47 protein-coding genes, 1 tRNA gene and 1 pseudogene (2 of these 49 cut by a window edge) are annotated in these 57,671 nt (G+C 64.3%); 41 read left to right on the top strand and 8 right to left on the bottom strand.

The genetic code is table 11. The features are described 5' to 3' along the window. The 23 genes from G513_RS0112395 to G513_RS0112285 form a co-directional block, all read left to right on the top strand. Positions 1-39, top strand: the 3' portion of a protein-coding gene (locus tag G513_RS0112395; protein ID WP_022977165.1) for an SDR family NAD(P)-dependent oxidoreductase. It extends 777 nt beyond the left edge of the window; only the last 39 of its 816 coding nucleotides appear in the window; its start codon lies off the left edge, out of view; the stop codon is at positions 37-39. Positions 40-89: 50 nt separating this feature from the next. Then, positions 90-878, top strand: coding sequence for an acyl-CoA thioesterase (locus tag G513_RS0112390; protein ID WP_022977164.1), 789 nt, complete (start codon positions 90-92; stop codon positions 876-878). Positions 879-967: 89 nt separating this feature from the next. After that, positions 968-2,203, top strand: coding sequence for a phosphoglycerate dehydrogenase (gene serA, locus G513_RS0112385; protein ID WP_022977163.1), 1,236 nt, complete (start codon positions 968-970; stop codon positions 2,201-2,203). Positions 2,204-2,239: 36 nt separating this feature from the next. Beyond that, positions 2,240-4,234 carry a S9 family peptidase gene (locus tag G513_RS0112380; RefSeq protein ID WP_022977162.1) on the top strand — a complete coding sequence of 665 codons (1,995 nt, stop codon included), beginning with the start codon at positions 2,240-2,242 and terminating at the stop codon, positions 4,232-4,234. Between the two features lie 121 nt (positions 4,235-4,355). Further along, positions 4,356-5,657 (top strand): type II toxin-antitoxin system HipA family toxin YjjJ, encoded by a 1,302-nt coding sequence (gene yjjJ, locus G513_RS0112375; protein WP_022977161.1) that lies wholly within the window; start codon positions 4,356-4,358, stop codon positions 5,655-5,657. A gap of 22 nt (positions 5,658-5,679) precedes the next feature. Then, positions 5,680-6,675: an oxygenase MpaB family protein gene (locus G513_RS22805; protein WP_022977160.1), complete on the top strand. Its 996-nt coding sequence runs from the start codon at positions 5,680-5,682 to the stop codon at positions 6,673-6,675. 4 nt (positions 6,676-6,679) lie between these two features. Further along, positions 6,680-7,768 carry a DNA polymerase IV gene (gene dinB, locus G513_RS0112365; RefSeq protein ID WP_022977159.1) on the top strand — a complete coding sequence of 363 codons (1,089 nt, stop codon included), beginning with the start codon at positions 6,680-6,682 and terminating at the stop codon, positions 7,766-7,768. Positions 7,769-7,895: 127 nt separating this feature from the next. Beyond that, on the top strand, positions 7,896-10,082 hold the full coding sequence (locus G513_RS0112360; RefSeq protein WP_022977158.1) for a M3 family metallopeptidase: 2,187 nt from the start codon (positions 7,896-7,898) through the stop codon (positions 10,080-10,082). A 40-nt stretch (positions 10,083-10,122) separates the two neighbouring features. Then, positions 10,123-10,992, top strand: coding sequence for a DUF2059 domain-containing protein (locus tag G513_RS0112355; RefSeq protein ID WP_022977157.1), 870 nt, complete (start codon positions 10,123-10,125; stop codon positions 10,990-10,992). Further along, positions 10,989-11,795 (top strand): alpha/beta fold hydrolase, encoded by an 807-nt coding sequence (locus G513_RS0112350; RefSeq protein ID WP_022977156.1) that lies wholly within the window; start codon positions 10,989-10,991, stop codon positions 11,793-11,795. Before G513_RS0112355 ends, G513_RS0112350 begins: the two co-directional genes overlap by 4 nt. 34 nt (positions 11,796-11,829) lie before the next feature. After that, positions 11,830-12,129: a hypothetical protein gene (locus G513_RS0112345; protein WP_022977155.1), complete on the top strand. Its 300-nt coding sequence runs from the start codon at positions 11,830-11,832 to the stop codon at positions 12,127-12,129. 96 nt (positions 12,130-12,225) lie between these two features. Next, positions 12,226-12,810, top strand: coding sequence for an NADPH-dependent FMN reductase (locus tag G513_RS0112340; RefSeq protein WP_022977154.1), 585 nt, complete (start codon positions 12,226-12,228; stop codon positions 12,808-12,810). Next, positions 12,807-14,219, top strand: coding sequence for an alpha/beta hydrolase family protein (locus G513_RS0112335; protein WP_022977153.1), 1,413 nt, complete (start codon positions 12,807-12,809; stop codon positions 14,217-14,219). Before G513_RS0112340 ends, G513_RS0112335 begins: the two co-directional genes overlap by 4 nt. Positions 14,220-14,301: 82 nt before the next feature. Further along, on the top strand, positions 14,302-15,423 hold the full coding sequence (locus G513_RS0112330) for a beta-ketoacyl-ACP synthase III (protein ID WP_022977152.1): 1,122 nt from the start codon (positions 14,302-14,304) through the stop codon (positions 15,421-15,423). A gap of 112 nt (positions 15,424-15,535) precedes the next feature. Beyond that, entirely contained in the window at positions 15,536-16,228 is a 693-nt protein-coding gene (gene phoB / locus G513_RS0112325) for a phosphate regulon transcriptional regulator PhoB (protein ID WP_022977151.1), read from the top strand. A gap of 55 nt (positions 16,229-16,283) precedes the next feature. Further along, positions 16,284-17,600, top strand: a complete 1,317-nt coding sequence (gene phoR, locus G513_RS0112320) for a phosphate regulon sensor histidine kinase PhoR (RefSeq protein ID WP_051144415.1) — start codon at positions 16,284-16,286, stop codon at positions 17,598-17,600. Between the two features lie 256 nt (positions 17,601-17,856). After that, positions 17,857-19,149 (top strand): OprO/OprP family phosphate-selective porin, encoded by a 1,293-nt coding sequence (locus tag G513_RS22800; protein WP_022977149.1) that lies wholly within the window; start codon positions 17,857-17,859, stop codon positions 19,147-19,149. A 272-nt stretch (positions 19,150-19,421) separates the two neighbouring features. Further along, positions 19,422-20,135, top strand: a complete 714-nt coding sequence (gene phoU, locus G513_RS0112310) for a phosphate signaling complex protein PhoU (RefSeq protein ID WP_022977148.1) — start codon at positions 19,422-19,424, stop codon at positions 20,133-20,135. Between the two features lie 112 nt (positions 20,136-20,247). After that, positions 20,248-22,548 carry a penicillin-binding protein 1B gene (gene mrcB, locus G513_RS0112305; protein WP_022977147.1) on the top strand — a complete coding sequence of 767 codons (2,301 nt, stop codon included), beginning with the start codon at positions 20,248-20,250 and terminating at the stop codon, positions 22,546-22,548. Next, positions 22,545-23,192: a tetratricopeptide repeat protein gene (locus tag G513_RS24955; RefSeq protein WP_022977146.1), complete on the top strand. Its 648-nt coding sequence runs from the start codon at positions 22,545-22,547 to the stop codon at positions 23,190-23,192. The genes mrcB and G513_RS24955 overlap by 4 nt, the downstream gene beginning before the upstream one ends. Further along, entirely contained in the window at positions 23,189-25,093 is a 1,905-nt protein-coding gene (gene yoaA, locus G513_RS0112295; protein WP_022977145.1) for a DNA repair helicase YoaA, read from the top strand. The genes G513_RS24955 and yoaA overlap by 4 nt, the downstream gene beginning before the upstream one ends. Then, positions 25,090-25,797, top strand: a complete 708-nt coding sequence (gene tsaB / locus G513_RS0112290; protein ID WP_022977144.1) for a tRNA (adenosine(37)-N6)-threonylcarbamoyltransferase complex dimerization subunit type 1 TsaB — start codon at positions 25,090-25,092, stop codon at positions 25,795-25,797. Before yoaA ends, tsaB begins: the two co-directional genes overlap by 4 nt. Positions 25,798-26,092: 295 nt before the next feature. Beyond that, positions 26,093-27,880 carry an acyl-CoA dehydrogenase C-terminal domain-containing protein gene (locus G513_RS0112285; RefSeq protein WP_022977143.1) on the top strand — a complete coding sequence of 596 codons (1,788 nt, stop codon included), beginning with the start codon at positions 26,093-26,095 and terminating at the stop codon, positions 27,878-27,880. A 100-nt stretch (positions 27,881-27,980) separates the two neighbouring features. Here the strand turns inward: G513_RS0112285 and G513_RS0112280 are convergent, their stop codons facing one another. After that, positions 27,981-29,543 (bottom strand): fumarate hydratase, encoded by a 1,563-nt coding sequence (locus tag G513_RS0112280; protein WP_022977142.1) that lies wholly within the window; start codon positions 29,541-29,543, stop codon positions 27,981-27,983. A gap of 63 nt (positions 29,544-29,606) precedes the next feature. Further along, a complete protein-coding gene (locus tag G513_RS22790; RefSeq protein ID WP_022977141.1) occupies positions 29,607-30,122 on the bottom strand; it encodes a MarR family winged helix-turn-helix transcriptional regulator in 516 nt (171 codons plus the stop codon). A gap of 124 nt (positions 30,123-30,246) precedes the next feature. Between G513_RS22790 and G513_RS22785 the strand changes: the two genes are divergently transcribed. From G513_RS22785 to G513_RS0112260, 3 genes are read left to right on the top strand one after another with little or no spacing between them, the layout of a single operon-like run. Continuing rightward, positions 30,247-31,473, top strand: a complete 1,227-nt coding sequence (locus G513_RS22785; RefSeq protein ID WP_022977140.1) for an efflux RND transporter periplasmic adaptor subunit — start codon at positions 30,247-30,249, stop codon at positions 31,471-31,473. Beyond that, entirely contained in the window at positions 31,470-34,640 is a 3,171-nt protein-coding gene (locus G513_RS22780; protein WP_022977139.1) for an efflux RND transporter permease subunit, read from the top strand. Before G513_RS22785 ends, G513_RS22780 begins: the two co-directional genes overlap by 4 nt. Continuing rightward, the gene (locus G513_RS0112260; protein WP_022977138.1) at positions 34,637-36,094 is read left to right on the top strand and encodes an efflux transporter outer membrane subunit; all 1,458 of its coding nucleotides are present in this window, start codon (positions 34,637-34,639) and stop codon (positions 36,092-36,094) included. Before G513_RS22780 ends, G513_RS0112260 begins: the two co-directional genes overlap by 4 nt. 15 nt (positions 36,095-36,109) lie before the next feature. Here the strand turns inward: G513_RS0112260 and G513_RS0112255 are convergent, their stop codons facing one another. Further along, the gene (locus tag G513_RS0112255) at positions 36,110-36,586 is read right to left on the bottom strand and encodes a PepSY domain-containing protein (protein WP_022977137.1); all 477 of its coding nucleotides are present in this window, start codon (positions 36,584-36,586) and stop codon (positions 36,110-36,112) included. A gap of 123 nt (positions 36,587-36,709) precedes the next feature. Between G513_RS0112255 and G513_RS0112250 the strand changes: the two genes are divergently transcribed. The 4 genes from G513_RS0112250 to G513_RS24950 all read left to right on the top strand — a co-directional run bounded on the left by G513_RS0112250 (position 36,710) and on the right by G513_RS24950 (position 41,615). After that, entirely contained in the window at positions 36,710-37,021 is a 312-nt protein-coding gene (locus G513_RS0112250) for a PepSY domain-containing protein (protein WP_211219663.1), read from the top strand. Between the two features lie 19 nt (positions 37,022-37,040). Further along, on the top strand, positions 37,041-37,700 hold the full coding sequence (locus tag G513_RS0112245) for a response regulator transcription factor (RefSeq protein WP_022977135.1): 660 nt from the start codon (positions 37,041-37,043) through the stop codon (positions 37,698-37,700). After that, positions 37,697-39,034, top strand: coding sequence for a sensor histidine kinase (locus G513_RS0112240; RefSeq protein ID WP_022977134.1), 1,338 nt, complete (start codon positions 37,697-37,699; stop codon positions 39,032-39,034). Before G513_RS0112245 ends, G513_RS0112240 begins: the two co-directional genes overlap by 4 nt. A 190-nt stretch (positions 39,035-39,224) precedes the next feature. Beyond that, a complete protein-coding gene (locus G513_RS24950; protein ID WP_156891634.1) occupies positions 39,225-41,615 on the top strand; it encodes an alpha/beta hydrolase in 2,391 nt (796 codons plus the stop codon). Positions 41,616-41,634: 19 nt separating this feature from the next. On the opposite strand, the gene G513_RS0112230 is transcribed toward G513_RS24950, so the two are convergent. The 3 genes from G513_RS0112230 to G513_RS0112220 all read right to left on the bottom strand — a co-directional run bounded on the left by G513_RS0112230 (position 41,635) and on the right by G513_RS0112220 (position 44,017). After that, positions 41,635-42,411 (bottom strand): ferredoxin--NADP reductase, encoded by a 777-nt coding sequence (locus G513_RS0112230; RefSeq protein ID WP_022977132.1) that lies wholly within the window; start codon positions 42,409-42,411, stop codon positions 41,635-41,637. A gap of 33 nt (positions 42,412-42,444) precedes the next feature. Then, a complete protein-coding gene (locus G513_RS0112225) occupies positions 42,445-43,779 on the bottom strand; it encodes a cytochrome P450 (protein WP_022977131.1) in 1,335 nt (444 codons plus the stop codon). Positions 43,780-43,941: 162 nt separating this feature from the next. Then, positions 43,942-44,017 (bottom strand) — tRNA-Glu (locus tag G513_RS0112220). Between the two features lie 205 nt (positions 44,018-44,222). On the opposite strand from G513_RS0112220, the gene pcnB reads away from it, so the two are divergent. Both pcnB and folK read left to right on the top strand, forming a co-directional pair. Continuing rightward, a complete protein-coding gene (pcnB, locus tag G513_RS22770) occupies positions 44,223-45,542 on the top strand; it encodes a polynucleotide adenylyltransferase PcnB (protein ID WP_051144414.1) in 1,320 nt (439 codons plus the stop codon). 19 nt (positions 45,543-45,561) lie between these two features. After that, positions 45,562-46,041, top strand: a complete 480-nt coding sequence (folK, locus tag G513_RS0112210; RefSeq protein ID WP_022977129.1) for a 2-amino-4-hydroxy-6-hydroxymethyldihydropteridine diphosphokinase — start codon at positions 45,562-45,564, stop codon at positions 46,039-46,041. A 16-nt stretch (positions 46,042-46,057) separates the two neighbouring features. Here folK and G513_RS0112205 read toward each other — a convergent pair whose 3' ends face one another. After that, on the bottom strand, positions 46,058-47,224 hold the full coding sequence (locus tag G513_RS0112205; RefSeq protein ID WP_169560631.1) for a transglutaminase-like domain-containing protein: 1,167 nt from the start codon (positions 47,222-47,224) through the stop codon (positions 46,058-46,060). 183 nt (positions 47,225-47,407) lie between these two features. Here G513_RS0112205 and panB point away from each other — a divergent pair, with 183 nt between their 5' ends. From panB to G513_RS26305, 6 genes and pseudogenes are all read left to right on the top strand, one after another. After that, positions 47,408-48,238 (top strand): 3-methyl-2-oxobutanoate hydroxymethyltransferase, encoded by an 831-nt coding sequence (gene panB / locus G513_RS0112200; protein ID WP_022977127.1) that lies wholly within the window; start codon positions 47,408-47,410, stop codon positions 48,236-48,238. 17 nt (positions 48,239-48,255) lie between these two features. Then, positions 48,256-49,794, top strand: coding sequence for a glycosyltransferase family 39 protein (locus tag G513_RS0112195; RefSeq protein WP_169560629.1), 1,539 nt, complete (start codon positions 48,256-48,258; stop codon positions 49,792-49,794). Between the two features lie 23 nt (positions 49,795-49,817). After that, on the top strand, positions 49,818-50,666 hold the full coding sequence (panC, locus tag G513_RS0112190; RefSeq protein WP_022977125.1) for a pantoate--beta-alanine ligase: 849 nt from the start codon (positions 49,818-49,820) through the stop codon (positions 50,664-50,666). A gap of 267 nt (positions 50,667-50,933) precedes the next feature. After that, positions 50,934-51,314 carry an aspartate 1-decarboxylase gene (gene panD, locus G513_RS0112185; protein ID WP_022977124.1) on the top strand — a complete coding sequence of 127 codons (381 nt, stop codon included), beginning with the start codon at positions 50,934-50,936 and terminating at the stop codon, positions 51,312-51,314. A 105-nt stretch (positions 51,315-51,419) separates the two neighbouring features. Next, entirely contained in the window at positions 51,420-53,057 is a 1,638-nt protein-coding gene (gene pgi / locus G513_RS0112180) for a glucose-6-phosphate isomerase (RefSeq protein ID WP_028475468.1), read from the top strand. Continuing rightward, a pseudogene (locus G513_RS26305) lies at positions 52,999-53,892 on the top strand (hypothetical protein); the annotation flags it as partial. The gene pgi and the pseudogene G513_RS26305, both read left to right, overlap by 59 nt. A gap of 64 nt (positions 53,893-53,956) precedes the next feature. Here the strand turns inward: G513_RS26305 and queG are convergent. Further along, positions 53,957-55,087 (bottom strand): tRNA epoxyqueuosine(34) reductase QueG, encoded by a 1,131-nt coding sequence (queG, locus tag G513_RS22765; protein WP_022977121.1) that lies wholly within the window; start codon positions 55,085-55,087, stop codon positions 53,957-53,959. 13 nt (positions 55,088-55,100) lie between these two features. On the opposite strand from queG, the gene G513_RS0112165 reads away from it, so the two are divergent. The 3 genes from G513_RS0112165 to G513_RS22760 form a co-directional block, all read left to right on the top strand. Further along, entirely contained in the window at positions 55,101-56,597 is a 1,497-nt protein-coding gene (locus G513_RS0112165) for a bifunctional ADP-dependent NAD(P)H-hydrate dehydratase/NAD(P)H-hydrate epimerase (RefSeq protein ID WP_022977120.1), read from the top strand. Next, positions 56,594-57,076 (top strand): tRNA (adenosine(37)-N6)-threonylcarbamoyltransferase complex ATPase subunit type 1 TsaE, encoded by a 483-nt coding sequence (gene tsaE / locus G513_RS0112160; RefSeq protein ID WP_022977119.1) that lies wholly within the window; start codon positions 56,594-56,596, stop codon positions 57,074-57,076. Before G513_RS0112165 ends, tsaE begins: the two co-directional genes overlap by 4 nt. 115 nt (positions 57,077-57,191) lie before the next feature. Continuing rightward, positions 57,192-57,671: the 5' portion of an N-acetylmuramoyl-L-alanine amidase gene (locus G513_RS22760; RefSeq protein WP_084711500.1), read on the top strand. It continues 885 nt past the right edge of the window; 480 of the gene's 1,365 nt are visible here — the first part of the coding sequence; its start codon is at positions 57,192-57,194; its stop codon lies beyond the right edge, outside the window.

The raw sequence follows: 57,671 nt of genomic DNA, 5'->3' as shown, positions 1-57,671 counted from the left end.
GCGCTGCGCATCGCGCGGCAGATGCAGACGCAGGTCTGATTCGGCGATCGGGCAGAATCGCTGACATTCTTCCGTCTGCGAGTTGTCCGGTGACCTTTCAAGAAGCGCTGCAAGCCCTCAAACCCGCCGGCCCCGGCGTCTGGACCGCCAACATCGGCGCCGACTGGGAACAGGGCCGCACCTTGTTCGGAGGTCTGCAGGCAGCGCTGGCGATGCGGGCGATCCGCGAACTGCTGCCGGAAGCGCCGCCGCTGCGGACTCTGCAGGTCACTTTCATCGCTCCGTTGCCTGCGGCCAATGTCCGCATCGAGGCGCGGCTGCTGCGTCAGGGCAAGTCGGCGATGCATGTCGAGGCGCGGCTGTATGACGGCGAGCAGCTGGCGGCGCTGATGATCGCGGTGCTCGGCGCCAGCCGGGAATCGACGATCGCCATCGCGCCGCCGCCGGTCATGGCCAAGCCGCCTGAGCAGTCGCTACTGATGCCGTTCATTGCCGGCATCGCGCCGGCGTTCCTGCAGCATCTGAAGCTGCAGTGGGCGAGCGGTGTGTTCCCGTTCTGTGGCGGCAAGGAAACGCGCACCCAGATCTGGGTGGAACTGCGCGATATCGCGACGATCGACGAATCGGCGGCGATCGCCATCGCCGATGCCATTCCGTCGCCGGCCATTTCGCTGTTCCGCAAGCCGACGCCGGCCAGTTCGCTGAGCTGGATGCTGGAATTCCTCGGGCCATCGCTGGACCAAGCGGCCGCGCCGTGGCTAATGGATGCCGTGGTCAGCTCGGCCGCGGACGGTTACGTCAGCCAGACCGCGACCTTGTTCAACGAGCGCGGTGTGGCCGTGGCGCTGAGCCGGCAGAGCGTGGTGATCTTCGGTTGACCAGACGGTCAGTCGCGCAGCGCGGCTGACCCCAACCGCGTCTGCTGGCATCATTGCGCCCCGCACAACCGCGGTCGAAGCTGGAATCCATGAAAAAGACCTCATTCCCGAAGCAGGACATCAAGGTTCTGCTGCTCGAAGGTGTTGCACAGACTGCCGTCGAGAATTTCCGCGCGGCGGGCTACACGAACATCGAGTTCCACGAGAAATCACTGCCTGAAGCGGCGCTGATCAAGGCGATTTCCGATGCTCATTTCGTCGGCATCCGCTCGCGCACGCAGCTGACCGCCGAAGTGATCGCCGAAGCGCGCCGTCTGGCGGCGATCGGCTGCTTCTGCATCGGCACCAATCAGGTCGATCTGGCGGCAGCGCAGGCGCGCGGCATTCCGGTGTTCAACGCACCGTATTCGAACACCCGCTCGGTGGCCGAACTGGTGATCGCCGAGGCGATCATGATGATGCGGCGCATTCCCGAGAAGAACGCCGAATGCCATCGCGGCGGCTGGTCGAAGACCGCCGTCGGCAGCTTCGAAGTGCGCGGCAAGACGCTCGGTCTGGTCGGCTATGGCCACATCGGCACCCAGGTCGGCGTGCTGGCCGAAAGCCTGGGCCTGCGGGTGATCTATCACGACATCGAAACCAAGCTCGCGCTTGGCAACGCGATGCCGGCGGCCAGCCTCAACGACCTGCTGCATCGTTCGGACATCGTTTCGCTGCACGTGCCGGAAACGCCGGCCACCAAGCTGATGTTCGGCCAGCCCGAAATCACCGCGATGAAGCGCGGCGCGCTGCTGATCAACGCTTCGCGCGGCACCGTCGTCGACATCGATGCGCTCGCTGAAGCACTGCGCAGCGGCCAGGTCGGTGGCGCGGCAGTCGACGTCTTCCCGGTCGAGCCGAAGGGCAATGACGACAAGTTCGTCTCGCCGCTGATCGGCATGGACAACGTCATTCTGACGCCGCACATCGGCGGCTCGACGCTCGAAGCGCAGGAAAACATCGGCATCGAAGTGGCGGCCAAGCTGGTCCGCTACAGCGACAACGGCTCGACCTTGTCGGCGGTCAACTTCCCGGAAGTGTCGCTGCCCGAGCATCCGAACAGCCATCGCCTGCTGCACATCCACGAGAACCGTCCGGGCATGCTGTCGCGGATCAACGAACTGTTCTCGGCCGGCGCCGTCAACATCGAAGGCCAGTACCTGCAGACCAGCGGCAACATCGGCTACGTGGTCATCGACATCGCCGCTGCCGACGAGCAGGCCGAAAAGCTGAAGGATCAGCTGGCGGCGATCTCCGGCACCCTGCGGACGCGACTGCTCTACTGAGGGCCGGCGACTGATGATTCGGGCGGAGACAGCGGTATGCGCAATGGATTGCTCCTGCTGCTGTCAGTGCTCGCGATGAGCAGCGCGTCGGCAGCGCCGAAGGCAGCGCCCTACGGCTCCTGGGCTTCGCCGATCACCTCGGATGCGATCGTCGCCGATGCCTTGAAGCTCGGCCAGGTCGCGCTCGATGGCGATTCGATCTACTGGGTCGAAGGCCGGCCAGCGGAAGGCGGACGCAACGTGCTGATGCTGCAGCGGCCGGATGGCCTCGTCGCTGAGATGACGCCGGCCGCGTTCAACGTCCGTACCCGCGCCCACGAGTACGGCGGCGGGAGTTTCGCGGTCGCTGGGCACATCGCCTACTTCGCGAATTTCAGCGATCAGGCGCTGTATCTGCAGCCGCCGGATGGTCCGCCGCAATATTTTGCCGGCGAGGCCGGCGCCCGCTTCGCAAACGGCCTGATCGATGGACCGCGCAGCCGGATGATCGCGGTGCGTGAAGCTCATCCCGCGGACGGCAGCGAAGCGGCCAACACTTTGGTGTCGATCGGCCTCGAAGGCGAGCACGTCATCCGCACCCTGGTGCGCGGTTCCGATTTCTATTCGTCGCCCGCATTGAGCCCGGATGGCCAGCAGCTCGCCTGGCTGAGCTGGTCACACCCGAACATGCCTTGGGACGGCACGATTCTGCAGGTCGGCCGCTTCGATGCCGACGGCTTCATCGTCGATATCCGCACCGTCGCTGGCGCTGCCGACGAATCGGTCTTCCAGCCGCAGTGGTCGCCGAGCGGCGAGCTGGTTTTCGCATCGGACCGCAGCGGCTGGTGGAACCTGTACGGCTGGAACGGCAGCAAGACCCGGCTGATCCACGAAGCTCAGGCCGAGTTCGGCGAGCCGCAATGGGAGTTCGGCATGAGCCGCTACGGCTTCCTGCCGGATGGCCAGATCGTCGCCAGCTACCTCGCCAACGGCATCGCCAAACTGGCGATCATCGACAGCAAGACCGGCAAGCTGAAGGACATCCCGACGCCGTTTCGCGAGATCAAGGAGCTGCGTGTCGGCAACGGCTTCGTCGCCTTTCTCGGCGGCTCGGACAGCGAAGCGCGTTCGCTGGTGCGGCTGGACCTGAAAACCGGCCGATTCGAGATTTTGCGTCGCGGCAGCACGCTGAAAGTGGAACCGGCCTATCTGTCGAAACCCCAGCCGATCGCCTTCCCGACTACCGGCGGCAAGATCGCCTACGCGTTCCACTACCCGGCGGCCAATCCGGCCTATGTCGGTCCGAAAGGCGAACGCCCGCCGCTGATCGTGCTCAGCCACGGCGGCCCGACCAGCCAGGCGACGCCGACCTTCAACCCGGCGATCCAGTTCTGGACCTCGCGCGGCATCAGCGTCGTCGACGTCAACTACGGCGGCTCCAGCGGCTATGGCCGCGATTACCGGCGCCGGCTCAACGGCAACTGGGGCATTGTCGACATCGACGACTGCGTCAACGCCGCCAAGTACCTGGTTGCCCAGGGCCTGGCAGACGGCGACCGGCTGGCGATCCGCGGCGGCAGCGCCGGCGGCTACACCACGCTCGGGGCACTGGCGTTCCGGCCCGGCGTGTTCAAGGCCGGCGCCAGCTACTACGGCGTCGGCGATCTCGAAGTGCTGGCCCGCGACACCCACAAGTTCGAATCGCGCTACCTCGACAGCCTGGTCGGCCCGTATCCGGCCGAAAAAGCGCTGTACGCCTCACGCTCGCCGATCAACAGCGTCGACAAGATCGCCAGTGCCCTGATCCTGTTCCAGGGCCTGGACGACAAGGTCGTCCCACCGAATCAGTCGCAGATGATGTTCGACGCGGTGAAAGCCAAAGGCCTGCCGGTCGCCTACCTGCCATTCCCCGGCGAAGGCCACGGCTTCCGTGCGGCGGCGGCGATCAAGCGCAGTCTGGAAGCGGAGCTGTACTTCTATGGTCAGGTGCTCGGCTTCAAGCCGGCGGATGCGCTGGAGGCGGTAGCGATCGAGAATCTGCCGGTGAATTGATCCAACGGCGTCTGGAAATCTATTCACCAAGAACGATAAGAATCCCATGAAATGATGTTGATCAAATACTTGAAAGTATTTTATCTATTCATTTTCTATTCAATATTCTATGCTTCCGGGCATGGAAGAAGATCTGCTCCTGTTTCTGACCTCAGGGCCGAAGACGGCGGCCGAGCTTGTCGAGCGCCTTGCTGTCAGCCAGCCGACCGTGTCGCGCCGGCTGGCCAGGCTTGCACCGCAAGTCATGAGGCTCGGGCTCGGACCCGGTACCCGCTACGGGCGGCGTCGAGCCATTCAGGCGCTGCACGGCGATCAGCCGGTCTATCGGATCGACGCCGAAGGCCGGGCCAGCGAAATCGGCGTGCTCGCGGTCCTGCATGGAGGTTGCTGGTATCAATCGCTGGATGGCGGCACTTCCGAGGTCTATCCGGACTTGCCGTGGTTTCTCGACGACATGCGGCCGCAGGGCTTCATCGGCCGCTGGTTGTCGACCAATGCCCAGGACCTGGGCTTGCCCGCGCGGCTGTCGGACTGGTCCACGGATCAGGCGCTGTACTGGCTGGCCCAGCGCGGCGAAGACGCAGTTGGCAACCTGATCATCGGCAGCGAATCGCTGCGCCGCTATCAGGCGCTGCCGCCGCCCGAAGCGCTGTCCCGCGACCACTATCCGGAGCTGGCAAACCGCGCACTGGCGGGCGAGATGGGCGGCTCGTCGCCTGGCGGCGAGCAGCCGAAGTTCACAACATTCGCCGTCGCTGATGATGGCGCGCTGCGTTCAGTGCTGGTGAAGTTTTCCGAGCCGCTGGATACGCCGTCGGGCCGTCGCTGGGGCGATCTGCTGATCGCTGAAAGCATCGCTGCCGCCTTCATCGCTGAGGCCGGCATTGCTGCTGCGCGCAGCGAAGCGTTCGAGCGCGGTGGACGGATATTCCTGGAAGTCGAGCGCTTCGATCGCGTCGGCAGCCACGGCCGACGCGGCGTGTTTTCGCTGGCGTCGGTTGACGATCAATTCGTCGGCGGGCGGCAGAACTGGCAGGCATCGGCGCTGGCACTGGTTGAGCAGCGGCTGCTGCCTGCCGAGGACGCCGATCGGGTCGCCTGGTTGTCGGCATTCGGTGCCTTCATCGCCAACAACGACATGCATTTCGGCAACTTGAGCCTGCGTTTCGACGGCCGCTGGCCGCTGCGTCTGGCACCCAGTTACGACATGCTGCCGATGCTCTATGCGCCGCAGCGCGGTGAAGTTCGCGATCCGCCGTTCGTGCCGCGTTTGCCGCTGACTCGGGCGCTGGAGCAAGGCCGGGCTGCGCAGGCAATGGCAGTGCGCTACTGGCAGCGGCTGGCGAACGAGGCGCGAATCACGCCGGCATTCCAGGCGATTGCGGCCGCCAGTGCTTCGGCCGTCGAAGCATTGCGCGGCTGACCATAGCCGTAGACTGCCGCTCATGAATCCTCCGAACCGCCTGAAGCAATCGCTGCTACCGGCCCTCAGCGGCCCGGTGAAAACCCGGCTGCGCAACTGGGTGATCGGCGTATTCCCGCGCAATGCTCAGCTGGCGATCGAGTACGACCAGCCGCTGGGTGATCCTGGCTTGTTTGGGCCGGATTCGGTGACCTGGCGCATCCACGGCGATTTCCCCGCAATGATGGCCGGCGGCATCGGCGCGCTGATGTTGCAGACCCTGCACCCGGCGGCACTCGCTGGCGTCTGGGATCACTCGAACTTTCGACACGATCTGATTGGCCGCCTGCGTCGTACCACGGCGTTTGTCGCCGGCACCAGCTATGCGCCGACCAGTGAAGCCCAGCGCCTGATCGCCCGCGTGCGCGGCATCCACGACCGGGTGCGCGGGGTCACCGAGGACGGCCAGCCTTACGAAGCGAACGATCCGGCGCTGCTGACCTGGGTACACGTCACCGAAGTGTCGAGCTTCCTGCGCGGTTACCTGCTCTATGCCGATCCGACGCTGCCGCTGGCCGTGCAGGATCGCTATTACGCCGAGAACGCCCAGGTGGCGATCGCGCTGGGCGCCGCCGAGGTGCCGACATCGGTGGCCGAAGTCGCGGCTTACTTCGAGTCCGTGCAGAAGGATCTGCGCTTCAGCGAACGCTCGCGCGAAGTGCTTACGGCGCTGGCCGACATGAAGCTGCCGATTCCGATGGCCGGCGTCTCCAAGCATCTGTTTCTCGGCGCCGGTGCGGCGCTGCTGCCGGATTGGGCGGCGGCGCGCATCGAGCGCTCGGTGTTCCAGCGCCTGCGTGACCAGGCCGGCGCGCGCAGCCTGAATGCGCTCGGCCCGCTGTTCCGTGCCGCGCTCACCGATGGCATCGCGCAGCGGGCTTGTCGGCGAGTCGGCATTGATCTGGCCGCGCTGCGCAGTTTCCCGGCGATGCTGCCCCCGAGTCCGGCTCGCCGCACACCGCGGCGCAAGCAGGCCTGAACCGATGAGCGCGGCGCCGCAGCGCAAGATCGTTCATGTCGACATGGACGCGTTCTATGCGTCGGTCGAACAGCGCGACGATCCGAGCCTGCGCGGCAAGCCGGTGGTGGTGGCCTGGAAAGGCCAGCGTTCGGTGGTCTGCGCGGCGTCCTACGAGGCGCGCACCTACGGCATCCGTTCGGCGATGCCGGCGATCCGCGCCGAGCGCCTGTGCCCGCAGGCGCTGTTCGTGCCACCGGATTTCGTTCGCTATCGGGCGGTATCGCGAGCGACGCGGGAGATCTTCGCGCGCCACACCGCACTGATCGAGCCACTGTCGCTCGACGAGGCTTATCTCGATGTCACCGAGAACCTGTCCGGCCTGAGCAGCGCCACGGCGGTCGCGGAGGCAATCCGCGATGCGATCCGCGACGAGCTGAACCTGACCGCCTCGGCCGGCATCGCGCCCAACAAGTTTCTGGCCAAGATCGCGTCGGACTGGCGCAAGCCGGATGGCCAGTACGTGATCCGGCCGCGCGAGGTCGAAGCCTTTCTGGCGCCGCTGCCGGTGGCCAAGATTCCCGGTGTCGGCAAGGTCATGAACGGCAAGCTGGCAGCGCTGGGCGTGAGCACCGTCGGCGATCTGCGCGGGCTGGAACTGGCGGCGCTTGAAGCACGCTTCGGCCGCTACGGCCGGCGTCTGTACGAGCTGGCGCGCGGGATCGACGAGCATCCGGTGATCGCCGATCGGCCGGTGATGTCGGTCTCCGCCGAAGACACTTTCGCCGAGGACGTGCCGCTGAGCGCGCTCGAACCGATGATCCGTCGGCTGGCCGAGAAAACCTGGGCGGCGGCGATGAAGACGCCGCGCATCGCACGCACCGTGGTGCTGAAGCTGAAGACGCGCGAGTTCCGCATTCTCACCCGCAGCCTGACACCGCCACAGCCGCCGGCGAGTTGCACCGAACTGACCGACATCGCGCTGGCGCTGTGCGGCCGCGTCGAGACCGATGCCGAGGCGCGCTATCGCCTGGTCGGCGTCGGCCTGAGCAACTTCGGCGAACCGGAGGCCGCGCGCCCGACCAGCCAGCCGGACCTGTTCGCCAGCGTTTGAGTGGGCGCCTTTGCCAGCGCATGGCGTGCAGCAGAAAGCCGGAAGCTGTGGTCATACTCGCCTCAAGCCTGTTCGCGACACCGGCGCATCCTGCCGGGCAACGCGGCTCACCGATCTTCGAACCGACATGAAATCCCGCCATCTGCTGCCCGTCGTCACTGGTCTGATGCTGTCTGCCTGCGCGTCTCCGGCCCATGCGGAAGCGACAGTGGACGCGGCCAATCCACTGATGCAGGCCAGTCCGCTGCCGCTGCAATACCCGCCGTTCGACCAGATCCGCAACGAGCATTTCCAGCCGGCGCTGGAAGCCGGCATGCGCGAGCAACTGGCGGAGATTGCGGCGATCGTCGCCAATCCGCAGGCGGCCAACTTCGATAACACCGTGGTCGCCATGGAGAAATCCGGCCAGTTGCTGGGCCGCGCGCTGACCGTGTTCTCGAACCTGAATGCGACCAACACCAACCCGGAGATGCAGAAGATCCAGCAGACGGTGGCGCCGCTGCTGGCGGCACATCGCGATGCGATCTTTCTGAACGCGGCGCTCTACCAGCGCGTGCTCGCCGCAGCGGCGACCGATGAAGCGAAGTCGCTGGACCCGGAATCCGCCCAGTTGCTGAACCGCACGCTGACCCAGTTCCGGCGCGCCGGCGCCGCGCTCGGCGAAGCGCAGAAGACGCGGCTGCGCGAGCTGAACACACAGCTGTCGACCTTGACCACGCAGTTCCAGCAGAACCTGCGGCAGGCGACCAAGGATGCTGCAGTCGTCGTCGACGATGCGGCTCGGCTCGATGGCTTTTCGGCCTCGCAGATCACTTCGGCCGCCGAAGCGGCAAAGGCACGCGGGCTCGATGGCAAATGGCTGATCACCCTGCAGAACACCACCTTGCAGCCCGGCCTGCAGCAGTTGAAGAATCGTGATTTGCGGGAAAAGCTTTATCGCGCTTCAGTCGGCCGCGCCGTGAGCGGCGCCACCGACAACCGCCCGGTAGTCGCCGAGATCGTCAAGCTGCGTGCCGAGCGGGCGCAGTTGCTCGGCTATCCGAACCACGCCGCCTGGGTGCTCGAAGACGAGACCGCGGGGAGCACCGCGGCGGTCAACAAGATGCTGGCCGAGCTGACGCCGCCGGCGGTCGCCAATGCCAAGCGCGAAGCCGCTGACATCCAGGCACTGATCGACGCTCGGGCGAAGGCAGCCGGCCGCAAGACCTTCAAGCTCGAAGCCTGGGATTGGCCGTATTACGCCGAGCAGGTCCGTGCCCAGCGCTATGCCTTCGACGATGACGCGGTGCGGCCGTATTTCGAGATCGGCAACGTGCTCGAAAAAGGCGTGTTCTTCGCCGCCGAGAAGCTTTACGGCCTGCATTTCAAGCCGCGTAGCGATCTGCCGCTGTATCACCCGGACACCAAGGTCTACGAGGTCACCGACCGCAACGGCAGCCTGCTCGGCCTGTTCATCGCCGATTACTACGCCCGCGACTCGAAGCAGGGCGGGGCGTGGATGAACAGCTATGTGACCCAGTCGCAGCTGTTCGGATTGAAGCCGGTGGTCGGCAATCATCTGAACGTGCCGAAGCCCTCTGAAGGCCAGCCGACCCTGCTGAGTTTCGATGAAGTGACGACCATGTTCCACGAGTTCGGCCACGCGCTGCATGGCCTGTTCGCGAGCGCGCAGTACCCGTCGCTGTCCGGCACGTCGGTGCCGCGCGATTTCGTCGAGTACCCGTCGCAGTTCAACGAGATGTGGGCCAGCGATCCGGCCGTGCTCGCCAACTACGCGCGTCACTGGCAGACCGGCGCACCGCTCGACCCGGCGCTGGTCGACAAGCTGCTCGCAGCCGGCCGATTCAATCAGGGTTATGAGACGACCGAATACCTGGCGTCGGCGGTGCTCGATCAGCACTGGCACCAGCTCGCAGCCGGCAGCACGCCGAATGCCGCCGGTGTTGTCGCCTTCGAGCAGGCGGCGCTGAAGGAAGCCGGCCTGGCGCTTGGCCCGGTGCCGCCGCGCTATCGCTCGCCGTACTTCGCACACGTCTTCAGCGGCGGTTACGCGGCCGGCTACTACGCCTACATCTGGAGCGATGTGCTGGCCCGCGACAGCGAAAGCTGGATGAAGGCGCACGGCGGCCTGGACCGCGCCAACGGCGATTTCTTCCGCGCCAAGGTCCTGAGCCGAGGTCGCAGCACCGAGGTGCTGAGCTTGTTCCGCGCGTTCTACGGCGCCGAACCCGATCCTGTTCCGCTGCTCGAAAGTCGCGGCCTGGTGCCGCCAGGCAAGACCAAATCGAAAGCGGCTGCAGCAGTCACGCCTTGATTCGCCGGAATTCCTATAACTAGAAGCTGGAGGAGACGACATGCGAAAGCTTTTGCCACGCAGGCTGCTGCCGCTGTTGGTGTTCGGGTTGTCGGTGTTCGCGGTGCAGGTCGTTCCGGCTGCTGCGGCTGACAAGCTGACGCCGCAGGCCGCCGAAGTGCTGGTCAGGGAATCCGGGCTGGCCGATCAGCTGCCGTCGATCGCACCATCGGTCGCCGCCGGCCTGACCCTGAATCCGGGCTTCGCCAGCAATCTCAGCGAAGACCAGTTGCAGATCGTGCTGAAGGCGTTCGCGAACGCTTACGCGCCGCTGCGGCTTTCTGCCGATATCTCGACGGAACTCGCCGGCCAGCTGAAGCCCGCCGCCGCGCAGGAAGCCCTGACCTGGTTCCAGTCCGAACTCGGCCGCAAGATCACCGCGCTCGAAGACACGGCATCGAAATCGGCATCGGATTCGACGGCGATGGAGCAGGCGCAGGAGTTGTATCAGCGCCTGGCGCCGCGCCGGGCCGAGCGCTACGAAAAGCTGGCCAAGGCTTCGGACGTGGCCGAATCGTCCGCCCAGTTGCTGATCAATACCTCGGCTGGCACCGCCTACGGCGTGGCCTCGACGACTGGTGCCGCGAGCCCGCCGAACTTCGACGAGATTCGCGGTGAATACGCGCGCAACCGCGCCGAGATGACCGAAGCGCTGCGCATCCAGTTCATCGTGCTGTTCGCCAGTGCCTATCAGTCTCTGCCCGAAACCGAGCTTGATCAGTACATCGCGTTCGTCGAATCGCCGTCCGGCCAGGCCTTCCACAAGGCGATGGCGGTGGCGATCGATCGCGCGATGGTCAAGGCGACCAAGGAGGCCGGCAAGCAGGTCGGCGAGGCGGTTCGGGTAAAGAAGGCGCAGACGCCGGCATGATCAATCCGTCCCATGTGGTATCGGCCGATGGCACGCGCGTCGGCTGGGTGCAGCGCGGGCAGGGACCGATGCTGGTCCTGGTTCATGGCGCGACCGCCGACCACACACGCTGGGCGGGCGTCGAAACGCAATTGGCGGCGCGCTTCACCTTGCGGATGATCGATCGTCGCGGGCGTGGCCTGAGTCGCGAGGAGGCCGCAGGTCCATATCGCATCGCCGCCGAAGCGGACGATGTGCGGGCGGTGGTCGCGGCGGCAGCGGAAGCGCAGGCAGCGCCTGTGTTTCTGCTCGGCCATTCCTATGGCGGGCTTTGCGTGCTCGATGCGGCGCGCGACAATGACGCCGTTGCCAGGCTGATGGTCTACGAGCCCGCGTTCGCGACGCCGGGTCTCGACGTCATCGGTCCGGAGGCGCTGACCGAGCTGAGTGCCTTGATCGCGGCCGGGCAGCGCGATACCGCACTCGAGCAATTCTTCGTCCGAGTCATCGGCGTGCCGGCCGAACAGGTGGCGATGATGAAGACGCTGCCGATCTGGCAGCAGCGGCTCGATGCCGTGCATACGCTGGCCCGCGAAGGTGCTGCCGCCAATGCCTGGCAGCCGCGGCAACTTGCAGAACTGACGATGCCGCTGCGGATATTGCTTGGCTCGATCAGCCCGCCGTGGCTGCAGGCGGCGGCGCGTGCGGCGCATCGTGCGGCTCCGGCGAGCAGCCTGGTCGAACTGCCGGGCCAGGCCCATGGCGCGATGGACAGCGCGCCGCAGATGTTCGTTGATGAAGTGAGCCGTTTCTTTCTTTCGTAGTTTCCCTTTTGCCATAACCGGATCGAAGCTAGCCATGCTGCGTTACCTGCTGATCGTTGACCTGTCTCTCGCGGCATTCGGTGCGGCACTGACCATCGCCATCGGCTTCGTGGCCCTGGTATTCACCATTTATCAGAACGCCTCGGCGAAGATCGCCGCCGGCTTGCCGAACATCCTGACGTTGACCGCCTGCTTCATCGCCCTGATGCTGGTGGCGGGTGCCGCCGGCTGGATGCTGAAAGCGAAGAAACCCTCGCACTGGGTGGCGCAGATCGTCCTCGCGGTATCGCTGCCGGTGCTCTGGCAGATCGTCTTCAAGACCCTGAAGGGCTGAGTTTTCCGAGATCTGTTCGGTGACGACGCTCGCCATCAGCCAGAATGACGCAGTGCGGCATAAACTGCCGGCAATCCCTTTGACCCCCGCCTTTCCATGACCATCAAGATTCTTGCCCTGTCGGGCAGTCAGCGTGCTGCCTCGTTCAATGCCCTGCTGGTGCGTGCCGCCGCCAATGGCGCAGTCGGCGAGGGCGCTGAAATCAGCTTCCTCGATTGGCGCGATTACGCGATGCCGCTCTACGACCCTGATCTTGAGCGCACGGAAGGGCTGCCCGACGCGGTGCTGCGCTTCAAGGCGCTGCTGAAAGCACATCAGGGTTTCCTGATCGCTTCGCCCGAGTACAACGGTTCGCTGACGCCGCTGTTGAAGAATGCGATCGACTGGGCCACGCGCCCTGCCGCCGGCGATCCGCCGATGGTCTGTTTCAAGCACAAGGTGATCGGCCTGCTGTCGACCTCGCCGGGCGTGTTCGGCGGCCATACCGGCCTGGTTCATCTGCGCGCGATCCTGAGCCGTCTCGGCAGCTTCGTGCTGCCGGAGCAGTACCCGGTCGGCGAAGCCGGCAAGCTGTTCGACGAACAGGGCGAGCTGCGGGATCCGAAGCTCAAGGCGATTGCCGAATCGATCGGTGCCCGTGCCGCCACCGTGCTGCGCAGCTGGCCGGACGCCACTTCGTGAGCATCGCGCTGCCGAAGTCGCGCGACTGGGGCAGCCTGATTCCGATCGCTGCAGGTATTGCCTGGGTGACGATCGGCAACGGCTTCGGCGCCTGGTTGCTGGCCTGGCCGCAGGGTCTGCTGCTGATCGCCACCGGTGTCGCCGCGCTGCTGTGGCCGGGCGATACGCGCATCACTCATTACACGGCGCTTGGCGCGGTGCTCGCGCTGCTGCTGAGCGTGCCGGGGCTGTTCGTGCTGTCGTTCCTGCCCTTGCTGGTGGCGATCGCCTTGTCGGTCGCCGCGTTTCTGTACGCCGGCCGCATTGCCTTGCGACTGGCCGAGCGGGCGCCTGGTGCGCCGGAGCCGCCGGCCGATCTGAAGACCTGGGCCAAGGCGGCGCTCGATGAAGCGCTGCTCGGCTACTTCGTCATCTGCGCCAGGATTCCGTCCGGTACCGAAGCCGAAGAACTGGTTCGCGATGCCGCGCTGATGGAAGCGGTGCTGAGCCAGCGCGGCTGGCTCGATCATCCCGAGTACTACCACCAGATTCCAGGCGCGCCGACCGACGCCGAGCTGTCACCGGCCAGCTTCAAGGCGTTCAGCTACCAGCATCTCAAGTTCAGCAGCGAGTTCCGTCCGCACGCCGAAATCCCCGGCGCCGAGTTGTGGAACAGCTATCTGCCGAACCAGACCTGTCACGCCAGCTTGTTCCGTCAGCCGGAAGCGGGGCGGCCCTGGCTGCTGTGCATCCACGGTTACCGGATGGGCACCACTTTTCTCGACTTGCGCCTGTTCGCGCCGCACATCCTGTTTCAGCGTCTGAAACTGAACGTGGTGATGCCGACTCTGCCGCTGCATGGCTCGCGTCGCATCGGCGCGCAGAGTGGCGATCACTACCTGGATGGCGATCCGCTCGACCTGCTGTTCGCGCAGACCCAGGCGCTCTGGGACTTGCGTCGCACCATCGCCTGGATTCGTGCGCAGGAGCCGAATGCGCGGATCGGCGTGCTCGGCTACAGCCTCGGTGGGTACAACGCAGCACTGCTGGCGACGCATGAACCGGGGCTGGATTTCGTCGTCGCCGGCATTCCGGTCGCCGATTTCGCCTCGGTGCTCTGGCAACACGTACCGCCTCAGCTGCGGACCTACTTCGAGGCCGAAGGCCTGAGCCGCGAACGCTATCAGCGCCTGCTGCATCTGGTGTCGCCGCTGACCTTGCCGCCGAAGCTGCCGGCCGAGCGCCTGCATCTGTTCGCCGGCAGTGCCGATCGCATCGTGCCGCCGGGGCAGCCGCTGAAACTGGCCGCGCACTGGCAACGTGAAGTGCACTGGTATCACGGCGCGCATCTGACCTTCCGCGGTGAGCGCGCCGTGGTTCGCTGCATCGATGACGCGATGACCGGCGCTGGGTGGAAAGGCCCACGCTAAGGTCTTCAGACCAGAATCGAACAAGCGTTAAACTGCCCGTTCTGACGACACCCGAGCAATCCCCTGGAGGGGTAGCGATTCGATGAAGAAAGTCTGCATCAGCGGCAGCGGCCTGTTCACCCCGGCCGAGTCCGTATCGAACGACGAGCTGGTGATCGCGTTCAATGCCTATGTCGACCGCTACAACGCCGAGCACGCCGATGCGATTGCCGCCGGCACGGTTGCCGCGCTGGCACCGTCGTCGAGCGAATTCATCTTCAAGGCTTCCGGCATCAAGGCGCGCTACACGGTCGACAAGGCCGGCGTCATCGATCCTGAAATCATGCATCCGCAGATTCGCGTGCGTGGCAACGACGAGCCCTCGCTGATGGTCGAGATGGGCCTGGTAGCAGCGAAACAGGCGCTGGCCAATGCCGGGCGGACGGCGGCCGATATCGACGCGATCCTGGTTGCCTGCTCGAACATGCAGCGCCCGTATCCGGCGATGGCGGTGGAACTGCAGCACTTCCTCGGCGCCGGTGGTTACGGTTACGACATGAACGTCGCCTGCGCCTCGGCAGCGTTCGGCGTGCAGACGGCGGTCGACGCGGTCAGCCGCGGTTCGGCGCGCGCGGCGCTGGTGGTCAGCCCGGAAATCTGCACGGGCCATCTGAATTTCCGCAATCGTGACTGTCATTTCATCTTCGGTGACGCCGCCACGGCGCTGGTCGTCGAACCGCTGGAAACCGCGACCGGCGAACACCGCTTCGAAGTGCTCGGTACCCGATTGCAGACCCAGTTCTCGAACAACATCCGCAACAACTTCGGCTTTCTGAACCGTTCCGAGGAGCCGTCCCGGCCCTGGAACGATGTGCTGTTCAACCAGGAAGGCCGCAAGGTGTTCAAGGAAGTGGTGCCGATGGTCGCCGAGCTGCTGGTGTCGCATCTGACCGATCTCGGCATCGAGCCGAACTCGGTCAAGCGCTTCTGGCTGCATCAGGCCAACCTGAGCATGAATCAGCTGATCGCCAAGAAGGTGCTCGGCCGCGAGCCGAGCATCGAGGAAGCGCCGATCATTCTCGACGAGTACGCGAATACGTCCTCGGCCGGCTCGGTGATCGCCTTCCACAAGTATCACGCGGACTTGAAGCCGGGCGATGTCGGCGTGCTTTGCGCGTTCGGCGCCGGCTATTCGGCGGGCAGTGTGGTCGTTCGCAAGCTGTAAAACCTCGTCACGAGTCGTAAAATACGGTTCCTGATGCCTTTTTCTTCGACTGTCAAACGGCTGTCACATATTGCTTCCAGCATGTTGTGTGACGTTTAATCGAAGGATGGGGATGCAAAACAAGAAGATTCTGGTGATCGAGGATGAAGCCTCGATCCGAGACATGCTCCGCTTCGCGCTGGAGCGTGGTGATTTCCGGGTCAGCGTCGCTCAGGATGTGCCCAGTGCACGTCTTCGCATCGCCGAAGAACGCCCCGATCTGATTCTGCTCGACTGGATGATGCCGGGCGTTTCTGGCGTCGAGTACGCCCGCGAGTTGAAGTCGGCGGCGCAGACCAAGGACCTGCCGGTGATCATGGTCACCGCGCGCGCCGAAGAAGAAGACAAGATCCGCGGCCTGAACATCGGTTGCGACGATTACGTGTCGAAGCCGTTCTCGTTCCCGGAACTGATCGCCCGCATCAATGCGGTGATGCGCCGGACCATGCCCGGCGGTGAAGAAGAACGGCTGGCCATAGGCGGGCTGCAGGTTGACGCCGCCAGCCAGCGGGTCACTGCGAAGGGCGAGCCGGTGAAGCTGGGGCCGACCGAGTACCGCCTGCTGCATTTCTTCATCAGCCATCCGGAACGCGTCTACACCCGCGAACAGGTGCTGGATCGGGTCTGGGGCCAGAGCGTCTATGTCGAGGAACGCACGGTCGACGTGCATATCCGTCGTCTGCGCAAGGCGCTGGAACCGCATGGCTACGACGGCATGATCCAGACGGTGCGCGGCACCGGTTATCGGTTCTCCGAACAGGCATGAGTTTTCGGAACCGGTGTGAATGATGTCTAGGGCTTGGCTGCCTAGCCTGGAGTTGATGCGCGAGCTTTTCTACACCGCACTGAAGATCGGCGCTGTCGGCCTGCTCGGTTCGTTCGTCGGTCTCGGCTGGCAGGCGGTGGTGCTGGCACTGACGGTCAGCCTGCTGGCGCATCTGCGCTACTTGGTCCGGCTGCGAGTCTGGTTCGCCAGTCCGAAGCAGACCGAACTGCCGATTGCCGGAGGCACCTGGGGTGAGGTGTTCGATGGCTTGCTGAATCTGCAGAAGCGCAACCGCAAGCGCAAACGCCGCCTGGCGGCGATCCTGTCCGAGTTCCAGGCATCCACCGAAGCCTTGCCGGATGGCGCCGTCGTGCTCGGCTCGTCTGGCGAAATCGTCTGGTTCAATCCGGCGGCGCAGGCGCTGCTCGGCCTGCGTGTGCAGCAGGACGTGGGGCTGCGCATCGCCAATCTGGTTCGCAAGCCGGCGTTCACCGAATACTTTTCGCGCGACGATTACAGCGGCGAAGTCGAATGCGAATCACCGGTCAACAGCGGCACGATGCTGTCGTTCCGGATCATCCCCTATGGCAACGGCCAGCGCCTGATGATCGTCCGCGATGTTTCGGACGTGCGGCGTCTGGAAACCGCACGCCGTGATTTCGTCGCCAATGCCTCCCATGAATTGCGCACGCCGCTGACCGTGTTGCGTGGCTATCTCGATGTCATGGAGCCGGACTGCCATACCGGCGGCTCGCTGTTCGAATGGCGCACGCCGATCGCCGAGATGCGCGCCCAGGCCACGCGCATGGAAGCGTTGATCGGCGATCTGCTGAAGCTGGCGCGGCTGGAGTCGGATCTGATCAACACCCGGCAGGACGTGCTCGACGTGCCACGGATGCTGGCCCGGGTCGAACAGGAAGCACGCAGCCTGTCCCAGGGCAAGCATCGCATCGAGTTCGACATCCAGCCCGCTTTGCGGCTCTACGGCCGTGAGGCGGAGACGCAGAGCATCTTCACCAACTTGGTCTCGAATGCGGTTCACTACACGCCCGAGAAGGGAATCATCAGCGTGCGCTGGAGCGGTGACGACCAGGGTGCGCAGTTCCAGGTGGCCGATACCGGCATCGGTATCGAGGAGAAGGATCTGCCACGGATCACCGAGCGCTTCTATCGCGTCGACATCGGTCGCTCGCGGGCCAGCGGTGGCACCGGCCTCGGCCTGTCGATCGTCAAGCATGCGATCGAGCATCTCGAAGGGCGGATGACCATCGACAGCGAAGTGGGCGTTGGCAGCACCTTCACTTGTCATTTTCCCGTGCATCGCGTGCACGACGGTGTCAACCGTCAGGAACTGCGAAACAGCGTCGGCTGATCGCGTTCCCGGCCCGATCCGGGCCGTTGCTGTCATATCAAAATCATTGAAATGAAACAATAAGTTCGGCCTTCGGCTGGCTTGTCACGTGAATGTCACAATTCCGTCATCAAACCGAAATCGAAGGATTCAAGAATGCCGGCGTCGACAAAATCTGCACATCGTTATAACGACGATTTGCAGATTCCAGTTCGCGCCTCAGGACGATTCGAGGCGGGAGCTGGAGAACTTCCCGCCACCCTTCGAGAGTCCTTTAGTGAACAAACTGCTCCAGCATGCAGCCGCGATTTTCCTTATCGGCGCCACCGCCGCCAGCGTTGCCAGCGCGGACGACGCGACCACCAGCGGTGGTTTGAAGATCAAGACCGCGGACGGCAAGTTCGAATTCGGCATCGGTGGCCGCATTCAGCTTGACGGCGTGTTGTTCGACGAAGGCAAGATCGAGGAAATTCCCACCAACACCGCCAACGCCACGACCAGCGGCGTCTATGTCCGCCGTTCCTACCTGACCCTGACCGGCAAGCTGTATGACTGGCGGTTCAAGTTCGAGAACGACTTCACGGCCGGCCAGTCGCCGAATTCGATCCGCGAAATGTGGGTCAGCCACCAGGTGTTCGGCGGCGATCTGATCATCGGCCAACACAAGCCGTTCCGCTCGATCGAAGAACTGACCAGCTCGAACGAAATCCTGCTGATGGAGCGTCCGATGCTGACCAACTCCCTGCTCGCCGGCGGCAATCGTCAGTACCAGCCGGGCGTTTTCTACAAGCGCCCGATCAACACGGACTTCGGCTTCTTCCTGGCCCAGGCCTCGGTCTACGATGCGGCGCATCCGCTGGGCAACAATGCCGGCCAGGGCTTCGGTACTTCGGAGCGTCTGACCTGGCTCGCCTACGACGCCAACGACATGAAGCTCCATCTCGGTGCCTGGGGTGGTATCGATGACTTCGGCAAGGGTGGCAACGAAACCGTCGCGCCGGGCTCGGTGACCTATGCGGGTCGCAACAGCGCGACCCAGGTGCTCGGCCCGACCCAGGTCATCGGCGGCGCCAGTGGCTCGTCGGAAACCTTCTGGGGCGTCGAACTGGCCGGTACGTACGGCCCGGTGTTCCTGCAGTCGGAATATGCCGAGACCCGTTGGGAAGACACGGCGGTCCAGGCGGACGGCCGCACGATCGACCGCATCGAAGCAGTCACCGTCCAGGGCAGCGTGTTCCTGACCGGCGAGACGAAGACCTACAAGAAGGATCGCGGCACTTTCGGCTCGCCGAAGGTCAACAGCCCGATTGGCGCCGTCGAACTGGTCGCCCGGTACGACAAGATCCTCAACCAGGATCGTTCAGCGGGTGACGGCGTCTGCAACAGCGCCTACCCCACTGCCGCTCCGTCCCGGACTGGCGAAGGCTGCTATGTCCAGCAGTACACCGTCGGTGCCAACTACTACGTCAATCCGGCCGTGCGCTTCATGTTCAATTACATCCGCGGTGACAATAACGTGACTGGCGACAACACCAGCTCGTACAACGCGCGCGTCCAGCTGGCGTTCTGATCCGTCACTCCATTGACACCTCCGATGTTCAATCTGCACGACGGTGGTTGCCGCGAGGTCAGCGACGACCTCACGCACTCCAGTAACGTCCGCATGCAGATCGCGTTCTGAGATCGGTTGCAGCGAGAGATGACGGCCGCGCAAGTGATAAGGCTTGCGCGGCCGTTCTTGATCCTGCCGGCAAGCGATCGTCAGCGTCCGGTCCTCGTCCGGCGCAATGCCCGCTAGACTAAAGCAGGCAACACCTTTGAATCCGGACTCTCACAGCGCTCATGAACACGCCTTCCTACAAGTCGCACATCTCCAGCCAGTACAACTCCGAACTGGAGGATGTCCGTCAGCGCGTGCTGGCGATGGGCGGGCTCGTCGAACAGCAGATCGTCGATGCCACGCGGGCGCTGATCGAAGCCGACAGCGAACTCGCCGATGAAGTCAGGCGCAACGATATCCGCGTCAATCAGCTCGAAGTGCAGATCGACGAGGAATGCAGCGGCATTCTGGCTCGCCGCCAGCCAACGGCCGGAGATCTGCGTCTGGTCTACGCCGTGATCAAGACCATCACCGATCTCGAACGGATCGGCGATGAAGCCTCGAAGATCGCCCGCATGGCGATCGATCTGGGTCAGCACGAGCGCTCGCCGGCACCGCTGGTCGAGGTCGGCCACCTGTCGCGTCACGTCTCGCAGATGGTCCGTGATGCGCTGGATGCCTTCGCGCGCATGGATGTCGACGCCGCCCTCGCCGTGGCCCAGGAAGATGTTGCGGTGGACCGCGAATATGAGGCGCTGCTGCGCCAGTGCATCACCTTCATGATGGAAGACCCGCGCACCATCCGCCGGGTGCTCGACGTGATCTGGTCGGTGCGCGCGCTGGAGCGGATCGGCGATCACGCTCGCAACATCGCCGAATACGTCATCTACTTCGTCAAGGGCAAGGACGTCCGTCATCTTGGCCTCGAAGCGATGGAACGCGAGGCGCGTAGCTGATTCGGAAGGCTGACTGCAGACCTTGTCCGTCCGCAGTCGCCGGCGATCCTGAAGCGGCAGAGGCTGTGCGGGAACGGCGATCTGCCGGGAAAGCCGTTACCATTCGCGGTTCATGATTCGCATCAAATCTCCGCTCCTGCGCTGGCTGTTGATCGGCCTGGCGATCTCGTTCAGCGTCGGCCTGCTCGGACTTTCGTTCTGGCTGGTCAGGCTCGATCAGGACGTGCGCGCCCGCTACGCCGGCGTGCGCTGGGTGTTGCCTGCGCAGGTCTATGCCTCGCCGCTTGAGCTCTATCCCGGCGCACGAATCAGCATCACCGAACTCCGCCGCGAGCTTGAACGGCTCGGTTATCGGGCCAGCGACGAGCTGACCGGGCCGGGCACTTTTGCGGTAAGCGGCAGTGAGTTGCGTGTCGATACCCGGGCCTTCGCATTCTGGGATGGCGTGCAGCCGGAGATGCGCCTGGCCGTGAAAAGCGACGCCAGCAGCCTGACCAGCTTGCGGGCGATGGGCAGCGATGCGTCCATCGATCTGCTGCGGCTGGATCCGATGCTGATCGGCAGCATCTATCCGAGCCACAGCGGTGAGGATCGGGTGCTGGTCAAGCTGTCGGAAGTGCCGCCGCTGCTGCCGGCGACCTTGATTCGAGTCGAGGATCGCGCCTTCGCCGATCACTTCGGCGTCAGCCCGAAAGGCATCCTGCGCGCGGCGTTCAGCAATCTGTTCAGCAGTGGCAGCAGAAAGCAGGGCGGTTCGACCCTCACCCAGCAGTTGATCAAGAACCTGTTCCTGTCCAACGAACAGAGCTACGGCCGAAAGATCAACGAAGCGCTGATGGCGATCCTGCTCGAACGCCATGTTTCCAAGAACGACATTCTTGAGGCTTATCTGAACGAGGTCTGGCTCGGCCAGGACGGTTCGCGAGCGATCCACGGCTTCGGTCTGGCCAGCCAGTTCTACTTCAACAAGCCGCTGAACGAATTGCGCCCGGCCGAGATCGCGCTGCTGGTCGGCATCGCCAAGGGGCCGACGGTCTACAACCCGCGCAAGTCACCGGAGCGGGTCAAGGATCGCCGCGATCTGGTGCTGCAGTTGATGGAAGACGGCGGCCTGATCCGCGACGACGAGCGCGAAGCCGAAGCGCTGACGCCGCTCGGCGTGCTGAACAGCGTGGCCGGCGGCGTCGAGCGTTACCCGGCGTTCATCGACCTGGTGCGTCGCCAGATCAAAGGCCTGTACCGCGAGGAAGACCTGGGCAGCGAAGGCCTGCGCATCTTCACCACGCTCGATCCACGCGCCCAGGAACGGCTGGAGGCGCGGATCATTGCCGACCTGCCGGATCTCGAAAAGAACCGTCAGCTGAAGCCGGGCACTCTGCAGGCGGCTGGTGTGGTCACCAGCGTCGAAGGCGGCGAAGTGCTGGCGATGGTCGGCGATCGCAATGTCCGCTATCCCGGTTTCAATCGCGCGCTCGATTCCCAGCGCCCGATTGGCTCGCTGGCCAAGCCCTTCGTCTATCTGGCGGCGCTGGCCGATCCGGGCCGCTACAACCTGTACAGCACGATCGCCGACGAACCGATCGATCTGAAGATGCTGAATGGCAGCCACTGGGCGCCGAAGAATTACGACCGCCAGTTGCACGGCAATGTGCCGCTACATGTGGCGCTGGCCAAGAGCTACAACCTGCCAACGGTGCGCATCGGCCTGGATATCGGCGTCGACCGCGTCCATGACCTGATCGAAGCGGCTGGTCTGCAAGGCCCGCCGCGGCTGCCGTCGATGTTTCTCGGTGCAATCAACGCATCACCGCTCGACGTCGCGCAGATCTATTCGACGCTTGCCGCCAGCGGCTATCTGACGCCGCTGCTGGCGATCCGCGAGGTGATGACCAAGGAAGGCCAGCCGCTGTCGCGTTACAGCTTCCAGCTCAAGCAGACCTTGCCCGAAGGGCCGGTCTATCTCACCACCTGGGCGATGCAGAAAGTCATCGAATTCGGCACCGGGCGCTGGGCGGTGTCGGTACTGCCTGCCGGCCAGAAATTCGCTGGCAAGACCGGCACCACCGATGACGCGCGAGATTCCTGGTTCGCCGGTTTCGGCAGCGACCGGGTCGCCGTGGTCTGGGTCGGCCGCGACGACAACAAGCCGGTGGGCCTCGATGGCGCCGCCGGCGCGCTGCGCATCTGGGGCCGGCTGATGCGCGATCTCGATGCGCGCGGCATTGATCTGACACCGCCGGCCGGTGTCGAAGAAGCGCAGATCGATCCGGTCACCGGCTTGCTTGCCGACGCTGGCTGCGCCGCCCAGGTGACGGTGCCGTTCCTCAGCGGCGCGCTGCCGAAGGATTACGCGCCCTGCGCGAATGCGGGACAATCCTCGCCACTGGATTGGCTGAAAGACATCTTCCGATGACCCCGTTTTCGACTGTCACGGCGGCCCGCAAGCCCCGTGTGCTGACACCTGTTGCGCTGATGGCCGTCGCCTTGCTGGCCGCCTGCGTGGCGCAGCCAACGGTGCCGACGCGGCAGGAGTCCACTCAGCAGACCCAGCCACCAGCGTTGCCGCCGACGACGGCGCCAGCCGAAACCATTCCGCCGCTGCAACCGACCCAACCGCCGGTCCGCCAGCAGCCGTCGGCCGAGAGCTTCCCGAAGACGCTGGCTGCGGCCGGCACGGGTCCTGCAGTACTGGCGCTGGCCAAGCAGGCGCAGAACTTCCGTAGCGCCAGCCGTCCTCAGGACGCGCTCGGCCAGTACGAACGGGCGCTGCGTATCGAGCCGAAGAATGCTTTCGTCTGGCAGGCGATGGCCGAAACCCATCTGGCGCTGCACAACGTCGAGCAGGCTGAAAGTGCGGCCCGCAAGTCGAATAGCCTGGCGCGTGGCAATCCCTGGCTGGAACTCGGTAACTGGCGGGTGATCGCTTCGGCGCTCGCGGTCTACGGCAACACGCCGGCTGCACAGGCGGCGCGGACTCGCGCCGACGAAATCGGCAGCGCACTTGCTGCCAGCGGTGGCGGCGGCGCCATGCCGGCGGCAGCCTCCGCGGTACCGTGAACGCGGCCGAACTGCTCGGCGAGCAAGGTCCGTTTGCGCGCTCGCTGCCCGGATTCGCGCCGCGCATCCAGCAGCAGACGATGGCCGCGGCCGTCGAACAGGCGATCGCCGAACGCAGCCGGCTGGTCGTCGAAGCCGGCACCGGCACAGGCAAGACCTACGCTTATCTGGTGCCGGCGCTCGCCAGCGGCCGTCGAGTCGTGGTGTCCACCGGCACCAAGAACCTGCAGGATCAACTGTTCTTCCGCGATCTGCCGAAAGTCCGCGACGCGCTCGGCCTGCCGGTGAGAGTGAGCCTGCTGAAAGGGCGCTCGAACTATCTGTGCATCTACCGGATGCGCAAGGCGGTGATCGATCCGCGCAGCCGCGTGCGTCGTGACAAGTTGACCTACATCGACGATTGGGCGATCCGCACCGACAGCGGTGAAATCTCCGAGCTGCCGCCGGCCATCGCCGATGATCAGCTGCTGCCGCTGGTGACCTCGACGGCCGATAACTGCCTCGGCGGCAAATGCCCCGATTTCGCCGAATGCCACGTGGTCAAGGCGCGCCGCGCGGCCCAGGCGGCCGATCTGGTGGTCGTCAACCACCATCTGCTGTTCGCCGATTTCCGACTCAAGGAAGAAGGCTTCGGCGTGCTGCCCGGTGCCGACGCGATCGTCATCGACGAAGCGCATCAGCTGCCGGAACTGGCCACCCAGTTCTTCGGCGAACGGGTATCGACGCGGCAGCTGTCCGATCTGTCCCGCGACATCGCGGTCGAAATCCAAGCGTTCCGCGACATGCCGCGTCTCAACGAAGCGCTCGATCAACTGGCGCTGGCGACGATCGAACTGGAGCGGCCGTTCAGCGAACTCGGCGGACGTCTGTCGCTGGACGATTTCTCCACGCGTGCCGGCGCGGCTTCTGCCATTGGCGCGGTGCGGACGGCGCTCGACGAATGCCGCGACTGTCTGCAGGCGGTTGCCGATCGTTCCACCGGCCTCACCCATTGCGCCGGGCGCGCGACGACGATGGCCAACACGCTCGACAAGGTCGCCGGCAACGCCGCTCTCGGGCTGGTGCGCTGGGCGGAAGCGGTCGGCCGGGGTGGGGCGTTGCACGCCGCGCCGATCGAACCGATCGAAGGCTTCAAGCGTTTCATGGCGACCTATCCCGGCGCCTGGATCTTCACCTCGGCGACCATCGCCGCCAACCAGGATTTCTCGCATTTCACCGCGACCCTGGGCCTTGATGACGCTGAGACGCTGCGTCTCGACAGCCCCTTCGACTACGCCGAACAGGCGCGCCTGTACCTGCCGCCGGGCTTGCCGGACCCGAATGATCCCGACTACCCGGACCGCGTCGCCGAAGCGCTGGTGCCGCTGATCGAAGCCAGCGGCGGCGGCGCCTTCGTGCTGTGCACCAGCTATCGGGCGATGGATCGCATCGCCGAACGCCTGCGCGCGTCGCTGGCATTTCCGCTGCTGGTGCAGGGCGAGGAAGGCAAGGCGGCGCTGATCGATCGCTTCGCGAAAGCCGGCAATGCCGTGCTGGTGGCCACTGCGAGTTTCTGGGAAGGCGTCGACGTGAAAGGTGCGGCGCTGCGGCTGGTCGCGATCGACAAGCTGCCGTTCGGCCAGCAGGGCGATCCGGTGTTCGAGGCGCGCATCAAGCTGATCCGCGAACGCGGCGGCAATCCGTTCAACGAACTGCAGTTGCCGCGCGCGATCACCAGCTTGCGTCAGGGTGTCGGCCGGCTGATCCGCGATCCTTCCGATCGCGGCCTGATCGTGCTCTGCGATCCGCGCATTCGCGGCAAGAGCTACGGCAAGCGAGTGCTGGCGAGCCTGCCGCCGATGCCGGTGCTGACTGATCGCGCCAAGGTTTGCGACTGGTTGCGCGAGGAGCTCGCTGCATGAAGCTGCTCTCGATCGATACGGCGACCGAAGGACTTTCCGTTGCGCTGCTGTTGAACGGCGAGATTACCGAGCGCTTTGAAGTCGCTGGCCGCGAACACTCGACACGCCTGCCGCTGCTGGTGCCGCAACTGCTGGCCGAAGCCGGCTTGAGCCTGCGCCAGCTCGATGGCCTGGTCTGCGGCATCGGTCCCGGCAGCTTTGCCGGCGTGCGAATTGGCGTCAGCTATGTGAAGGGCCTGGCGCTGGGTCTGGATCGACCGGTGATCGGCGTGACTTCGCTGGCGATGCTGGCGCAGCGCGCCTTGATCGAACAACCTGAGGCGCGCGCGCTTGCGGCGATCGATGCCCGGATGGACGAGGTCTATTTCGGCGCCTATCGGCTGGTCGATGGCGTGGCGCAAGCGCTGGCTGACGAGACGGTGGGCCCGGCTTCCGCGATCGCGGCACCGGTGGCGGATTCGTATCTCGCCATCGGCACGGGTTGGGGCGCGCATCGCGATGCGCTGCTGGCGGCCTTGACGACGGCACCTCTGATGATCGTTCCGGATGCTCTGCCGCACGCCGCTGCGGCGTTTGCCATTGCCGCTCCGCAGTTGGCAGCCGGGCAGGGTACAGACGCCGCGCGGCTGGTTCCAGCCTATCTCCGCAATCGCGTAGCGCTGACCAAGATCGAACAGCAGGCATTACGCGACTCGCGCCGCTGAGCAACTGCTGTTCTCGGTTCCGATCCGGAATCGAATCGGCGTCGATCGCCCAAGTCTTCAATTCCAAAGGGAATTTCGTTCTCCTCACGGTTCACTCCCAGCGCAACCAAGCGCGGAACGCCTGCGTTCCGACGACCGTATCGCAACAGTCGTACACCATTCGTCGCCTCGTCCGACAAGCGGCTAGCCGATTCGATTTTGTCTTGCCATAATCCGCGCAGATTTTCCGTACTGCGCCGTATGGATGCAGTGCAACAACCTCTCAATCAGCTGGCATTCAATCTGGAGAAGCCTCATGGGTCAGTACAACGCCCCGTTGCGCGACATGCAGTTCGTCCTTCATGAGTTGCTCGGCGTCGAAGCCGAACTGAAGTCGATGCCGCAGCACGCCGAACTCGATGGCGACACGATCAACTCGATCGCCGAGGAAGCCGGCAAGTTCGCCAGCGAAGTGATCTTCCCGCTGAACCAGAGCGGTGACGAGGAAGGCTGCCAGCTCGACAAGGCCAGCGGCGTGGTCAAGGCCCCGAACGGTTTCAAGGAAGCCTATGCGTCGTATGTCGACGCGGGCTGGCCGGCACTGGCCTGTGATCCGGAATTCGGCGGCCAGGGCCTGCCGGAAGTGGTCAACAACGTGCTGTACGAAATGCTCAACTCGGCGAACCAGGCCTGGACGATGTATCCGGGCCTGACTCACGGCGCCTACGCCGCACTCCGCGTGCACGGCACGCCCGAGCTGAAAGCGCTGTATCTGCCGAAGATCGTCTCCGGCCACTGGACCGGCACCATGTGCCTGACCGAAAGCCATTGCGGTACCGATCTCGGCATGCTGCGTTCGAAGGCCGAGCCGAACGGCGACGGCAGCTATGCGATCAGCGGCCAGAAGATCTTCATCTCGGCCGGTGAGCATGATCTCGCCGAAAACATCGTCCATCTCGTGCTCGCCCGTCTGCCCGACGCACCGGTCGGCACCAAGGGCATCTCGCTGTTCGTCGTGCCGAAGTTCATCCCGAACGCGGATGGCTCGCTCGGCGCCCGCAACGGCGTCAAGTGCGGCGCGCTGGAACACAAGATGGGCATTCACGGCAATGCCACTTGCGTGATCAACCTCGACGGCGCCACCGGCTGGCTGGTCGGCGAAGCGAACAAGGGCCTGAACGCCATGTTCGTGATGATGAACGGCGCCCGTCTCGGCGTCGGCATGCAGTCGCTGGGTCTGGCCGAAGTGGCGTACCAGAACTCGCTGGCCTATGCGAAGGATCGTATCCAGATGCGTTCGCTGACCGGCCCGAAGGCGCCGGACAAGGCGGCCGATCCGATCATCGTCCACCCGGACGTGCGGCGCATGCTGCTGACCCAGAAGGCCCACGTGGAAGGCGCGCGCGCGTTCACCTACTGGTCCGGCCTGCAGCTCGACAAGGAGCACTACCACCCGGATGAAAAGGTTCGCAAGGAATCCGCCGACCTGATGGCGCTGCTGACGCCGATCGTCAAGGGCTTCATCACCGAGCAGAGCTATGTCTCGACCACTCTCGGCATGCAGATCTTCGGCGGCCACGGCTACATCAAGGAATGGGGCATGGAGCAGTACGTCCGCGATGCCCGCATCAACATGATCTACGAGGGTACCAACGGCATCCAGGCGCTCGATCTGCTCGGCCGCAAGGTGCTCAGCGACATGGGCGCCAAGCTGATGAAGTTCGGCAAGATGGTGTCCGACCTGGTCAAGGCTGAAAGCGGCAATGAAGCGATGGCCGAATTCATCAAGCCGCTCGGCGAACTGGGCCAGGAAGTGCAGAAGGTGACGATGGAAATCGGCCAGAAGGCGATGAAGAACGCCGATGAAGTGGGCGCCGCTTCGGTGCCGTACATGCACCTCGTCGGCCATCTCGTTTACGCCTACTTCTGGACCCGCATGGCGAAGATCGCGCTGGACAAGCAGGATCAGGGTGACTTTTACAAGTCCAAGCTGATTACCGCGCGCTTCTACTTCCAGAAAATGCTGCCGGAAACGGCGATGAACCTGAAGCAGATCCGTTCGGGCGCTTCCTCGCTGATGGAAATGCCGGAAGCCTTGTTCTGAGGCAACGAAAAAGCCGCCCGGTGTCAGCCGGGCGGCTTCAGGATTGAAACCTTGCAGCGGCGTTCGAGCAATCGAACGCCGCTGTTTTCGTTGGGTCTGCTTACGCGATGACCACCGGAATGCCGGCGATCCCAGAAATTCGCTCCTTCCAGATCTTCGGCCCGGTCTCGTGCACCGAAGTACCGGCGGAATCGACCGCTACCGTCACCGGCATGTCCTTGACGGTGAACTCGTAGATCGCTTCCATGCCGAGGTCTTCGAAGGCCATGACTTTCGAGGCCTTGATCGCTTTCGAGACGAGATAGGCCGCGCCGCCGACCGCCATCAGATAGACGGCCTTGTTGTCCTTGATCGCGTCGATCGCGATCTGGCCGCGCTCGCTTTTGCCGACCATGCCGAGCAGACCGGTGGTTTCCAGCATCTGGCGGGTGAACTTGTCCATGCGCGTGGCGGTGGTCGGGCCAGCCGGGCCGACGACTTCATCACGGATCGGGTCGACCGGGCCGACGTAATAGATGAAGCGATTGGTGAAGTCGACCGGCAGCTTCTCGCCGCGGTTGAGCATGTCGATCATCCGCTTGTGGGCGGCGTCGCGGCCGGTCAGCAGCTTGCCGTTGAGCAGAACCACTTCGCCCGGCTTCCAGCTGGCTACTTCTTCGCGGGTGACGGTATCGAGATTGACGCGACGGGCGCCGGCCGGCGAATAGGTCAGTTTCGGCCAGTCTTCGAGGCTCGGCGGATCGAGCGAGACCGGGCCGGAACCGTCGAGCACGAAATGGGCGTGACGGGTCGCCGCGCAGTTCGGAATGATCGCTACCGGCAGGTTCGCGGCGTGGGTCGGGTAGTCGAAGATCTTGACGTCGAGCACTGTGGTCAGGCCGCCGAGACCTTGTGCGCCGATGCCGAGCGCGTTGACCTTGTCGAACAGCTCGATGCGCAGCTCTTCAAGCTTGGTCAATGGTTCTTTGGCTGCGCCGCGAGCCTTCAGCTCCGGCATGTCGATCGGCTCCATCAGCGATTCCTTGGCCAGCAGCATCGCCTTTTCGGCGGTGCCGCCGATGCCGATGCCGAGCATGCCCGGCGGGCACCAGCCGGCGCCCATCGTCGGCACCGTCTTCAGCACCCAGTCGACGATCGAATCCGATGGATTGAGCATCGCGAACTTCGATTTCGCTTCCGAGCCGCCGCCCTTGGCAGCGACCGTCACTTCCACTTCATGGCCCTGGACGATGCTGACGTTGACCACCGCCGGCGTGTTGTCCTTGGTGTTGCGGCGGCCGAACGCCGGATCGGCGAGCACCGAGGCGCGCAGCTTGTTGTCCGGGTGGTTGTAGGCGCGGCGCACGCCTTCGTTGACCATGTCCTCCACACCCATCGTCGCATCCGGCCAGCTGATGTTCATGCCGATCTTGAGAAAGACCGTGACGATGCCGGTGTCCTGGCAGATCGGCCGATGGCCTTCGGCGCAGAGCCGCGAATTGATCAGGATCTGGGCAATCGCGTCCTTGGCAGCCGGCGACTGCTCGCGCTCGTAGGCGGCGGCCAAGTTCTTGATGTAGTCGACTGGGTGGTAGTACGAGATGTACTGCAGCGCGTCGGCGACGCTCTGGATCAGGTCTTCCTGCCGGATGGCGGTGGTGCTGGCGTGGCTCGGGGCGGTCATGGCTGGCGCGGGGGCTGGATCGGGATGGCGATTTTAACCGTCCGCCGTCAGTGGCGGATTGCTTCAGACGTTGGAACGCTTGCGCTGAGCCTTTGGAGCCGTCGGCATCGGCGCGGCGAGGGCAGTGGGAAGCTGCTCCTCGTCGCTGGCCACCATCGCTTGCGAGGCCAGGTTGATCCGGCGCAGCAGCCCGATGCAGCGCGTCAGCTCGGCCTGCGAAACGTCTTTCAGCAGCTGCTGTCGTACGTCCATGACGATGGTCTGGATTTCCGTGCAGACAGCCTTGGCACGCGGCGTCAGATGAATGTGGCGAGCGCGGCGATCACCGGGACAGGCCTTGCGCTCGATCCAGCCATCGGCGGCCAGGCGATCGAGCAGGCGCACCAGAGTGGGCGATTCGATCTCCAGATGCTTGGCGATTTCGGTCTGGATCGGCGGGCCGTCGGCGCGCATCAGATACAACAGCGGCATCCATTTCGCCTGCGACAATCCCAGCGGTGCAAGGCGGCGATCGATCACTGCGCGCCAGTCGCGCGGCACCGTCCGCAGCAGTTGCACGAATTCCTGGATGTCGTTCATGACAGGAGTGTAATAGATAGTTAGCAAGCTAGCATATAGCCAGCTAGGCAAGATATGCTGCGCGCACTGGATCGGATGTCCGGCTGTTGATGGTGTCCGACGCCCCCGGTTTTCTGGAGCTGTCATGAACAAGTCTTTCCCGCTGAAGTCGGCCGCCATGCTGACGGTGTTGCTGAGCGCCGCCTGCTCAGGATCCAAAGCCCCACCGGCGCCTGCTGCGCCACAGGTCGTCGTGCAGACCATCGCGCCGCGCGCGATCGATGTCACCGCCGATTACGTTGCCCAGACCGAAGCGCTGAACGAGGTCGAGATTCGTCCCAGAGTCGGTGGCCTGCTGGAAACCCAGGGGGTTGTCGAAGGCTCGAAGGTGAAGAAGGGCCAGCTGCTGTTCGTCATCGATGCCCAGCCTTACGCGGCTGCCGTTTCGCAGGCGAAGGCGGCCCTGGCGCTGGCGCAGGCGGCGCTCGATCAGTCCGATCGCGATCTCGCCCGCGTGCGGCCGCTGTCGACGATCGACGCGGTCAGCCAGCAGGAACTCGATGCCGCAATCGCCCGCCATGATTCGGCGCGCGCTCAAGTCGAAGCGGCCGGGGCTTCGCTGCAGACCGCCGAGCTGAATCTCGGCTACACCCGCGTGGTCTCGCCGATCGATGGCGTCATCGGACGTGCGCAGCTCAAGGTGGGCGGCCTGGTCACGGCCTACACGACCTTGCTCAGTACGGTCTATTCCACCGATCCGATGTACGTGAACTTCGCGATCAGCGAAGCGCGGGTGCTGGAGATCCAGCGTGAACTGGGCGGTGCGCTGAATCAGAGCGCAAAGTCCGAGCGCGCTTTCCGGGTGCTGCTGGTCGACAACTCGATCTATCCGCACCCCGGCAAGATGAATTTCATCGATGCCGCGGTCGACAACACCACCGGCACCTTGAAAGTGCGGCTCGAAGTGCCGAACCCGGACCAGCTGTTGCGTGCCAATCAGTTCGCCCGGGTGCGCGTCACCACCCAGCACCTGACCGGTGCCATCGTCGTGCCGCAACGCGCGCTGCAGGAGTTCCAGGGCAAGAACTTCGTCTGGGTGATCGATGGCGAGAAAAAGGCGGCCCAGCGCGACGTCGTGCTCGGGCCGAGAGTCGAGCAGGACGTGATCATCCATGACGGTCTCAAGGCCGGCGACGCGGTGGTCATCGACGGCATGCAGAAACTGAAGCAGGGCGTCACCGTGGCGATCAAGGAGCCAGCCACTGCCGATGCGCCGGTGAATGGCACCGCGAACGGTTCGGGCAAGGAGCCGCCCGCTGCCGGTGGTGACAAGCCAGCCGCGGCCGATGCCAAGCCGGCAGCCGCGTCATGATCAATTTCTTCATCGATCGGCCGATCTTCGCGACGGTCATCGCGATCCTGATCACCCTGGCCGGCGGCGTGGCGATGACCGCGCTGCCGATCGCCCGCTATCCGCAGATCACGCCGCCGACCGTGGTCGTCACCGCGACCTTCCCGGGTGCCGATGCGGCAACCGTAGAGCAGTCCGTTGCCGCGCCGATCGAGGCACAGGTCAACGGCGTGCCGAACATGATCTACATGTCCTCGAAGGCATCGAACGACGGCGTGTACACGCTGACGGTGAGCTTCGAGATCGGCACCGATCAGGATATTGCCGCGGTCAACGTGCAGAACCAGGTGGCGATCGCCCAGCGCTCGCTGCCGCAGGAAGTGATCCGCCAGGGCGTGACGGTGCAGAAGCGCCAGCCGCAGCCGCTGCTGTTCATTTCCCTGCGGGCCAGCGATCCGCGCTACGACTATCTGTGGTTGTCGAACTACGCCACCTTGCAGATCTATGACGCGCTGGCACGTATTCCCGGCGTCGGCACGGTGACCGTGTTCGGCGCCCGCGACTACGGCATGCGCATCTGGATGGACCCGCAGAAGATGGCGCGCTTCGGCGTCACCACGCAGGACATCGCCCGCGTGCTGAACGAGCAGAACGTGGTCGCACCGGCCGGTACCGTTGGCGCGGAACCGGCGCCGAAAGGTCAGGAAATGCAGTTCCCGGTGACGGTCAAAGGCCGCCTCAGCAGCGTCGAGGAATACGAGAACATCATCGTCCGCGCGCGGACCGAAGGCCTGCTCGTCCGGCTCAAGGATGTCGCTCGCATCGAACTGGCGGCCACCGATTACGCCCGCTCCAGCCGTCTCGATGGTCAGCCGGCCGCGAACATCGGCATTTACCAGCTGCCGAACGCCAATGCGCTCGACGTCGCCCATCAGGTGCAGACGACGATGGCGACCCTGGCGAAAAGCTTTCCGCCCGGCATCACCTATTCGGTCCCGTTCGACACCACCTTGTTCGTGTCGGAATCGCTGCACGAAGTGATCTTGACCCTGGCGATCGCCGCGGCGCTGGTCTTGCTGGTGGTGTTCATCTTTCTGGAAAGCTGGCGCGCCACCCTGATCCCGATGCTGGCCGTGCCGGTGTCGCTGATCGGTACCTTCATCGCCTTCGCGGTACTCGGTTTTTCGATCAACACGCTGACCCTGCTGGCGATGGTGCTGGCGATCGGTCTGGTCGTCGATGACGCGATCGTGGTCGTCGAAGCGGTAACCGAAAAGATGGATCACCACGGCATGAACGCCCGTGATGCGACACGCGCGGCTCTGAAGGACGTGGCCGGGCCGGTGGTCGCCATCGCCCTGGTGTTGACGGCGGTGTTCGTGCCGGTGGCCTTCCTCGGCGGCCTGACCGGTCTGTTCTACCGGCAGTTCGCGTTGACCCTGTCGATCTCGGTGCTGATCTCGGCATTCGTCGCGTTGAGCTTCATTCCGGCGCTGTGTGCGCTGCTGCTGAAGCCGACGGCGGAATCGCGCTGGTCCGGTCTGCCCGGCCGCTTCTTCGGAGCCTTCAATCGCGGCTTCGGCAGTTTTGCCAAGGGTTACAGCCGCATCGTGCAGCGCTCGCTGCTGCATCGTGCGCTGCCGATCGCGGTGTTCGTCGTCCTGGTGGCGGGTGCCGTGGTGCTGGTCGAGCAACGGCCGGCTGGCTTCCTCCCGGACGAAGATCAGGGCTATCTGCTGATCAATGCCCAGCTGCCGCTCGGTGCTTCGCTGCAGCGCACCGAAGCGGTGATGGAGAAGTTCCGCAAGATCGTCGACGAGAAATTTCCGGAGGTCGAAAGCTTCATCGCCATCAACGGCTTCAGTCTGATCACGCGCGTCAATACGCCCTACAGCGGCACGGGCTTTCTGGTACTCAAGCCCTGGGCGGATCGCGGCGGCGCCAATTCCAATGCCTTCGCGATCGTCCGCAGGCTCAATCAGGAATTGGCGTCCCTGAGCGAGGCCAGCTTTCTGGTACTGAATCCGCCGTCGATTCCCGGCATCAGCGCCACCGGTGGTTTCGAGTTCCTGCTCGAAGATCGCCGCGGCGGCGATGTCGGCGAACTGGCGCAGATCTCTCAGGAACTGGTCGCCGAAGCCTCGAAGCGTCCGGAGATCAGCCGCATCTTCACGCTGTTCACCACCAAGGTGCCGCAGATCGAATACAAGATCGATCGCGATCGGGTGAAGACGCTGGGCGTGCCGATCTCCGATGTCTTCGGCGCCTTGCAGTCCTTCCTCGGCGGCGCCTACATCAACGACTTCAATCTGTACGGCCGCACCTTCCGCGTAACCGCGCAAGCGGAAGCCGGCGCGCGCAGTTCGCCGGATTCGGTCAACAACCTGTATGCACGCTCGGAGAACGGCGAGATGGTGCCGCTGTCGACCCTGCTCAGCATCATCAACCGTCAAGGTCCGGAGTCGATCGACCGCTACAACGTCTATCGCGCGGTGAGCATCACCGGCAATCCGGCGCCGGGTTATTCCTCCGGTGACGCCGTCAAGGCGATGGAAGAGATCGCCGCACAGGTGCTGCCGGAAGGCTACGGCTACGAGTGGACCGGCCAGACCTACCAGGAAAAGAAATCCGGTGGTCAGGCGCCGCTGATCTTTGCGATGGCGATGCTGTTCGTGTTCCTGGTGCTTGCTGCGTTGTACGAAAGCTGGGCGGTGCCGTTCGCGGTGCTGCTGAGCATCCCGTTCGCGGTGTTCGGTGCCTTCGGCGGGTTGGCCTTGCGCGGCATGTCCAATGACATCTACGCCCAGGTTGGCGTGATCATGCTGATTGGCCTGGCGGCCAAGAACGCGATCCTGATCGTCGAGTTCGCCAAGCTGGCCCGCGAGCGCGGCGCCAGCCTGGTCGATGCAGCGATGGAAGGTGCACGACTGCGTCTGCGGCCGATCCTGATGACCTCGTTCGCGTTCATCCTCGGTGCGGTACCGCTGGCGATCGCCAGTGGCGCCGGTGCTGCCGCGCGTTCGGTGCTCGGCACCGCCGTGGTGTTCGGCATGACTGCGGCAACGATGATCGGCATCTTCCTGATCCCGCTGCTGTACGTGCTGGTGCAGGGCACGGCCGATCGTCTGCGGCCGGCGAAGGCGCCTGCTGCCGCACCTGCGCCGCAGACGCATGGAGACGCGCCATGAGCGCGAGCAAACGCAATCTGATCTTGGCGACGGCCTTGCTGGTCGCGTTGACCGGCTGCGCGCTGGGCCCGGACTACGAGCGGCCTGAACTGACGCTGCCGGAGCGCTTCCGAGGCGATGCGCCGCCGGCGCTTGATCCGGCTGTCGACACGGCGCTGGCCGAAAGCGACTGGGCCGCGGTCTACACCGATCCGGCGTTGCGCGCGCTGATCCAGCAGGCGCTGTCCGGCAATCTCGACGTGCGCATCGCCGCCGCGCGTATCGAGCAGGCGCGTGCCACGGCGGGCGCGACAGGCCTGGCGCTGTTCCCGCAGATCAGCCTCACTGCCGATCACACGCGCAACAAGCAGTCGGAACTGGCGGTCGGCGCGCCGAACATTCCGCGCGATCTGACCACCAATCGCGTGTCGTTGACCGCGACCTGGGAGATCGATCTCTGGGGCCGTCTGCGCCGCTCGACCGAAGCTGCCCGCGCCGAATTGCTGGGCGCGGGCTACGCACGTCGCGGCGTCGTCGTGGGATTGATCGGCGATGTCGCCAGCGCCTACTACAGCCTGCAGGCGCTCGACGAACAGCTGGCGATCACCCGCCGCACCATCGGCACGCGCGAGAAATTCGTCGAGCTGACCCAGGCCCGCCACGAGCGCGGCGTGATCAGCGGCCTCGATGTCGCCACCGCCGAAGCGCAGGCCGCAGCGGCACGCGCCAATCTGCCGGAACTGCAGCGCCAGATCACCCTGGTCGAGGATCAGCTGAGCCTGTTGCTCGGTGGCTTCCCGGCTGCGATTGCCCGCGGCGAAGAGATTCATGAACTCGGCCCGGAACCGCCGGCGGGTCTGTCGTCGAGCCTGCTCGAACGGCGGCCTGATCTGCTGCTTGCCGAAAGTCGGCTGAAAGCCGCGAATGCGCGAGTCGGTGTCGCCAAGGCGGCCTTGTTCCCGCGGCTGGCCTTGACCGGCACCTTCGGCACCGCGACGCAGTCGCTTGGCGATCTGTTCACCCAGCCATCGAACGCGTTCTCGTTCGGCGGCAATCTGCTGCAGCCGCTGCTCGATGCCGAACGCAATCTCTACCAGGTCGATCTCGCCGATGCCCGCAAGCGCGAAGCGATCCTGAGCTACGAGCAGGCGGTGAAAGGCGCGTTCCGCGAAGTGGCGGATTCACTTGCCGAGCGCAGCCAGTACGAAGCCTTCGAGCATGAGCAGGAAGCGCGAGTGTCAGCGCTCAGGCGCGCCGATGGCATCGCCCTGGCGCGTTACCGGATTGGTTTTTCTTCGTACTTCGACGTCATCAACGCCGAACGCGATCTGTTCGATTCAGAGCTGGCGCTGACCGCCGCCCGCCGCAACACGCGGCTGGCGGCAGTGCGCCTGTATCGCGCGCTCGGCGGCGGTTGGGCCGCAGCGGAACCAGAGCCGGCGCCCGAGCCCGGCGGGGTGACCGTGCCGGGCTGAGCGCCGCAATCGGCCTCAATCGTCGTGCGCGTTGGCAAGCACGGCGAAGCTGGCGGCATCGAGCTTCAGTTCGCGGCGCTGGCCCTTGGCGTCGATCACTTCGACTTCGAAACCGTCGTGGTCGAAGCTGATCTCGCGCAGCCGGCGATAGCCGTCGGCTTCGAGCTTGCTCAGCAGGCGATCGAGGGTGTCGACATCGAAGCCGACATCGTCGTCATCGTCGAAATCGGGCCGGGCGAAGCGAGTCTTGCTGCCATCGGCTGACAGATAGACCTGCGCCGCATCGCCCTTGGCATCGCGGGCTTCAACTTTCCAGTTGCCGAACAGCACGGGTTCGATTTCTTCGATGTGCTGGAAGCCGCCGGCCCGAAGCTGGGCCGAGATGGCGCGCAGGCTGCCGATGTTGTCGGTATTGCTGTCGGCGGCGGTGGCCAGAGTCGGCACGCCGAACATCAGGCTGGCGGCGAGGGTGATCGGAATCAGTTTGCGCATGGGGTTTCTCCGGTTAGCGTCCCTGCAGGCTGCGCGCCGCCTTCTGGCGTGACCGTGAACGGCTCGTTCATGATCGGTTCACAGCATCCATGCGAAACCGCCGCGATGAAAACCTGTTTGCTGATGACTGCCGCTGCATTGCTGATCGTCATCGGCACCGCCAATGCCGACAAGGATGACCACGGCCAGCGCCTGCGCGCAGCCGTGGCCAGCGGCCAGATCGTGCCGCTGAAATCGCTGCTCGATCGCATCGAGGCCAGTTATTTCGGCCAGGTGTTGGAAGTCGAACTCGATGATGATGACGATCAATTGATCTACGAGATCGACTTCCTGACGCCGGCCGGCGCCAAGATCAAGTTCGAGTTCGATGCCACCAACGGCCTTCTGCTGAAGTCCAAGGGACGCGGCCTCGAAGAAGCGGCGCGCCCCCAATGATTTTTCCGGTGAGGGCGCGATGAGAGTGCTGATCGCCGAAGACGACCAGCCGCTCGCCGAGGGCCTCGCGCAGCTGCTGACTCGCCACGGCCTGATCGTTGACCACGCCAACGCCGGTGACCGCGCCGACTATCTGCTGCGTACCGAAAGCTACGACGCCGTGGTGCTCGATCTCGGCCTGCCGGTGCGCGATGGTCTGAGCCTGCTGCGCGAGTGGCGCGACGACGGCATCAAGACGCCGGTGCTGATCCTCACTGCGCGCGGCCGCTGGCCGGACAAGGCCGCCGGCTTCACCGCCGGCGCCGACGATTACGTGGTCAAGCCCTTTGAACCGATGGAAGTGGTTCTCAGATTGCAGGCGCTGATCCGCCGCTCGGCCGGCGAGGCGAGTGCCCGCATCGTCCACGACCGGCTGGTGCTCGATACCGGGCTGGCACAGGTCACGGTCGACGGCATGCCGGTTGATCTCACCGCCCAGGAATACAAACTGTTCGCGTACTTGATGCACGCCCGCGATCGCCTCGTTTCGCGTACCGAACTCGCCGAGCACGTCTATGCCCGCGACCGCGATCCGGACTCGAATTCGATCGATGTATTGATCGGCCGGCTGCGCCGCAAGCTGCCGGATGGCCTGGTCGAAACCGTACGCGGCTTGGGCTTCGTGATTCGCCGGCCGTGAAAGCACCGCTGAGTCGGCGGCTGGTCGTGGTCGCCGCGATCACGGTGGCGCTGCTGCTGCCGGTCGCGGGTGCGTTGCTGTCGGCGGCATTCCGGCAGTCGGTCGAAACCGGTTTCGATCAGCGGCTCGAAGCGCTGCTGACCACGCTGGCCGGACTGATCGAGAACGGCCCGACGGACGACACGACGCTGACTTTGTCGCGGCCGTTGGCTGATCCGCGCTTCGAGCGTCTGCATTCCGGCTGGTACTGGCAGATCGCCCGCGCCGATCAGGTGCTGGCGACTTCGCGCTCGCTGTGGGATGACCGGATAGCGGCGACTGCAATGCCTTTGCTCGGCCCGCGTGGCGAGCCGCTGCGTGCCAAGCAACTCGATCTGCTGTTGCCGACCGGAGGCTCGCCAGTGCATCTGCTGATCGTCGGGCCACAGCGCGAGATCGAGATTGAAGTCGCGGCCTTCAATCGCTTGCTGGTAATCGCGCTGGGTTCACTCGGCCTGCTGCTGATTGCAGCATTCGCAGTGCAGATCCGCTGGGGGCTGGCGCCACTGCGCCGGCTCGGCGATCAGCTGAAGCGGGTTCGCAGCGGCGATCAGCCAACGCTCGCCACGTCATTGCCGCGTGAGCTGCCCGGCGATCTGGCCGAGGTCGCGACCGCTATCAACGAGGTGCTGGCGCATCAGCAAGCGCTGATCGAACGCGCTCGCAGCGCCACCGGCAATCTCGCCCACGCGCTGAAGCAGCCGCTGGCGGCACTCCATCTGCAACTCGATGGCGAGAAGCTGGATCGTTCTGCCGTCCGCGAATCACTGGCCCGGATCGGCGAGACAGTCGACCATCACCTGTCCCGCGCCGCCGCCGCCGGCCGGGTCAGCGGCCTGTATGGACGCGCGTCGCTGCGCGACAGCCTGCTGCCGATCGTCGAGGCGGTTCGTTCGATCCACGTCGCGCGCGGTCTGACCATCGTCGCCGAGCTACCGGCTGGACGCAGCGTGCGGATCGACGTGCAGGATCTACAGGAACTGGCCGGCAACCTGCTCGACAACGCCGCACTCGCCGCGCGCAGTGAAGTGCGCCTAAGCGTGATCGACGAAGCCGACGGCCTGCTGATGCTGATCGATGACGACGGCCCGGGCATTCCCGATGCCGCCCATGCGCTGGTCATCGAACGTGGCGTGCGTCTCGACGAACAACGGCCCGGCTCGGGGCTGGGCCTGTCGATCGTCCGTGATCTCGCCGAGCTGCATGGGCTGGCGCTGAGCTTGTCAGCCAGCCCGCTTGGTGGGCTGCGGGTCGGCTTGCGCTTTTCTGCAGGCGCTCGTGCCACCCAAGGTTGAAGCGGCGTTGGGACGGACTTCAGTCTTCCGAGCCGATTTGCGCTGGAATCCCGAATGAAAGACGGCTTTCAAGGTTAACAAGCAGTCAATAGAAAGTGTGATTTCGCTCACGGATGGCCGCGAACGATCTCGTTATAAGAATTGGGAAATTTCGAGTTTCTAATCGACGTTGTCCCAGCGCGAGATCACCATGATTCGTCCGTGTTTCAGTTTTCTGGCTGCGTTTTCTGTACTGGGCATCGTCTCAGCGCTCACCGCGCCGCCTTTGTCGGCGTCGGGCGCAATACCGGATGCCTTCAATCTGGTTCCAAGGCGGGATGCTGCGCCGGGAAGTGAACAGGTCAGCGAACCAGTTACGGTTTATGGGCTCGATACATTGGCGACGGCGAACCTGGACTTCGGCAGCCTCAGTATCAACGGCGGACCGTTTTCTACGGCTCTCAGCGAAATCAGAAACGGAGACGTACTGCGCGTCAAACTGGCAGCCCCGAGTAATTACTCCGCAGCGGCAACGGCCACCCTGAGCATCGGCGGCGTCGCCAGCACTTTCGTGGTCAGCACCATTGCCCTCCGAACGACACCGGATTTGTTCCGCTTCGTTCCAGTGCTCGGTGCTGAGCCGGGACTTGAGTACGTCAGCGCTACGATCGTTGCATCGGGTATCAACGCGCCTGTCCCCGTTTCGATTGTTGGTGGTCGCTACAGTGTCAATGGTGGAGAGTGGACGGTGTCCCCCGGGCAAATAGTCAACGGCGATTCGATCCGGCTGTCAGTGGCCGCGATCAGTCAGCCTGCTGGTTTCGCTTCTGCAAGCCTGACGGTAGGCACTGTCAGGTCACAGTTTTCGGTGGTGAACAGCGGTGCCGATACCGTTCCCGATTTGTTCCGGTTCCCAGGGCCTGTTGCTGGTTTGTCTGCCTTGGCTCAGACCAGCAAGACAATCCTGGTCAGCGGCATTTCCGGACCGACCACGATCAGCAGCGCGGAGGGCACTCGCTTTCGCGTCAATGAAGGCTCGTATTCGTCTCTGCCTGGCGTTGTCTATCCTGGAGACAAGGTCTCTCTCTATGTGATTGCGGGTCCGATGCGCAACGATCTTCGTAGTGGTTCGGTCACTATCGGTGGCGTGAGCGCCAGCTTTCAGGTGCAGACCAATGCACCATCTGACGATGTATCGGAGCCCTTTGCGTTCTATCCGGCGACGGTGCTGCCGGGAACCGAAGTCTTCAGTTCCCCGGTGCTGGTTGAAAACATCAATGTGCCGACACCGATTTCGGTCAGCGGCGCACCGTTCAGTATCAACGGGGGTGCCTACTCATCGCAGGACGCCTTGGTGAAGGCCGGCGACATCGTGACGATGAAACTGCTCGCACCTGCGACGTCGGGCCAGACCAAGTCGGCGACGCTGACAATCGGTAGCGGCTTTCTCGGTTCGCGCCGAGCCACCTGGAAAGTAACCGCGAAGACGCCGAGCAAGCCGAATGCGTTCACCTTGGTCAATGCAAACCTCTATGCCGGTGGTACGGTCCCGCCCGGTAGCGTGGTCACGACGGCGCCGGTGATCCTCGGTAATGCCACCAAGCCTGTCGCGGTAAAGGTATCCGGAGGCTTTTACAGCATCAACGGTGGACGTTACGTATCGACGGACGGCGTGGCCGCCAACGGCGATTCGATCGCCGTTCAGATGAACGCGTCTTCGGCATACGAGACGGCGTCGTCGGTGACGCTGAGTCTGGGTTCGAAGTCCGCCAAGCTGTCGGTCACTACCTGCAAGGATCCAGTACCGTTGACTGCCAGTGCCTATGATGGCACCACTGCCTTCATCTACCGGAACCTGTCTCCGGTACCCTTGCGTGTTTTCGTGGCGTATCCGAAAGGTTGGAAGGCGCAGGATCGTCGGGCTGCGCGCGTGCAGTTCTTCGGTGGCGGTTACAACCACGGCGATGCGGGTGGGGCGGTCAGCGCAGCGAAGTACTGGGCCAAGCGCTCCGGCTATGTTGGCTTCGCTCCAGATTACCGGGTCAATGAACGTTTCGGCACCTCTCCAACGACCGTAGCGGACGATAACCGGGCCATCGTCCGATGGATCATGGAAAACGCTTCGACACTGGGCGTCGACCCATCTCGTGTCGTCGTGGCAGGGGGGTCCTCGGCGGGTGGCAGTGCTCTTTTTGCGGGCCTGCCCAGCCCGCCGGCGACTACCGATCCACTCAGTTCTCCACTGTTTCCGGTGGCGGCGATGTCGATCCGCAGCGGAGCCATTGACGTCGGCAATGGGGATGGAACCTACGCATCATCGAAGACCGATTATTTCTTCCCGGTCTCGAATCAGATTTCGCCAGCGCGCCATCTTGAAGCGCGGACGCCACCGGTGATCATGACCCACGGCGATGCCGATGAGCAGGTGCCTCAGTCCGATGCCATCGAGGCCTGCAATCAGCTGGTGGCCCTGGGGACGCGCTGCGAGTTTCACAACGTGCCTGGCGGCCGGCACAGCCTTCCGACGAGTGCATCGGATCAGGAAAAGCTCGATGACGAGGCGTTCATGACCTCGATCGGTGTGCTCCCTTCGCTGCGCTGAGCGCAGCGAAGGCCAGGGCTTACTTCTCGACGAAAGCGCGCTCGAACACGTAATCGCCCGGCTGGCCGATGCCGGGTGAAACGACGAAGCCGCGCTTGTCGAGCATCGCCCGGGTATCGGCGAGCATCGATGGGCTGCCGCAGATCATGCCGCGATCAGTTTCCGGGTTCAGCGGCGGCAGGCCGATGTCCTCGAACAGCTTGCCGCTCTCGATCAGATCGGTTAGGCGGCCGCGGTTCTTGTATGGCTCGCGGGTCACGGTGGGGTAGTAGATGAGCTTGTCGCGCACCAGTTCGCCGATGAATTCGTCGTTCGGCAGGTCCTTGGTCAGATAGTCCTGGTAGGCCAGTTCGCTGACCAGGCGCACGCCGTGGATCAGCACGACCTTGTCGAAATCTTCGTAGGTCGCCGGGTCGCGGATGATGCTCATGAACGGCGCCAGGCCGGTGCCGGTGCCGAACAGGTACAGATTCTTGCCCGGCTTCAGGTCGTGGATGATCAGGGTGCCGACCGGCTTGTCGCTGACGAGGATCGGATCGCCGACCTTCAGATGCTGCAGCCGCGAAGTCAGCGGGCCTTCTTCGACCTTGATCGAGAAGAACTCCAGATGTTCCTGGTAGTTGGCGCTGGCGATCGAATACGCGCGCATCAGCGGCTTGCCGTCGACGTGCAGGCCGATCATCACGAAATGGCCGTTCTCGAAGCGCAGGCCCGAGGTTCTCGTGGTGCGGAAGCTGAACAGGCTTTCGTTCCAGTGATGGACGTGGGTGACGGTTTCAGTGAGGAACTTGGCCATGACGGTCTGCGGGGCACCAGTGCAAAGGGGTCGCTAGTTTAATCGTTCAAGCGAGATCGGCAGGCGATCCTTCGGAATCGGCAAGCTGGTGAAGTCCTGCGCCATCACGTAATCGTTCGGCACGGTGAAGCGGAAGCGCAGCAGCAACTGATGGAGGATGGTCTTCACTTCCATCATTCCGAAGTGCATGCCGATGCACTTGTGCGCGCCGCCACCGAACGGTGTCCACAGGAAGGGATGACGCTTGTCTTCGGCGCGCGCGGCGCTGAAGCGTTCGGGATCGAAGCGCTCAGGTTCGCTCCACCATTCCGGCATGTGGTGGGTCATCCACGGCGTGACCGACACCATCGAGCCTTTCGGCAAGCGAACGCCCTTGAACACGCATTCCTCGGTGACGCCGCGCGGCAGGATCGGCACCGGGGCGGCAATGCGCAGCGTTTCCTTGATCGCGAGGCTGGTGTCCTCGAAGCGGTCGAGATCGGCGTAGCTCAGCGGACCAGAGCCTATTGCCCTGCATTCGTCGCGTAGGCGCTCCTGCCAGGCCGGCTGCCTGGCGAGCTGGTAGATCAGGTTTGAGAGCGTGATCGTCGAGGTGTCGTGCGCGGCCATCAGCACGAAGATCATGTGGTTGACGATGTCGGCATCGGAGAACAGCTCGCCATCCTCGGTGCGTGCTTCGCACAGCCGCGAGAACAGATCCGACCCCGGATTGGCGCGCTTCGCCGGAACCGCGCGCTCGAAATGCCGCTCTAGCAGCTTCCGTCCCTTGAGTCCGGCGTTCCAGCGCGTACCGGGCACTGCCGTACGGATCAGGCCGGTCGCGGCCTGTACGGTATCGAGGAAAGCGTCGTTGATGGCATCGGCGTCGTCGCCAGGGTTCTGGCCGACGAAGACCTCGCTGCCGATATTCAGGGTCATCGACTTCAGGCGCTTGAACAGCAGGCAAGGCCCGGCTTCCCAGCCTGCGAGTTCGCTATCGATGCTTGTCTGCATGCGGTCGAAATAGCCGAGCAGGGCTTCGTGCGAGAACGCTGCGTTCATGATCCTGCGGTGCAGGCGATGCTCGTCGAAGTCGAGCAGCATCAGCCCGCGATTGAAGAACGGCCCGATGAAGTAGGACCAGCGCGCGTTCTCGAACAGGTTGCCGCGGTTCTGCAGCACGAACTGGTTGGCATCCGGCCCGAACAGGAAATGAATCTGGGTGCCGAAGGCATCGATCTTGACGACTTCGCCGTGGCGGTCGTACAGGCGGCGCAGGAAGCTGTGTGCGTCGGTGATGTAGGCGAGGCTGGAGCCGATCAGCGGCCAGCTGCGGTGATGCGGCGCTTCGCGAACGGCCGCAGGCCATTCCGTGTGCACATCGGTCATAAGCCACGTTCTCCTGTCGCGATCGTTCTGTCTTTACTTGTGGTTCTGATTCGACGGAAGATCGAATTGAACAAACGGTATATAACATGGACGAGAAACGATCGGACACAAAAAACGCCGCGTCAGCGGCGTTCGTTGATGGCGACCCGTCCCGAAGGACGGTGGCGCTCCTACCCGGATTCGAACCGGGGTTAAAGCCGTGAGAGGGCTCCGTCCTAGGCCTCTAGACGATAGGAGCGTGGTCAGTGCGGGCGGATTATAGGGGTAGTGCCGCGATACAGCCAGCCTCGCGTTCAACGCCGTCGTGATCATCCGAAAGTCAGCAGATATGCGGGCTTGCCGCGTCCTCGCGTAAACTTCGCGCACCCGCCCGTCCCCGCCCGTGATTTCCAAGGTCGAAGAGACGCAGAGCCAAGGCCATTCGAACAAGCTAGAGATCAGCCATCACCGAGCCGAACCGTACCCCGCGCGAGCAGCATCCGATTTCGCGCGCCAATATTTCCCAAGGCGCCCTAAAGGTGCTCTACGGCTTGAAGGACGCCGGCTACGAGGCCTACATGGTCGGCGGTGGCGTTCGCGACCTGCTGGCGGGCATCGAGCCGAAGGACTTCGATATCGCGACGAGCGCGCACCCGGACCAGATCAAGCGGGTGTTCCGCAGCTGCCGCCTGATCGGCCGCCGCTTCATGATCGCCCACGTCCGCGCTGGCGAGGAAATCCTCGAAGTGACGACCTTCCGGGGCCCGATCACCGATAGCCACGAGCGTGACGAGACCGGCCGCATCCTGTCCGACAACGTCTACGGCACGCTGGAGGAAGACGCGTTCCGCCGCGATTTCACCGTCAACGCGCTGTACTACGACATCCGCGATTTCTCGATCGTCGATTTCTGCGGCGGCATCGACGATCTCAACGCCCGGCGCCTGCGCCTGATCGGCGATCCCGAACTGCGGTATCGCGAAGACCCGGTGCGCATGCTTCGCGCCGTGCGCATCGCCAACAAGCTCGGCTTTGGCATCGATCCTGAATCGGCCGAGCCGCTCAATCGTCTGGCCTCGTTGCTGCGCGAGATTCCGCCGGCGCGTCTGTTCGATGAAATCCTCAAGCTGTTCCTGAACAAGGACGCGCTGGCGAACTTCGATGGCCTGCGCAAGCACGGCTTGTTCGCGGAATTATTCCCAGGCACCGAGCGGGCGATCAGCGCCGCCAAGCGCGATCTCGAACTGCTGCGCATCGCACTGGCCAACACCGCGGACCGCATCAAGCGCGACATGCCAGTGACGCCGGCCTTCCTGTATGCCGCGCTGCTCTGGCCGCAGTACGCGGACCGCACGTATGAGCTCGAAGTCGAGCGCGGCCACGATCCGCAGACCGCACAGACCCAGGCGGCCGACGAAGTGCTTGCCAAGCAACAGCATCGGATCGCGATTCCGAAGCGCTTCTCGCTGCCGATGCGCGAAATCTGGGCGGTTCAGCCGCGGTTCGAAGATCTGCGTCCAGGCCGCGCCAAGCGCCTGCTGACGCATCCGCGTTTCCGCGCTGCCTACGATTTCCTGCTGCTGCGTGCCCAGGCCGGTGAGCCTGGTTGCGCCGCGCTGGCCGACTGGTGGACCAAGGCGCAGATCGGCGTGACCTTGCCGGCGCCGATCGACGGAGACGGTGCCGATGAAGGCGCCGAAGCTGACGTTGCTGGCGAACCGGCCGGCGAGGGCGCAGCAAAGAAGCGCCGCCGTCGTGGTGGTCGTAATCGTCGCAAGGGCTAGGCTCCAGGCAACGTAGCCGATGCGTGTCTATCTCGGCCTCGGCGCCAATCTCGGCGCGCCGGCCGTGCAGGTCGAACGGGCGCTGATGCTGATCGCGGCGCTGCCGGATACCAGACTGGTCGCGCGCTCCTCGCTGTATCGCAGTGATCCGGTCGGGCCGGCGGGTCAGCCCGACTACTGCAATGCCGCCTGCATGATCGACACCACGCTCGAACCGCTGGCGCTGCTCGATGCCATGCAGGCGATCGAAGTCGATGCTGGCCGCATTCGTGATGGCATCCGCTGGGCCGCGCGCCTGCTCGATATCGACCTGTTGCACATCGAAGGCCTGAGCCTGTCGACACCGCGCCTGCGTCTGCCGCATCCGCATCTGCAGGAACGCAACTGGGTGCTGGTGCCGCTCGCGGATTTCGCGCCGACGCTGGACATTCCCGGCCTCGGGGTCGTCTCCGAACTCGCCGAGCGCCTTGGTCGGTCGGGGCTGCGGGCCTGGAGCTGAGCATTCGGCTCGGTGTTCAGCCATGCGCGCTGAGCCGTCCGAACTTGCTGCGGTAGCGCGCCTGCAGGCCGGGGTCGGGTGCCAGCTGCAGTGCGATCTGCAGGATCTCGTCGGAGTGCTCTGTATCGCCGAAGCGCTGCAGCAGTTCCGCCGCCAGAAAGAAGAAGCGCGGATCAGTCTGATTGAGCAGGATTGCCTGTCGCGTTTCGCGATAGGCGCGCGGCTCATCCCGTTCCTTCAGCGCGGTCAGCGCGAGCTGGAAATGGTAGTACGGGTTCTGCTCCAGATAAGCCTGTGCGCGCTCGTGAAAATAGGTGGCGAGCTGCGCGTTGCCGAGCTGCGCATGGATGTCGGCTGCGGTGTTGTAGCTGGACACGCTGCGCGGCTCCAGCAGCAGCGCCTGAGTGATCGCGATGCTCGCGGCTCGCAGCTGACGGTCCAGCAGATAGAGGCTGGAAAGGTTGGCCCACAAATAACCGGCGTCCGGCAGCAACTCCAGTGAACGCAGCTGATAGCGCAAGGCTTCATCGTGACGCTGCTGCAGGCGCAACTCCACAGCGCGATTGTTATAGAACTGCGCCAGGGCGGTTTGGTCGCTGACGATCCGCTGATCGTAGCGGGGGCTGTAGTCCTCGCCACTGACGTCGACGATCTGATGTTGCGGTGACGACAGATCGATCCGTACGTTGATGTGCCGGTAAAGCAGCAAGGTCTGGTCGTCGCCCAGTTCCCAGATCGGCGGAATGTCGACTTCGTTGAACTTCGCCGGAATGCCCACTTCGCGAGCGAGTGCGACGAACAACAAGGTGTAGCTCAGGCAGTTGGCGCGTTTTTGCTGAAAAGCCTGTTCGGCACTCAAGGTGGCTTCGGCGTCGTAACGCAGATGGCGGCCGTTCTCGGCATGCAGTGCGGCGGCCAGCGCGCGGGTCTTGTCGCTGATGCTGAATTCTTTGCGGGTGGCGTCCTGCGCGAAGCGGCGCATCTCGTCGCTGACCAGCAGCAACGAGGACAGATCTTCGAGGGGCAGCGAGTCGGCCGCGGCCGGTATTCGATCGGCACCGGAGAGCGCCCAGGCGACATCGTCATTCGAGATCGACGGTTGTTCAGGCAAGCTGGCACAACCTGCCAGCGTTGCGGAAACGGCCATCAGCAGCATCGCAGCTTGCATCCGCCCGATATTCATTCGATCTCCTCCTGCCGGCCGGTGACACTGCGTTCGCCGGTTGCGCCGATTCAGGTTACTCCGTTGAGGGCGGCCTTCCAGCGCTTTTCGCAGCGGCGATTTCATCGCTGCGCGCCATGAAAGCCGACGAAAAACCGCGTGATATATTTCGCCGCCGCGTCGATCGCTGGAAGCCCGCTCGCAATGACCGCCAAACCCGCCGCACCCAGCGCGCAAGTCCACATCTCCGAGTTGCGCCGCATGCGCGATGCCGGTGAACGGATTGCCTGTCTGACCTGCTACGACGCCAGCTTCGCGCTGATCGAGGACCGTGCCGGCGTCGATGTGATCCTGATCGGCGATTCGCTGGGCATGGTCATCCACGGCCGGAACTCGACGACGGCAGTGACCGTTGCCGACATCGCCTATCACTCCCGTGCCGTCGCGCCGCATCTGAAGCGGGCGTTCCTGGTCGCCGATCTGCCGTTCCTGAGCTTTGCCACGCGTGAGCGCGCGCTCGATGCCTCGCAGCGGCTGATGCAGGAGGGCGGGGCGAAGATGGTCAAGCTCGAAGGCGGCCGCGAGCAGGCCGACATCGTCGAATACCTGTCGGTGCGTGGCGTGCCGGTCTGCGCCCATCTCGGTCTGCAGCCGCAGCTGATCCACAAGATGGGCGCCTTCAAGGTGCAGGGTCGGGACAATGCTGCCGCCGAGGCGATGCTCCACGACGCACGTATTCTCGAGGAAGCAGGTGCTGACATGCTGCTGCTCGAATGCGTGCCGTCCAAGCTGGGCAAGCAGATCACCGACGCCGCTCAGGTGCCGGTGATCGGCATCGGCGCCGGGCCTGATGTATCGGGCCAGATCCTGGTGCTGCATGACATCCTGAACATCTCGCCGATGGTCACGCTCGGCCGCACGCCGCGCTTCGTGCAGAACTTCATGCAGGGCGGGGCGGATATCGAAACGGCAATCCGCGCCTATGTGCAGGCAATCAAGAGCGGCGCCTATCCGGCGCCCGAGCACTGCTTCTGAGGTTCTTCGAAACCCCGGTGGCATCCGTGTTCGCACCTGATCTGCCGAAGCTGGATGCCTGGCGTTTCAAACTGGGCTTGTGGCTGCTGTTCCTGCTGGTCGTCATCCGCTTCGCCTGGATGTCCGACGACGCCTACATCAGCCTGCGCACGGTGTGGAATTTCACCCACGGCTACGGGCTGACCTGGAATCCGGTCGAGCGGGTGCAGGCTTACACGCATCCGCTGTGGCTGTTCCTGCTTGCCGGCGTGCACGCAATCAGCGGCGAGATGTATCTGACCGTGCTGGTGGTCTCGATCCTCTGTTCTGCGCTTGCCGTGGCCTTTGTCCTATGGCGTCTGGCCACGCGCCTGCCGCAGGCGATCGCATTCGTCGCGCTGCTGCTGTGCTCGCAGGCCGTGCTCGATTACACGACCTCGGGCCTCGAGAATCCGCTGTCGTTCCTGCTCGCTGCGACCTTCTGCTGGCTGTGGCTTGCGCCTGCCGAACAGCCGAAGCCCTTGTTCCGCCTGTTTCTGGTCGGCTGCCTGCTGACCTTGAACCGGCTCGATCTGGTGCTGCTGGTGCTGCCGGCGCTGGCCTGGCTGCTGTGGCGGCGGCGCTCCTGGCGTAGCCTGGGTCTGGCCTCTCTGGCCTTGCTGCCGCTGCTGGCTTGGGAAGTGTTCTCGCTGATCTATTACGGCGTGCCGTTTCCGAACACCTATTACGCGAAGCTGAGCACCGGCATTCCGGCCGTCGAGTACCGCTTGCAGGGTTTGCTGTATCTCGTCGATCTCGCGACTCACGATCCCGGCACCTTGCTGCTGGTGCTGCTCGGTATCGGCGCTGCGTTTGGCAGCGGCGCGCGACGGCCAATGGCGTTCGGCCTGCTGTTGTATCTGGTCTATGTGGTGTCGGCCGGCGGCGACTTCATGCAAGGACGTTTTCTCAGCGTACCGGCGTTCATCGCCGCGATCCTGCTGACGGCCGGGCGTGACGACGGTACGCAGCCATTCGGCGACAAGGCGATGCTGGGCAGCGTCGCGCTGATCGTGGTGCTGGCGGCAAGCCGGCTGATCGACATCGAAGGGCCGGACCCGCTGATTCGCGCTTCGGGCATCGCCAACGAGCGTCAGTACTACGCAGGGTCGACCGCGCTGGCGACGCATAGCCGCGATCGTCCCGTGCCGTACAACCATCCCTGGGGCGAGCTCGGCAAGTCGATGAGGCAACGTCCGCCCGAGCGCATCTTCGAAGCCGGCGTGATCGGTTTCATGGGCTATGCGGCGGGGCCGACGGTGCAACTCGTCGATCACCATGCGCTGTCCGACGCGTTCCTCGCGCGCCTGCCGTGCCTGCGTCCCTGGCGCATCGGCCATTTCAAGCGCGCCTTTCCCGATGGTTATCTCGCTTCCCTGCGCAGCGGCGAAAACCGTATCACCGATCCGGCGCTGCGGCCGCTGTACGACGACGTGCGTCTGGTCACCCGTGGCGAGTTGTTCAGCGCCGAACGCTGGGCGGCGATCGGCCGGCTGAACCTTTACCGTGTTGCCGACGCCGCGCCAGCGTCGCCCTGATCCTCATCCCCACGAATTCACCGATGAACACCGTGCACCTCGCGTCCGAACTTCGCGCCCAGATTTCGCAATGGCGCGCCCGCGGCGAACGCATTGCCCTGGTGCCGACGATGGGCAACCTGCACGCCGGACATCTGGCGCTGGTCCGTCACGCCCACAGCTTGGCTGATCGCGTGGTCGTCACCGTGTTTGTCAATCCGCTGCAGTTCGGCCCGAACGAGGATTTCGGCCGCTATCCGCGCAGCTTGCCGGAGGACGTGCGCCAGCTTGAAGCGCAAGGCGTCGATCTGGTCTACGCGCCGCCTGTCGAGGAGGTCTATGTCAACGGCTTCCCGCCGGCGACGACGATCACCGTGTCACCGCTGTCGGCCGAGCTTGAAGGCGCGTTCCGGCCCGGCTTCTTCACCGGTGTGGCGACTGTGGTCGCGATCCTGTTCAACAGCGTGCAGCCCGATGTCGCGGTGTTCGGCGAGAAGGACTGGCAACAGCTGCAGATCGTCAAGCGGATGGTCGCCGATCTGCGGATGCCGGCGGATGTTGTCGGCTATCCCACCGAACGTGCGGCGGACGGTCTTGCGCTGTCCTCGCGCAACCAGTATCTGACGCCTGCCGAGCGCGAGCAGGCGCCCGGGATTCATGCTGCGCTGCAGGCGGTGGCCGCTGGCCTAAGGGCTGGTCGCGATGACTACGCAGCGCTCTGCGCGGAGCAGATGCAGCGGCTCGAAGCGGCCGGTTTCCGTCCGCAGTACCTCGAAGTGCGGACGCCGGTGCTGGCGCAGCCCACAGCGGGCGACAAGGACTTCGTCGTGCTGGTCGCCGCGGTGCTCGGCACGACGCGGTTGATCGACAATCTGCGGGTCGAACAGCCGTAACTGCACCAATTTGACGCATCGGCGAATGCGTTCATAGCTACGGTAATCCCGTTTGTCGGGTGATTTCCGAGGTCTCGTTATTTCCTTAGGCCGGAAGGTTGGCGGCAAGCGTGAACCTCGTTACACTTTCGCGACTTGGTGCAGTGCTGATTCCTGTATCAACGGGCGTATGTCTTTGTGGGCCGCCCTCGGTCGTTGAACATCTTGATTCCGGGTGCATGTCTTTTTGGGCCACCCGCATCAAACAACCATCCAGGAAAGAAGCTCATGCAACTGACGATGCTCAAGTGCAAATTGCACCGTGCGCGTGTGACCCACGCTGAACTCGACTACGAAGGCTCCTGCGCGATCGACGGCCGCTTGCTCGATCTCGCCGGTATCCATGAGTACGAGCAGATCCAGATCTACAACGTCGGCAACGGCGAACGCTTCACGACTTATGCGATCCGCGCTGAAAACGGCAGCGGCATCATTTCGGTCAATGGCGCGGCAGCGCACAAGGCACGGGTGGGTGATCGTGTGATCATCTGCGCCTATGCCGAAGTCGAAGCCAACGTCGCCAAGCTGCACAAGCCGAAGCTGGTCTATTGCGACGAAGCCAACCGCGTCACTCGTACCGCGAACACCATTCCGGTGCAGGCCGCCTAGCAGTCGTTGCCGGGTGCCAATGAATTCGGCGCCCAAGCAGGCTTTAAGAGGCCCAAGCTTTAGTAAGCTTGGGCCTCTTTTTCGTCTGGACCCGTTTCGATCCCGATGTCTGCATTGACGGAAAGCGCCGCCTGGCGCGCACTGACCAGCCTTGCTGCCGCCGATGCGGCGACCACGCTGAGCCAGCGTTTCAAGGACGATCCTGCTCGCGCGCAGCGCTATTCGGCCGAAGCCTGCGGGCTGTACCTCGATTACTCGAAGCAACGCCTCGGCGATGACGGCATCGCGGCGTTGCTGGCGCTCGCCGAGCAGCAGCAGGTGCCGCAATGGATCGCCCGGATGCATGCCGGCGAGGCGATCAACGTCACCGAGCATCGCGCCGTCGGCCACATTGCCCTGCGCGCGCCGCGCGATGCCGGCCTGCAGATGGCGGGCGAGCCGGTGATGCCCCTGGTGCATGAAGTACTCGATCGCATGTTTGCCTTTGCCGATACGCTGCGTAACGGCGCCTGGCGCGGCGCCACCGGCGAGCGGATCAGCGATGTCGTCAATATCGGCATCGGCGGTTCGGATTTCGGGCCGCGCATGGTCTGGGAAGCGCTGGCTGAAAGCGACACCATGCCGCGCGCGCACTTCGTCGCCAATGTCGACGGCGCACAGTTGTCGGACGTGCTGGCGAAACTCGCCCCGACGCGCACCCTGTTCGTCGTCACCTCGAAGACGTTCACTACCGAGGAAACGATGACCAACGCTGGCGCTGCCCGGCGCTGGTTGACCGCCGCACTCGGCGATGCCGCTGTCTTCCAGCACTTCGTTGGTGTATCGACGGCGCGGGCGGCGACCGAGGCTTTCGGCATCGCGCCTGACAACGTCTTCGAGTTCTGGGACTGGGTTGGCGGCCGCTACTCGCTGTGGTCGGCGGTCAGCCTGGCCAACATCGTCGCGCTGGGACCTGAGCGTTTCCGCGAACTGCTGGCCGGCGCCCACGCGATGGACGAGCATTTCCGCAACGCGCCACTGGCGACGAACCTGCCGGTACTGATGGCGCTGATCGCGGTCTGGAACAGCAATTTCCTGGGTGCGGCTAGCCAGGTCGTCGCGCCTTACGCGCAGCGCCTGAGCCATTTCGTCGGCTGGCTGCAGCAGCTGGAAATGGAATCGAACGGCAAGGGTGTCGATCGCGAGGGTCGGAAAGTCGATTACGCGACGACGCCGGTGCTTTGGGGCGATGTCGGCAGCAACGCCCAGCACGCGTTTTTCCAGATGCTGCATCAGGGGCCGGCGCTGAATCCGGTCGATTTCATCCTGCCGGTAGCCGCCACCAATGCGCTGCCGGAGCAGCAGCCGCTGCTGATCGCCAACTGCCTGGCGCAGAGTGCGGCGCTGATGCGTGGCAAGAATGCGGCCCAGGTGCGCGCGGAACTCGAAGCCCAGGGCTTGAGCGGTACCGCACTGGATGACGCGATCTCGCATCGCGTGTTCAGCGGCAATCGGCCAAGCAATACGCTGCTGCTGCCAAGGCTCGATGCCTTCCATCTTGGCGCGCTCTGTGCGCTGTACGAGCACCGCACTTTCGTGCTCGGCGTGCTCTGGAACATCAATGCCTTCGATCAATGGGGTGTGGAACTCGGCAAGCAGCTGGCGCATCAGGTGGTCGCCGCGCAATCGGGCAGCGCGGCAACGGATGACGACGGGCTCGATCCGTCGACCCGCCGCCTTCTGGAGCGCATCGATGGTCGCTGACCTGCGCCTGTTACTGGCCTTCGTCGTCGCAGCGATGCTCGGCGCCTGTACGTCGGCCGTGGTCCAGCGCGTGCAGGATCATGGCTCCGGCGAGGAACGCATCGAACTGAGCAAGACCGCATTCTTCCCGAATGAGGATCGCGCTGCTGCAGCCGCTGCACTGGCGACGATGTTCTATACCGATGGCCTGACCTCCACCGGCCCGCTTCAGGTCGCGCCGTTTCTCGGCAACAGGACGCCGCCGGCCAATCTGCGCGGCGAATTCACCGGCATTGCCTATCAGCTGGACCGCTTGGCTTTCGTTCTGCCGCCGACGCTCGATGCCGTGTTCGCCGAGATACGCGCTGGCCGGCCGGTGATGGTGCTGCAGAAAGTGCCGGAATTGCGTTATGCCGTCGTCATCGGCGTCGAGCCTCAGAGCAATCAGATGATCCTGCGCTCGGGCAAGGAAGGCCGCGCCTATCAGCCGCTGAGCGATTTCCTCAGCTACTGGAAGGGCGGCGACAACTGGGCGATGGTGATCAGCGATGGCAGCCGTGTGCCCGCCAGCGCCACTCAAGCCTCCTGGATTGCCGTGGGCGAAGCGGCGACCTTGGCCAACTATCCGAAGCTGGCCGAGAAGAACGCTTATGGCGCAATCGAGCGCTGGCCGGATCAGGTGGTGCCCTGGGTTGCGCTCGGCAATGCCCGTTATGCGCTGAAGGACTGGGCCGGCGCGCAGGAGGCCTATCTCGAATCGCTGCGCCTGAAGGCCTTCAATCCGGTGGTGCGCAACAATCTGGCACTGGTGCTGCTGGAGCGCCACTGCGTCGATCTTGCCGAGCAGCAGCTCGACGAAGCCCTGAAAGGCGAGACCGATGCCGCACTGAAGGCAGCGTACGAAGGAACGCGGCAGAAGATCAGCCGCTATGAAGGGCCGTCGATCTACTGCCCGCCGCCGGACGACGCTTCAGCGCCCATCGAATATGAGATTGCACCGTTGAATCCGGAAACGCCGAACGCGAATCGAGTGCGTCGACGAGCGCGCTAGCCGCAGCTTCGCTGAGCCGGACATCAGCCAGCGCGTTACCGATCGCCACCGCGATGTTGCGTAGCCAGCGCAAGTGGCCGGCGCGGCGCAGGGCCATGCCTTCGGTGCGGCTCAGGTACTCATCTTCAGTCCAGGCAAACAGATCGATCAGCCGAGCGGTGTCAAGGCCGTGGCGCGGCGCGAAATCCGGCGTCGCGTCGAGCTTCGCGTAGCGGTTCCACGGGCAGGCGAGCTGGCAGTCATCGCAGCCGAAGATGCGGTTGCCGATCGCCGGCCGCAATTCCTCGGGAATATCGCCGTGGTGCTCGATGGTCAGATAGGAAATGCAGCGCCGCGCATCGAGCCGATACGGGCCGATGATCGCCTGCGTCGGGCAGATGTCGATGCAGGCCGTGCAACTGCCACAACGCGGCGTCACCGGTTCCGCAGGCACGGCGTCGATCGGCAGATCGGTATAGATCTCGCCGAGGAAGAACCAGGAGCCAGCTTCGCGATTGAGCACCAGCGTGTGCTTGCCGATCCAGCCGAGCCCGGCATTGCGGGCCAGCGCTTTCTCGAGCACCGGCGCGCTGTCGGCAAACACCCGATAGCCGTGCGGCGCGATGGTCTGGGTGAGCTGTTCGGCGAGCGCCTTGAGCCGCTTGCGCATCAGCTTGTGGTAATCGCGACCCAAGGCATAACGCGAGATGTAGGCGGCCTCCGCATCGGCAAGCACGGCGTCGGCATCTTCGGCCGAAGGCCGATAGTCGAGCCGCACGCTGATCACCGTAATGGTGCCCGGATGCAGTTGCGCGGGGTCAGCGCGCAGCGCTGCGTGTTCGGCCATCCAGCCCATGCCGCCATGCAGGCCTTCATCGAGCCAGCGGCGCAGATGGGCGTGATCGTCATCCAGCGCCAGGCTGGCAACGCCGGCATCGGCGAAGCCCAGCGCGCGGGCGCGATCACGGATTTCCGCAGCCCAATCGCGAGGTGCAGCGAGGGGTTCAGAAGGGGCGGACACTTATACTGGCGGCATGGAAAACATTGCGGCGCGATTGTATTCCGCAGCCCAGGTGCGCGAACTGGACCGGCGCGCGATCGAGGACTGCGGGATCCCCGGTTTCACACTCATGCAGCGCGCCGCACTGGCCGCATGGCGGGCTGCCCGGGGGCGCTGGCCGGAGCTCAGAGCTGTCACCGTTCTCTGTGGGCCCGGCAACAACGGCGGTGACGGCTATGAACTCGCGCGTCTCGCTATAGCTGATGGCTGCACGGTGCAAGTGCTCGAATGCGAAGACTTGCCGCGTCGTGGCGATGCACTGACGGCGCGCGCAGCCTGGCTGGCGGTTGGTGCCGTCGAACGCTGGTCGGCCACGTCTGCCGAGGCGCTGCTGGTGGCCGATCTGATCGTCGACGCGCTGTACGGCGTCGGCCTGAGCCGAGCGCTGGAAGGCGAGACCGCGGATGCCATCGTCGCGGCCAATGCCGCGCATGCGAACGGTGTTGCAGTGCTGGCGCTCGATATTCCGTCCGGTCTGATCGCCGATACCGGGCATGTGCCGGGCAAGGTGATCAATGCTGATCTGACGGTGACCTTCATCGCGCAGAAGATCGGCTTGTTGACCGGCCAAGGGCCTGCCTTCGCCGGCCATGTGGAACTGGCGACGTTGGACGTGCCGGAGCACGTCCACGACGGTCTGATCCCGATCGCTGAACGCATCGACGCCTCGCATCTTCGCCGCTGGCTGCCGCGCCGCAGCCGCACCGGCCACAAGGGCGATCACGGCCATGTGCTGCTGATCGGCGGAGACCACGGCATGCTCGGCGCGATCCTGCTCGCCGGTCGAGCCGCGCTCCGTGCTGGCGCCGGCCTGGTGACCATCGCGACCCGCGCCGCCCATGCGCAGCTTCTGGCGGCCGCGCAGCCTGACCTGATGGTGCGCGGCATCGAATCGCCGGAAGCACTGGCAACGCTGATCGCCCGCGCCGACGTCATCGCGGTCGGTCCCGGGCTGGGTACCGACGACTGGAGCCGGGTGATGTTCGATGTGACAGTAGCAGCAGCGCTGCCGACGGTGGTCGATGCCGACGCGTTGAACCTGCTCGCGCAACAAGCGTCGCCTCATCGACGTGATGACTGGCTGCTGACGCCCCATCCAGGCGAAGCCGGCCGCCTGCTCGGCTGCAGCACCGCTGCTGTTCAGCGGGATCGAATTGCTGCCGTACAAGCACTGCAGGCGCGCTATGGAGGAGTAGTGGTGCTGAAAGGCGCGGGCAGCCTGATTGCGGATGGTGAAGTTCTGCGGATTTGTCCTTATGGCAATCCGGGCATGGGCGTCGGTGGCATGGGCGATGTGCTGACCGGTATCGGCGCTGCGTTTCTCGCCCAGGGTTTGCCGTTAGGCATTGCCGCAGCGGCGGCGGTGACGGCGCATGCCAGAGCCGGTGATGCCGTGGCGATTGCAGGCGGTGAGCGTGGGCTGATTGCTTCCGATGTAGTCGACGCGCTGCGTGCGCAGGTCAATCCATGAGCTGTCTGACGATCAAGCTGGCTGACGATGCCGCGACCGAAGCGCTCGGTGCGCGACTCGCCGCCGAGACCACGTCGCGGCCGGGCGGGGTGATCTACCTGCAGGGCACGCTCGGTGCCGGCAAGACCACGCTGGCACGGGGTTTTCTACGCTCGCTCGGCGTCAGCGGCAGCATTCGCAGCCCTACGTACACGCTGATCGAGCCCTACCGGATCGGCGATCAGGATCTGCTGCACATGGACCTGTATCGCTTGAAACATCCGGATGAACTCGAAGGTCTGGGCCTCGACGATTACGCGCCGTCACGCTGCTGGTGGCTGGTCGAATGGCCGGAATGCGGCACTGGTTTTCTGCCGCCGGCGAGCCTCGTCGTACGGCTGTCGGCCGATGGTGAAGGCCGCTTGGCCGAGCTTGAAACGACGGCGGAATGGCCGTTGATCGCCGCGCGCTGGCCGGAAATCGTGCCGAACTTGCGATAGAGCATGAGATAGTTGGTACTAAGCACTGATTTCGATACGAAATTTCTTCGAAATCTGTTGAAGTCACGGCCGTCAAGCCGTATCTTCTGGCTTTGATCGACCCCGATGGGGCTTCATGCGCGCATTGACCGGATTTTTGTTGCTGCTGACCGCGCAGGCTGCCGCCGCGACCGAGCTGCGCGAGCTGCGCCTGCTCGACGGCCCGGACTCGACGCGTGTGGTCTTCGATCTCGACGCCGAAACCACGCCGAAGGTTTTCACCCTCGCCAATCCTGATCGCGTGGTCATCGATTTCTCCGATGCTCATCGCGGCACCGCGCTGCCCTCGAGCGGTGCCGGCGCTGGCCTGATCAAGGCATTGCGCACTGGTCCGCGCGAGAAGGGTCTGCGCGTGGTGCTCGATGTCAGCGAGAAAGTCCTGCCGCATTCCTTCGGCCTGCAGCCCGACGGTGGCTACGGTTATCGGCTGATCGTCGACCTGATTCCGAAGACGCCCGGCGCAGTCCGCGTACTGCCGGCACCGGTGGTCAGCCCGGCGCTCGGCATTGTTGCCACGGCACCCGCGACGCCGGCCTTGAACCCGACGCCGGTCGTG

Source organism: Nevskia ramosa DSM 11499, from assembly GCF_000420645.1.
GTDB classification, from domain to species: Bacteria; Pseudomonadota; Gammaproteobacteria; order Nevskiales; family Nevskiaceae; genus Nevskia; species Nevskia ramosa.
Note: the sequence above shows the minus strand (reverse complement) of the source record. Positions and strands in the feature narration are given on the sequence as shown.

What these genes read in the sequence shown, in the direction of transcription:
- G513_RS0112345 (WP_022977155.1), top strand. Translation starts at nt 11,830, where the DNA reads ATGCTGCGTTACCTGCTGATCGTTGACCTGTCTCTCGCGGCATTCGGT.
- G513_RS0112350 (WP_022977156.1), top strand. Translation starts at nt 10,989, where the DNA reads ATGATCAATCCGTCCCATGTGGTATCGGCCGATGGCACGCGCGTCGGC.
- G513_RS0112255 (WP_022977137.1), bottom strand. Translation starts at nt 36,586, where the DNA reads ATGCGCAAACTGATTCCGATCACCCTCGCCGCCAGCCTGATGTTCGGC.
- panB (WP_022977127.1), top strand. Translation starts at nt 47,408, where the DNA reads ATGACCGCCAAACCCGCCGCACCCAGCGCGCAAGTCCACATCTCCGAG.
- panD (WP_022977124.1), top strand. Translation starts at nt 50,934, where the DNA reads ATGCAACTGACGATGCTCAAGTGCAAATTGCACCGTGCGCGTGTGACC.
- G513_RS0112285 (WP_022977143.1), top strand. Translation starts at nt 26,093, where the DNA reads ATGGGTCAGTACAACGCCCCGTTGCGCGACATGCAGTTCGTCCTTCAT.
- G513_RS22780 (WP_022977139.1), top strand. Translation starts at nt 31,470, where the DNA reads ATGATCAATTTCTTCATCGATCGGCCGATCTTCGCGACGGTCATCGCG.
- G513_RS0112260 (WP_022977138.1), top strand. Translation starts at nt 34,637, where the DNA reads ATGAGCGCGAGCAAACGCAATCTGATCTTGGCGACGGCCTTGCTGGTC.
- G513_RS24955 (WP_022977146.1), top strand. Translation starts at nt 22,545, where the DNA reads ATGACCCCGTTTTCGACTGTCACGGCGGCCCGCAAGCCCCGTGTGCTG.
- G513_RS0112340 (WP_022977154.1), top strand. Translation starts at nt 12,226, where the DNA reads ATGACCATCAAGATTCTTGCCCTGTCGGGCAGTCAGCGTGCTGCCTCG.
- G513_RS0112205 (WP_169560631.1), bottom strand. Translation starts at nt 47,224, where the DNA reads ATGAATATCGGGCGGATGCAAGCTGCGATGCTGCTGATGGCCGTTTCC.
- G513_RS24950 (WP_156891634.1), top strand. Translation starts at nt 39,225, where the DNA reads ATGATTCGTCCGTGTTTCAGTTTTCTGGCTGCGTTTTCTGTACTGGGC.
- G513_RS0112280 (WP_022977142.1), bottom strand. Translation starts at nt 29,543, where the DNA reads ATGACCGCCCCGAGCCACGCCAGCACCACCGCCATCCGGCAGGAAGAC.
- phoB (WP_022977151.1), top strand. Translation starts at nt 15,536, where the DNA reads ATGCAAAACAAGAAGATTCTGGTGATCGAGGATGAAGCCTCGATCCGA.
- G513_RS22790 (WP_022977141.1), bottom strand. Translation starts at nt 30,122, where the DNA reads ATGAACGACATCCAGGAATTCGTGCAACTGCTGCGGACGGTGCCGCGC.
- panC (WP_022977125.1), top strand. Translation starts at nt 49,818, where the DNA reads ATGAACACCGTGCACCTCGCGTCCGAACTTCGCGCCCAGATTTCGCAA.
- phoR (WP_051144415.1), top strand. Translation starts at nt 16,284, where the DNA reads ATGCGCGAGCTTTTCTACACCGCACTGAAGATCGGCGCTGTCGGCCTG.
- tsaB (WP_022977144.1), top strand. Translation starts at nt 25,090, where the DNA reads ATGAAGCTGCTCTCGATCGATACGGCGACCGAAGGACTTTCCGTTGCG.
- G513_RS0112225 (WP_022977131.1), bottom strand. Translation starts at nt 43,779, where the DNA reads ATGACCGATGTGCACACGGAATGGCCTGCGGCCGTTCGCGAAGCGCCG.
- G513_RS0112230 (WP_022977132.1), bottom strand. Translation starts at nt 42,411, where the DNA reads ATGGCCAAGTTCCTCACTGAAACCGTCACCCACGTCCATCACTGGAAC.
- G513_RS0112380 (WP_022977162.1), top strand. Translation starts at nt 2,240, where the DNA reads ATGCGCAATGGATTGCTCCTGCTGCTGTCAGTGCTCGCGATGAGCAGC.
- G513_RS0112245 (WP_022977135.1), top strand. Translation starts at nt 37,041, where the DNA reads ATGAGAGTGCTGATCGCCGAAGACGACCAGCCGCTCGCCGAGGGCCTC.
- folK (WP_022977129.1), top strand. Translation starts at nt 45,562, where the DNA reads ATGCGTGTCTATCTCGGCCTCGGCGCCAATCTCGGCGCGCCGGCCGTG.
- G513_RS22805 (WP_022977160.1), top strand. Translation starts at nt 5,680, where the DNA reads ATGAATCCTCCGAACCGCCTGAAGCAATCGCTGCTACCGGCCCTCAGC.
- pgi (WP_028475468.1), top strand. Translation starts at nt 51,420, where the DNA reads ATGTCTGCATTGACGGAAAGCGCCGCCTGGCGCGCACTGACCAGCCTT.
- dinB (WP_022977159.1), top strand. Translation starts at nt 6,680, where the DNA reads ATGAGCGCGGCGCCGCAGCGCAAGATCGTTCATGTCGACATGGACGCG.
- serA (WP_022977163.1), top strand. Translation starts at nt 968, where the DNA reads ATGAAAAAGACCTCATTCCCGAAGCAGGACATCAAGGTTCTGCTGCTC.
- tsaE (WP_022977119.1), top strand. Translation starts at nt 56,594, where the DNA reads ATGAGCTGTCTGACGATCAAGCTGGCTGACGATGCCGCGACCGAAGCG.
- G513_RS0112165 (WP_022977120.1), top strand. Translation starts at nt 55,101, where the DNA reads ATGGAAAACATTGCGGCGCGATTGTATTCCGCAGCCCAGGTGCGCGAA.
- G513_RS0112330 (WP_022977152.1), top strand. Translation starts at nt 14,302, where the DNA reads ATGAAGAAAGTCTGCATCAGCGGCAGCGGCCTGTTCACCCCGGCCGAG.
- G513_RS22785 (WP_022977140.1), top strand. Translation starts at nt 30,247, where the DNA reads ATGAACAAGTCTTTCCCGCTGAAGTCGGCCGCCATGCTGACGGTGTTG.
- yjjJ (WP_022977161.1), top strand. Translation starts at nt 4,356, where the DNA reads ATGGAAGAAGATCTGCTCCTGTTTCTGACCTCAGGGCCGAAGACGGCG.
- phoU (WP_022977148.1), top strand. Translation starts at nt 19,422, where the DNA reads ATGAACACGCCTTCCTACAAGTCGCACATCTCCAGCCAGTACAACTCC.
- mrcB (WP_022977147.1), top strand. Translation starts at nt 20,248, where the DNA reads ATGATTCGCATCAAATCTCCGCTCCTGCGCTGGCTGTTGATCGGCCTG.
- G513_RS0112355 (WP_022977157.1), top strand. Translation starts at nt 10,123, where the DNA reads ATGCGAAAGCTTTTGCCACGCAGGCTGCTGCCGCTGTTGGTGTTCGGG.
- G513_RS0112250 (WP_211219663.1), top strand. Translation starts at nt 36,710, where the DNA reads ATGACTGCCGCTGCATTGCTGATCGTCATCGGCACCGCCAATGCCGAC.
- G513_RS0112360 (WP_022977158.1), top strand. Translation starts at nt 7,896, where the DNA reads ATGAAATCCCGCCATCTGCTGCCCGTCGTCACTGGTCTGATGCTGTCT.